52 protein-coding genes (1 of these 52 only partly in view) are annotated in these 57,138 nt (G+C 60.2%); 26 read left to right on the top strand and 26 right to left on the bottom strand.

Translation table 11 applies throughout. The annotated features are described in order from the left end of the window. The 3 genes in view from AB3G45_RS28255 to AB3G45_RS28245 are tightly spaced (at most 49 nt apart) and all read left to right on the top strand, a layout consistent with a single transcriptional unit that may run on beyond the window. Positions 1–430 carry the end of a type I secretion system permease/ATPase gene (locus AB3G45_RS28255; RefSeq protein ID WP_367833858.1) on the top strand. Its footprint begins 1,253 nt before the window's first position, so 430 of the gene's 1,683 nt are visible here — the last part of the coding sequence; its start codon lies beyond the left edge, outside the window; the stop codon is at positions 428–430. A gap of 17 nt (positions 431–447) precedes the next feature. Continuing rightward, positions 448–1,821, top strand: a complete 1,374-nt coding sequence (locus AB3G45_RS28250) for an HlyD family type I secretion periplasmic adaptor subunit (RefSeq protein WP_367833857.1) — start codon at positions 448–450, stop codon at positions 1,819–1,821. 49 nt (positions 1,822–1,870) lie between these two features. Beyond that, positions 1,871–3,082, top strand: coding sequence for a glycosyltransferase (locus tag AB3G45_RS28245; protein ID WP_367833856.1), 1,212 nt, complete (start codon positions 1,871–1,873; stop codon positions 3,080–3,082). A gap of 248 nt (positions 3,083–3,330) precedes the next feature. On the opposite strand, the gene AB3G45_RS28240 is transcribed toward AB3G45_RS28245, so the two are convergent. Next, on the bottom strand, positions 3,331–3,618 hold the full coding sequence (locus tag AB3G45_RS28240) for a hypothetical protein (protein ID WP_367833855.1): 288 nt from the start codon (positions 3,616–3,618) through the stop codon (positions 3,331–3,333). 177 nt (positions 3,619–3,795) lie between these two features. On the opposite strand from AB3G45_RS28240, the gene AB3G45_RS28235 reads away from it, so the two are divergent. Continuing rightward, complete coding sequence (locus tag AB3G45_RS28235) at positions 3,796–5,274, top strand: hypothetical protein (protein ID WP_367833854.1); 1,479 nt, start codon at positions 3,796–3,798, stop codon at positions 5,272–5,274. Beyond that, positions 5,189–5,929, top strand: a complete 741-nt coding sequence (locus tag AB3G45_RS28230; protein ID WP_367833853.1) for a sulfotransferase — start codon at positions 5,189–5,191, stop codon at positions 5,927–5,929. The genes AB3G45_RS28235 and AB3G45_RS28230 overlap by 86 nt, the downstream gene beginning before the upstream one ends. 27 nt (positions 5,930–5,956) lie before the next feature. Here AB3G45_RS28230 and AB3G45_RS28225 read toward each other — a convergent pair whose 3' ends face one another. The 3 genes from AB3G45_RS28225 to AB3G45_RS28215 all read right to left on the bottom strand — a co-directional run bounded on the left by AB3G45_RS28225 (position 5,957) and on the right by AB3G45_RS28215 (position 9,971). Then, the gene (locus AB3G45_RS28225) at positions 5,957–7,171 is read right to left on the bottom strand and encodes a glycosyltransferase (protein ID WP_367833852.1); all 1,215 of its coding nucleotides are present in this window, start codon (positions 7,169–7,171) and stop codon (positions 5,957–5,959) included. 87 nt (positions 7,172–7,258) lie between these two features. Then, complete coding sequence (locus tag AB3G45_RS28220; protein ID WP_367833851.1) at positions 7,259–8,266, bottom strand: glycosyltransferase family 2 protein; 1,008 nt, start codon at positions 8,264–8,266, stop codon at positions 7,259–7,261. After that, positions 8,259–9,971 (bottom strand): beta-1,6-N-acetylglucosaminyltransferase, encoded by a 1,713-nt coding sequence (locus AB3G45_RS28215; RefSeq protein ID WP_367833850.1) that lies wholly within the window; start codon positions 9,969–9,971, stop codon positions 8,259–8,261. The genes AB3G45_RS28220 and AB3G45_RS28215 overlap by 8 nt, the downstream gene beginning before the upstream one ends. Positions 9,972–10,203: 232 nt before the next feature. On the opposite strand from AB3G45_RS28215, the gene AB3G45_RS28210 reads away from it, so the two are divergent. Both AB3G45_RS28210 and AB3G45_RS28205 read left to right on the top strand, forming a co-directional pair. Beyond that, entirely contained in the window at positions 10,204–11,079 is an 876-nt protein-coding gene (locus AB3G45_RS28210) for a M23 family metallopeptidase (RefSeq protein WP_367833849.1), read from the top strand. Positions 11,080–11,191: 112 nt separating this feature from the next. Then, positions 11,192–12,193: a class I SAM-dependent methyltransferase gene (locus AB3G45_RS28205; protein ID WP_367833848.1), complete on the top strand. Its 1,002-nt coding sequence runs from the start codon at positions 11,192–11,194 to the stop codon at positions 12,191–12,193. 76 nt (positions 12,194–12,269) lie between these two features. Here AB3G45_RS28205 and AB3G45_RS28200 read toward each other — a convergent pair whose 3' ends face one another. The 3 genes from AB3G45_RS28200 to rfbB are packed head-to-tail and all read right to left on the bottom strand — an operon-like array spanning position 12,270 to position 15,611. Continuing rightward, positions 12,270–13,604 carry a hypothetical protein gene (locus AB3G45_RS28200; protein ID WP_367833847.1) on the bottom strand — a complete coding sequence of 445 codons (1,335 nt, stop codon included), beginning with the start codon at positions 13,602–13,604 and terminating at the stop codon, positions 12,270–12,272. A 13-nt stretch (positions 13,605–13,617) separates the two neighbouring features. After that, on the bottom strand, positions 13,618–14,532 hold the full coding sequence (gene rfbD / locus AB3G45_RS28195; RefSeq protein ID WP_367833846.1) for a dTDP-4-dehydrorhamnose reductase: 915 nt from the start codon (positions 14,530–14,532) through the stop codon (positions 13,618–13,620). A gap of 14 nt (positions 14,533–14,546) precedes the next feature. Further along, positions 14,547–15,611 (bottom strand): dTDP-glucose 4,6-dehydratase, encoded by a 1,065-nt coding sequence (gene rfbB / locus AB3G45_RS28190; protein ID WP_367833845.1) that lies wholly within the window; start codon positions 15,609–15,611, stop codon positions 14,547–14,549. Positions 15,612–15,773: 162 nt separating this feature from the next. On the opposite strand from rfbB, the gene rfbA reads away from it, so the two are divergent. Further along, positions 15,774–16,658 carry a glucose-1-phosphate thymidylyltransferase RfbA gene (rfbA, locus tag AB3G45_RS28185; RefSeq protein WP_367833844.1) on the top strand — a complete coding sequence of 295 codons (885 nt, stop codon included), beginning with the start codon at positions 15,774–15,776 and terminating at the stop codon, positions 16,656–16,658. Beyond that, entirely contained in the window at positions 16,655–17,206 is a 552-nt protein-coding gene (gene rfbC / locus AB3G45_RS28180) for a dTDP-4-dehydrorhamnose 3,5-epimerase (RefSeq protein ID WP_367833843.1), read from the top strand. The genes rfbA and rfbC overlap by 4 nt, the downstream gene beginning before the upstream one ends. On the opposite strand, the gene AB3G45_RS28175 is transcribed toward rfbC, so the two are convergent. The 6 genes from AB3G45_RS28175 to cysD all read right to left on the bottom strand — a co-directional run bounded on the left by AB3G45_RS28175 (position 17,203) and on the right by cysD (position 27,674). After that, positions 17,203–18,201 carry a hypothetical protein gene (locus AB3G45_RS28175; RefSeq protein ID WP_367833842.1) on the bottom strand — a complete coding sequence of 333 codons (999 nt, stop codon included), beginning with the start codon at positions 18,199–18,201 and terminating at the stop codon, positions 17,203–17,205. The two genes, rfbC and AB3G45_RS28175, sit on opposite strands and share 4 nt — an antisense overlap. A 78-nt stretch (positions 18,202–18,279) precedes the next feature. Beyond that, entirely contained in the window at positions 18,280–20,613 is a 2,334-nt protein-coding gene (locus AB3G45_RS28170) for a glycosyltransferase (protein WP_367833841.1), read from the bottom strand. A 192-nt stretch (positions 20,614–20,805) separates the two neighbouring features. After that, a complete protein-coding gene (locus tag AB3G45_RS28165) occupies positions 20,806–23,532 on the bottom strand; it encodes a tetratricopeptide repeat protein (RefSeq protein ID WP_367833919.1) in 2,727 nt (908 codons plus the stop codon). Positions 23,533–23,546: 14 nt separating this feature from the next. Then, a complete protein-coding gene (locus AB3G45_RS28160; RefSeq protein ID WP_367833840.1) occupies positions 23,547–24,824 on the bottom strand; it encodes a capsular polysaccharide biosynthesis protein in 1,278 nt (425 codons plus the stop codon). Positions 24,825–24,870: 46 nt separating this feature from the next. Further along, the gene (gene cysN / locus AB3G45_RS28155) at positions 24,871–26,772 is read right to left on the bottom strand and encodes a sulfate adenylyltransferase subunit CysN (RefSeq protein ID WP_367833839.1); all 1,902 of its coding nucleotides are present in this window, start codon (positions 26,770–26,772) and stop codon (positions 24,871–24,873) included. Further along, complete coding sequence (gene cysD / locus AB3G45_RS28150; protein WP_367833838.1) at positions 26,772–27,674, bottom strand: sulfate adenylyltransferase subunit CysD; 903 nt, start codon at positions 27,672–27,674, stop codon at positions 26,772–26,774. The genes cysN and cysD overlap by 1 nt, the downstream gene beginning before the upstream one ends. A gap of 201 nt (positions 27,675–27,875) precedes the next feature. On the opposite strand from cysD, the gene AB3G45_RS28145 reads away from it, so the two are divergent. Both AB3G45_RS28145 and AB3G45_RS28140 read left to right on the top strand, forming a co-directional pair. After that, positions 27,876–29,096: a replication initiator protein A gene (locus tag AB3G45_RS28145; RefSeq protein WP_367833837.1), complete on the top strand. Its 1,221-nt coding sequence runs from the start codon at positions 27,876–27,878 to the stop codon at positions 29,094–29,096. A 576-nt stretch (positions 29,097–29,672) separates the two neighbouring features. Continuing rightward, positions 29,673–29,999: a hypothetical protein gene (locus AB3G45_RS28140; protein WP_367833836.1), complete on the top strand. Its 327-nt coding sequence runs from the start codon at positions 29,673–29,675 to the stop codon at positions 29,997–29,999. 119 nt (positions 30,000–30,118) lie between these two features. On the opposite strand, the gene AB3G45_RS28135 is transcribed toward AB3G45_RS28140, so the two are convergent. From AB3G45_RS28135 to AB3G45_RS28125, 3 genes are read right to left on the bottom strand one after another with little or no spacing between them, the layout of a single operon-like run. Beyond that, on the bottom strand, positions 30,119–31,708 hold the full coding sequence (locus AB3G45_RS28135; protein ID WP_367833835.1) for a methyltransferase domain-containing protein: 1,590 nt from the start codon (positions 31,706–31,708) through the stop codon (positions 30,119–30,121). A gap of 12 nt (positions 31,709–31,720) precedes the next feature. Beyond that, positions 31,721–32,431: a class I SAM-dependent methyltransferase gene (locus AB3G45_RS28130; protein WP_367833834.1), complete on the bottom strand. Its 711-nt coding sequence runs from the start codon at positions 32,429–32,431 to the stop codon at positions 31,721–31,723. Further along, entirely contained in the window at positions 32,373–33,062 is a 690-nt protein-coding gene (locus AB3G45_RS28125) for a hypothetical protein (protein WP_367833833.1), read from the bottom strand. The genes AB3G45_RS28130 and AB3G45_RS28125 overlap by 59 nt, the downstream gene beginning before the upstream one ends. A gap of 485 nt (positions 33,063–33,547) precedes the next feature. Between AB3G45_RS28125 and AB3G45_RS28120 the strand changes: the two genes are divergently transcribed. Further along, positions 33,548–33,715, top strand: coding sequence for a hypothetical protein (locus tag AB3G45_RS28120; protein ID WP_367833832.1), 168 nt, complete (start codon positions 33,548–33,550; stop codon positions 33,713–33,715). A 16-nt stretch (positions 33,716–33,731) separates the two neighbouring features. Here AB3G45_RS28120 and AB3G45_RS28115 read toward each other — a convergent pair whose 3' ends face one another. The 3 genes from AB3G45_RS28115 to AB3G45_RS28105 form a co-directional block, all read right to left on the bottom strand. Continuing rightward, positions 33,732–34,040 carry a hypothetical protein gene (locus tag AB3G45_RS28115; protein WP_367833831.1) on the bottom strand — a complete coding sequence of 103 codons (309 nt, stop codon included), beginning with the start codon at positions 34,038–34,040 and terminating at the stop codon, positions 33,732–33,734. Position 34,041: 1 nt separating this feature from the next. Continuing rightward, positions 34,042–34,725, bottom strand: a complete 684-nt coding sequence (locus AB3G45_RS28110; RefSeq protein WP_367833830.1) for a division plane positioning ATPase MipZ — start codon at positions 34,723–34,725, stop codon at positions 34,042–34,044. 392 nt (positions 34,726–35,117) lie between these two features. Further along, a complete protein-coding gene (locus AB3G45_RS28105; RefSeq protein ID WP_367833829.1) occupies positions 35,118–35,867 on the bottom strand; it encodes a sulfotransferase family 2 domain-containing protein in 750 nt (249 codons plus the stop codon). Positions 35,868–36,876: 1,009 nt separating this feature from the next. On the opposite strand from AB3G45_RS28105, the gene AB3G45_RS28100 reads away from it, so the two are divergent. Further along, positions 36,877–39,090 (top strand): relaxase/mobilization nuclease domain-containing protein, encoded by a 2,214-nt coding sequence (locus tag AB3G45_RS28100; RefSeq protein WP_367833828.1) that lies wholly within the window; start codon positions 36,877–36,879, stop codon positions 39,088–39,090. A 48-nt stretch (positions 39,091–39,138) separates the two neighbouring features. Here the strand turns inward: AB3G45_RS28100 and AB3G45_RS28095 are convergent, their stop codons facing one another. Further along, complete coding sequence (locus AB3G45_RS28095) at positions 39,139–40,047, bottom strand: nucleotidyltransferase and HEPN domain-containing protein (RefSeq protein WP_367833827.1); 909 nt, start codon at positions 40,045–40,047, stop codon at positions 39,139–39,141. 145 nt (positions 40,048–40,192) lie between these two features. After that, the gene (locus tag AB3G45_RS28090) at positions 40,193–40,957 is read right to left on the bottom strand and encodes an IclR family transcriptional regulator (RefSeq protein ID WP_367833826.1); all 765 of its coding nucleotides are present in this window, start codon (positions 40,955–40,957) and stop codon (positions 40,193–40,195) included. Positions 40,958–41,146: 189 nt separating this feature from the next. Between AB3G45_RS28090 and AB3G45_RS28085 the strand changes: the two genes are divergently transcribed. From AB3G45_RS28085 to AB3G45_RS28050, 8 genes are all read left to right on the top strand, one after another. Beyond that, the gene (locus AB3G45_RS28085) at positions 41,147–42,721 is read left to right on the top strand and encodes an ABC transporter substrate-binding protein (protein WP_367833825.1); all 1,575 of its coding nucleotides are present in this window, start codon (positions 41,147–41,149) and stop codon (positions 42,719–42,721) included. A gap of 58 nt (positions 42,722–42,779) precedes the next feature. Beyond that, on the top strand, positions 42,780–43,634 hold the full coding sequence (locus AB3G45_RS28080) for an alpha/beta hydrolase (RefSeq protein ID WP_367833824.1): 855 nt from the start codon (positions 42,780–42,782) through the stop codon (positions 43,632–43,634). After that, positions 43,631–45,241, top strand: coding sequence for a gamma-glutamyltransferase (gene ggt / locus AB3G45_RS28075; protein ID WP_367833823.1), 1,611 nt, complete (start codon positions 43,631–43,633; stop codon positions 45,239–45,241). The genes AB3G45_RS28080 and ggt overlap by 4 nt, the downstream gene beginning before the upstream one ends. Before the next feature lie 62 nt (positions 45,242–45,303). Continuing rightward, positions 45,304–46,278: an ABC transporter permease gene (locus AB3G45_RS28070; protein ID WP_367833822.1), complete on the top strand. Its 975-nt coding sequence runs from the start codon at positions 45,304–45,306 to the stop codon at positions 46,276–46,278. 4 nt (positions 46,279–46,282) lie between these two features. After that, positions 46,283–47,197 carry an ABC transporter permease gene (locus AB3G45_RS28065; RefSeq protein WP_367833821.1) on the top strand — a complete coding sequence of 305 codons (915 nt, stop codon included), beginning with the start codon at positions 46,283–46,285 and terminating at the stop codon, positions 47,195–47,197. After that, the gene (locus AB3G45_RS28060) at positions 47,194–48,174 is read left to right on the top strand and encodes an ABC transporter ATP-binding protein (RefSeq protein WP_367833820.1); all 981 of its coding nucleotides are present in this window, start codon (positions 47,194–47,196) and stop codon (positions 48,172–48,174) included. Before AB3G45_RS28065 ends, AB3G45_RS28060 begins: the two co-directional genes overlap by 4 nt. Then, the gene (locus AB3G45_RS28055) at positions 48,171–49,187 is read left to right on the top strand and encodes an ABC transporter ATP-binding protein (protein ID WP_367833819.1); all 1,017 of its coding nucleotides are present in this window, start codon (positions 48,171–48,173) and stop codon (positions 49,185–49,187) included. The genes AB3G45_RS28060 and AB3G45_RS28055 overlap by 4 nt, the downstream gene beginning before the upstream one ends. A 51-nt stretch (positions 49,188–49,238) precedes the next feature. Further along, positions 49,239–50,435, top strand: a complete 1,197-nt coding sequence (locus tag AB3G45_RS28050; protein WP_367833818.1) for a M20 family metallopeptidase — start codon at positions 49,239–49,241, stop codon at positions 50,433–50,435. Between the two features lie 411 nt (positions 50,436–50,846). On the opposite strand, the gene AB3G45_RS28045 is transcribed toward AB3G45_RS28050, so the two are convergent. Together AB3G45_RS28045 and AB3G45_RS28040 are read right to left on the bottom strand one after the other, a co-directional pair. Next, positions 50,847–51,182: a helix-turn-helix domain-containing protein gene (locus AB3G45_RS28045; protein ID WP_367833817.1), complete on the bottom strand. Its 336-nt coding sequence runs from the start codon at positions 51,180–51,182 to the stop codon at positions 50,847–50,849. Further along, on the bottom strand, positions 51,166–51,543 hold the full coding sequence (locus AB3G45_RS28040; RefSeq protein ID WP_367833816.1) for a type II toxin-antitoxin system RelE/ParE family toxin: 378 nt from the start codon (positions 51,541–51,543) through the stop codon (positions 51,166–51,168). The genes AB3G45_RS28045 and AB3G45_RS28040 overlap by 17 nt, the downstream gene beginning before the upstream one ends. A 280-nt stretch (positions 51,544–51,823) precedes the next feature. On the opposite strand from AB3G45_RS28040, the gene AB3G45_RS28035 reads away from it, so the two are divergent. From AB3G45_RS28035 to AB3G45_RS28025, 3 genes are read left to right on the top strand one after another with little or no spacing between them, the layout of a single operon-like run. Beyond that, a complete protein-coding gene (locus AB3G45_RS28035; RefSeq protein WP_367833815.1) occupies positions 51,824–51,988 on the top strand; it encodes a hypothetical protein in 165 nt (54 codons plus the stop codon). Positions 51,989–52,044: 56 nt separating this feature from the next. Then, positions 52,045–52,320 carry a type II toxin-antitoxin system ParD family antitoxin gene (locus AB3G45_RS28030; RefSeq protein ID WP_367833814.1) on the top strand — a complete coding sequence of 92 codons (276 nt, stop codon included), beginning with the start codon at positions 52,045–52,047 and terminating at the stop codon, positions 52,318–52,320. Then, positions 52,307–52,648: a type II toxin-antitoxin system RelE/ParE family toxin gene (locus AB3G45_RS28025; RefSeq protein ID WP_367833813.1), complete on the top strand. Its 342-nt coding sequence runs from the start codon at positions 52,307–52,309 to the stop codon at positions 52,646–52,648. The genes AB3G45_RS28030 and AB3G45_RS28025 overlap by 14 nt, the downstream gene beginning before the upstream one ends. 50 nt (positions 52,649–52,698) lie before the next feature. Here AB3G45_RS28025 and AB3G45_RS28020 read toward each other — a convergent pair whose 3' ends face one another. Then, on the bottom strand, positions 52,699–53,466 hold the full coding sequence (locus AB3G45_RS28020; RefSeq protein WP_367833812.1) for an alpha/beta fold hydrolase: 768 nt from the start codon (positions 53,464–53,466) through the stop codon (positions 52,699–52,701). A gap of 44 nt (positions 53,467–53,510) precedes the next feature. Further along, positions 53,511–54,332 carry an alpha/beta fold hydrolase gene (locus AB3G45_RS28015; protein ID WP_367833811.1) on the bottom strand — a complete coding sequence of 274 codons (822 nt, stop codon included), beginning with the start codon at positions 54,330–54,332 and terminating at the stop codon, positions 53,511–53,513. Between the two features lie 125 nt (positions 54,333–54,457). Between AB3G45_RS28015 and AB3G45_RS28010 the strand changes: the two genes are divergently transcribed. Further along, on the top strand, positions 54,458–54,931 hold the full coding sequence (locus tag AB3G45_RS28010; protein ID WP_367833810.1) for a MarR family winged helix-turn-helix transcriptional regulator: 474 nt from the start codon (positions 54,458–54,460) through the stop codon (positions 54,929–54,931). A 63-nt stretch (positions 54,932–54,994) separates the two neighbouring features. Here the strand turns inward: AB3G45_RS28010 and AB3G45_RS28005 are convergent, their stop codons facing one another. After that, positions 54,995–55,744 carry an SDR family oxidoreductase gene (locus AB3G45_RS28005; protein ID WP_367833809.1) on the bottom strand — a complete coding sequence of 250 codons (750 nt, stop codon included), beginning with the start codon at positions 55,742–55,744 and terminating at the stop codon, positions 54,995–54,997. Positions 55,745–55,855: 111 nt separating this feature from the next. On the opposite strand from AB3G45_RS28005, the gene AB3G45_RS28000 reads away from it, so the two are divergent. Further along, positions 55,856–56,761 (top strand): LysR family transcriptional regulator, encoded by a 906-nt coding sequence (locus AB3G45_RS28000; protein ID WP_367833808.1) that lies wholly within the window; start codon positions 55,856–55,858, stop codon positions 56,759–56,761. Positions 56,762–57,138: the final 377 nt, after the last annotated feature.

The raw sequence follows: 57,138 nt of genomic DNA, 5'->3' as shown, positions 1-57,138 counted from the left end.
CGCACGTATGAGAGTCGATGATCCTCCGGATCTCGCGATTGAAGCCGCAAAGTTTGTCGGCATCCACGATATTATAATGGGCTTTCCCAAGGGATACGACACGGTTATATCCGAGAGCGGCTTTCAACCATCCGGAGGCCAAAAGCAGCTTCTGGGTCTTGCGCGTGCGTACTACGGCGGCCCGGCTTTCGTTATTCTCGATGAGCCGAACGCAAGCCTTGACACCGATGGCGAACAGATTCTCTTTGGCACATTGAAAAAAGCAAGCTCTGTGGGCATCGCAACCGTCGCCATTACCCAACGCTTGTCGCTCCTGCATCATGTGGACAAAGTTCTCGTCATAAAAGGGGGCCAGGTCGACGCCTTTGGCGCCCCAAGCGACGTTCTTCCTGGTAAATTGGTACGGGCTGTACCAAACAAGGCATCGTAGGGACCGGCGGTAAACGTATGCAAACCGAGCAAGAAACAGTCACAGAATTTGTTAAACGCCCATCGCCACCGCCCCTCGATGAACTTCGGCTTGATGGATTGCAGACATGGAGCAATCCGATACCGACGGGACAGCGCCGCCAGATGATGCTTGCTGGTGCGGTCCTGTTCTTCGTTGTGGGTATAGGTGGGTTTTGGTCAGCAACTGCAAAAATCGGGAGCGCCCTCGTTACCCCAGGCCGCGTCGTTGCGGAGGGAAACAATCGAATCGTACAGCATTTAGAAGGTGGCATCGTCGAGAGCATCTCAGTCAAAGAGGGAGCATTGGTGGAGGCAGGCGCTCTCTTACTCAGCCTCGATGAAAGCGCGAGCAAATCTCAACTGGAGAGAGTATTTATAGAGCGCGCAATCAATACGATAGAACTTGAACGCTGGCGTGCAGAGCGCGCAGAAGCCGACACATTTCATGTCAATCCAAAAGCGCTTGCGCCTGTCGACACGAACCCACGCGTGCAAGAAGCGCAGGAAAGTCGGTTAGCAGAATTCCAGAGCGCAAAAAAGGAGCGACAGCAGCAGCTGTCAATGTTGGACAATAGAATTGCAAATGAAGAGGAAGACTTAGTATACTTAAAAGCCCAAATTGCCGCCTATGACTCCCAAAGCGAATCAATCACTAAGGAAGAATCTGACCTTTCTGATTTGCTAGAAAAAGGACTAACATCGCGCGCTAGAGTACTTGCGCTGCGTAGAGAGCTTTCTCGAATTGAAGCCCAAAAATCAAACGCTCTAGCAACAATCCAGAAATCATATCATAATATTAAGTCCCTTAATGATCAGAAAAAACGGGTCATTTTAGAAAATTCGGTTAAAACGAGCCAAAAGATTACGGAAACCCAACAGAAGCTTAATGAGAATGATGACGTCATTAATAGGCTGAAGGACAGAATCAAGCGGTCAGCAATCTCCGCGCCGGCTACAGGTATAGTTCTTAGCATGCACTTTAAATCTATAGGAGAAGTTATCAAGCCTGGCGAGACAATTGCGGAAATAATTCCTGCTGAATCCAAACTTCAAATGGAAGTACCGGTACCTCCGAAGAGTATTTCTAAATTATTCCTTAATCAAAGCGTTAATATTACTTTCCCCAGTGATCAGGCCAATGTTGTCCCTCCACTGAAAGGAGAGGTTTCTTATATCTCTGCTGATACGATATTAGGAGAGGAGAAAATTAAGCATTATATAGTGAAGGTTGACATAAACGAGAACTGGCATGGAAGAAAAATACTTCCGGGAAATGTCGGCGAGGTATTTTTCCAAACAGACTCGAAAACTCTCATCGAATATTTAGCAGATCCTATTACTCGATTTTTGTCCAAGACACATGAGGAATAGATCAACAGCGAAGTTCCAAGAATATTTATAGAGCGGAAAACCTTCTTAGATGCGAATTTTGTTCGTACATAACAATTTCCCCGGTCAGTATGCACGCTTGGTTCGGCATTTGAAAGGCCGCCGGGATATCGACATGCTCTCTGGCTCGCTGTCCTCCAACAAACAGCCAGCGTTGATTAAACGAGTGGAGTATACGCCCCATCGCGAGGTGCGCAAGGATATTCATCCGGCACTCAGCTATACGGAAATGTCGGTTATCCGCGGCCAGGCCGTCTATACAGCTTTCATGCCGGTGAAGGCGAAGGGTTTTAATCCTGATATCATTCTTGCTCATTCCGGCTTCGGGGACGGCATATTCCTAAAGGATCTTTGGCCGAAGGCCAAGTATATGCCCTATTTCGAGTGGTATTATCATGCCTATGGTTCGGATTCTTCCTTTCTTGATCACGAAGCCCCGAAGAAACCGGATGCAGAATTGAAAATCCGCATGAAGAACACAGCGATCCTGCACGATCTGGCCGCCATGGATTGGGGACAGTGCCCGACCGAATTCCAGAAGAGCCAGTTCCCGGCCCACTTCCGCGACCGCATCTCCGTCCTGCACGATGGGGTCGACACGGATTATTTCTCCCCCGACGAGACCGCGACCTTCTCCGTTGGCGATCTCGTGTTCCGTAAAGGTGATCCGATCATCACCTATATCGCGCGGGGGATGGAACCCTATCGCGGTTTCCCGCAGTTCATGGAGGCCGTGGCGATCTTGCAGAAACGCCGGCCGGAGGCCCAGGTCATCATTATCGGTGACGATCGGGTCGCCTATGGCGCCAAGCGCCCGGACGGCAAGACCTACAAGGAATGGGCGCTCGAGAACCTCGAACTGGACCAAAGCCGCATCCATTTCCTCGGCCGTCAGCCGCTCCGCACGCTCCGCGATGTGCTGCGCATTTCCGCCGCGCATGTCTACCTGACCGTGCCCTTCGTGCTTTCCTGGTCCATGATGGAAGCGATGAGCGCCGGCGCCCTCATCGTCGGCTCGGATACGGAACCGGTGCGCGAGATCATCACAGACGGGGAAAATGGTCTCCTCGTGCCCTTCTTCGAGCCGGAGGCACTTGCCGCGCGCCTTGGGGACGTTCTGGTCGACCAAGAACGCTATGCGCCGCTGAGGGCGCGAGCACGGTCCCTCATGCTGGAGCGCTACGACATGAAGGCGCTCACCAAGCAATACTTCAACCTGATCGAGCGCATTGCCAAAGGGTAAGCGAGTGCGGTTTGACAGGGGTAAAGGATGATCAAGAAGGTACTCAATGTCAAACGAGCTGGTTTTCCCCTCGTCGCATCCATCCCCGCTCGCAACAGAGAGATCGCTTTCGTAGGCTTCAAACAAAAGCCCAATGAATATCAGTGCGACATCTTCAAGATTCCTGCAGACAGGCTACCTCGGGGCTAGAAGGAAAACCTGATTCACAGGTGATCTATACCTGTATCCTGCGCTTTAGATCTTTATTTTTACGTTCTCGTTACCGAAAACGCCCAACCGTTTCGCGCGACATGTTCTAGCTGCAGAAAACTTAAAGGAGTGGAGTTGTTCGAATGAACAGAGTGAAGATCATCAAGAGGTTCAATAGTCCTCTCCGCTTTTCCGTCTCCGCTCTCGACAAGGAAGCCCGGCTCTATTTCCATATCGTGGATAGCCTCGCCGACGTTGTCCTCTTCCATGTGGAATTCGACAGGGAGGCGGGCCAGCTCTCCATCAAGGATCGCTATGCGGGCGCCTGGAGCAAGCCGCAGACGCATGACTTTCCCTTCAAGGGGCAGGAGATCAAGGGGAAGCTCTTCCTGGAGGGTAAAACCTTCATCCTGGAACTGAAAGATTTCCGGCTGGAATTTCCCTGCAAGGCCTTCCCCGAATCCATCGTCTGGAGTGTCTACAGCAATTTCCGCTATCTTACGATCGGCGATGACGAGCCGGTTATGGAGGCTCTTGCCCGGCGCTGGCGGTTCTTTCCCGAATACAGGTTCCGCATGGGGCTCGGCTCGCGGCTACGGGCGCTCGGAGAAGCGGAAGACCTGAAACCCGGGCTTTCGGCTCTCTATCTGTGGGACGGAAATGAAGAGGCCTTCAGCCGTCTGGCCGAAAAGGTCAGTTCCTCCGTCGACGAGCTCGTCGTCGTCGTTCACAATTCAAGCCTGTTTCGCCACAGTTTCTTCGTCGGTCTGCAAAGCACGCATTTCAATATCCGCACGTCGGTTGTCGAGATGACCGTCAAAAGCGACGGCGCTTTGCGCAAGCTCAAAGGCGCCCTTTTCATGAACAGGGTCCTGTCCGAAGCCCGGCATCGCAATGTCGTCCTTCTCGATTCGGAGACGGATGCGGCCCGCCTGGCCGAAGTCGTCCGCGACAAGAGACTGCGCAGCCGGACGGACGACTTTCTTCTGCTCGATGAAGCGCAACCGGGAGACCTCCAGGCCTTTTCCATCGGAAAGCAGACCTATTTTGTGGAGGTCGACGGAAAGCTGCATTTGTCGGCGGAAGATATTGCCGGCCGCCATCCGCTTCACGCACCGGCGCCGACGCCCAGGACGAGCCTGGCATGGGATATCGATGAGGTGCGGCTGGCGGATGCCCCGATCCTGCTGCGCGATCATAAGAAGACCACCCACATAAAACGGCGCGGCAAGCTTGCCGTTCTCGTCGTGAGTTGCAAGAAGAACCGCCACAAGCAGCAGGCCATTCGCGACACCTGGGCCAAGGATACGCGCCTTGCCAATATCGACGTCTACTTCATCGAGGGGCATCCCGAGCAATCCGAAGCGTTGCTCGTCGAAGACCGGCTGATCCTGCCGGTTCCCGATACCTACGAATATCTGTCGCACAAAATCTGGCACGGCGTTTCCGCTGCCTCGCGCATCGTCGATGCCGACCATTATTTCAAGCTGGACGACGATTGCCTTCTCAATGTCCAGAAGCTTCTGGAATTCGCCTACGAGCAGTTCGATTACATCGGCAGCGACGTCAATCTCGGCAGCCGGACCGCATTCGACTGGCACAGCACCGCCGTCTTCAACAAGCAGCTTGCCGGCCTGATCTTCGAGATCGATCCAGAGCAGACCTGGTATGACGGGCAGGGCGGCTATTTCCTGAGCCGGAAGGCCGCGAACCTCATTGCATCGACGCCCCTGCCAAAATATCAGCATATCCTGGAAGACTACGCGACCGGCAGGGTCATGAGCGCCAACGGCATGGAAGCCACGTCCTTGAACTCGAAGTTTCTCTCGATCAGGGAAATCTATATCAAGCAAGACCGGGACTACGAGAGCGCCGTTATCAGCGACGTGTCCAGCGTTGAGAGGACCTTTGAACTCTATGAAATCATTTCGAAGCTTAATCAGCAAACTCTCGACGCCAAAAACCGCTGGCGCTTCGAATTCCTCCAAGAAGGCTCCAAGTAGGCACGATTCCTATCGCTACATCTTTATTTTTACCTACGGCCGCTCCGGCTCAACTTTGTTGATGGGCTACCTCAACAGCTTGCCGGGTTTCTGCATTCGCGGAGAAAACTACAATGCACTCGCACATCTGTGCAGCTTTTACCGATCCGCCAAGGAAACGAAGGGGCAGGTTGCCAAAAAATCCATGCTGGCGGTTCACCCCTGGTATGGGGCCGACCTGATCAAGCCCGAGGAAATGCGTGGCACTTTACGCAAGGTTTTCGTGGAATCTATTCTGAACCCGCCGGGGGACGCAAAAGTTGTCGGATGCAAGGAGATCCGCATCAATTGGAACGAGATCAAGGATCTCGATGTCTTCCTGTCCGATGTTATGGAAATCTTCGGAGATGTGAGGATTATCTTCAACCATCGTGACATCCTCGCCACCTCCAAGAGCAGTTGGTGGAAGGATACCGCCCATTCCTACGCCACGATCCGCAGCATGGACCAGCGGTTGCGGGACAACGCTTTCGCTACGGCTCCAAACACCTTTCACGTCGAATATGAAGAACTGGTCAAAGGGCCGGAGCACGCCCGCAAGCTGACGGAGTTTCTCGGCGTTCCGTTCGATCCCGAAACCTATAAGAAGGTCATGGAAACGCGTCATTCCTATTAACGCTCTGCCAATGCTTCATCCGCCAGGTCATGCGGAGCGAATGAGGTCCAGCCATTGAGGTAGACAAACGTTCTGGCGATCGTAGCGCGTGAGGATGGATTGCCGCGCCGCCCTACGCATTCCTTTAAACCAGTCAGGATGACGGCAGGCTTGGATGACGGCCTCGGCAAGCAGATCGGGTCTCAGGAAGTCGACGAGAAGGCCATTCTCACCGTCGGTGATAACGTCATGGAGTGGCGGAGTATCAGATCCGATCACAAGGGCTTCGCAAGCCATGGCCTCCAGAAGAGACCAAGACAGAACAAAGGGATAGGTCAGATAGACATGCGCTCTTGCGATTGACATGAGGGCATTCAAGGTCTTGTTCGGCAGCCAGCCTACGAAATGGATACGCGTGGGATCGATCCTGTCTTCGATCTCCTTCCAGAAATAGCTCCTCCAGGTTTCATTCTCAGGCGGGCCCAGGCCATAGCCTGCGCCCGTTTCCTCACCCACAATAACGATTTCCGCGTCTGGCACGTCTTCCAGTATCTTGGGAAGAGATCGGAAAAACGTATGGCAGCCCCGCAAGGGCTCAAGGACCCGGCTTGCGAAGGTGACCACTGGCCGGTCCCCACCGAACGTCTTCCCGCCGATAGTGATGCTGGCATCGGGGGTAGGGAGGACCTCTTTGAGGTCGACCCCTTCATGAATGATAGCCGTACGCGATAGAAAACTCTCCGGCAGGCGACTTGCCTGAAAGGGCGTCGGGGATACAAGCCGGTTGGCCTGTGAATATGCCAGCGCCAGCGTGGCGCTTTTTGAGACCGCTCGGCAGCGTTCAGCCAGGGTGACCTCACCAAATTCCGGATCAAAACCAAGCTCACCGCCAGTAGAGCTATAGAAGAATTCAGCATAGAGGATGAGCCGGGCATCGGGCCAAAGCTCCTTGAGATAAAGGGTTTCTCCCCAACCGGGATGCCCCACAATCACATCAGGCGAAAACCCGCGCTCGGCAAGCCCCCTGCCAGCTTCCAAGGCAGCCGCAGCGCGTATCATGTCGGCTTCAGCCCGTATGGCAGCCGGCAGGATATTGGGCGTCGTTCCACGCTTATGATGCCAGCGCACGAGAGAAACACCCGGCATATCAACAGATGGCTTGCCTCCCAAGGCCACAACTTCATGCCCAAATTGTACCAGAGCATTAGCCAGGAAACCAAATTGACCGGGGAAAAAATTATGAACGAACAGAATTCTACTCATGTCAATTATCTTCAATATTATACTGAATTAAATCATAGGAATTACATAGATGTATTTTCCGGATAAATAGGAAAACACTTGTCATCATCAAACCCACTCCCCCAGGCACATTAACTTAAGCGCAATAAGCTGATCCGTTCCCTCATATTTAATGCTTACGCCATCGAGATAGAGAGTCCCGTGGATGTTTTCCCTGTAGCGCTTGTATTCCCGGCTGCCGCCGTAGTGCTGGCGGCGGGTCATTTCCTCGTCCACCTTCTGTTGCAGGGAGGAGACGAACTTGAAGTGGAAAAGGGCGCCCGACAGGGGGATGCCGGTCTTCATGGACGTCCGGTTGAGCGACCAGGGCCACATGAGATGCGCGGAGCTCTGGTAGCGGTAGTGCTTCTGCCACCAGACGACCGGCATCTTATTGAGCGCCGGCGCTTCCCGGGGGGTCTCGCGATTGAAGGACCGCAGCCGCGGGCCGCCCTGCACAAAGGTCCCCGACATGTAGTTTGATCTCTGCACATAGCCGTCACGGTCGAACCAGGGGCAGATGGCGAAGGGGTCCTCGCCCGGCGCCATGACCGTTTCGTCGATCGGCTTGTCGCTATAGGCATCAAGCATCAGCACATGCAGGCAGGGCCAGCCGATCTCCTTCAGGTGCTGGCCGAGATCCTTGAGCGTCCTGGTTTCCATATGGGGATAGACGAGGACCTCGTCCGGATCGACCGTCACGCAGAGCTTGCCCGTCCCGTATTTCTGCAGCAGGAAATTGCACCAGTGGATGCCGAAGCCGGCCTTCTTGTAGCCCTTGTCGGTATGCCAGACCGAAACGTCGTCCTTGCCGGCGCTCCATTCGCGAAAGCCGTCCGTGGAACCGTTGTCGACGAACACGAAGTGATCGACGCCCAGCGCCTTGTAGTACCGATAGAAGAAATCGATCCTGTGCATCTCGTTGCGCAGGCAACTGAAAAGAATGCAGGCGTCGCCCTTGCGAAGGCGGTTCTGCACGCAGCGCAGCTGGCTGCCGAAACGCAGGTTCTGCCAGCGCGAAAGGACGAAATTATAGGCGCGGCTGTCGACGAGACGATGCTTGAATTTCCTAGCCATGGCTTCCCGCAGTTTCCCCGGCAAAGGACGGAGCCAGCAGCCGCCAGTCCTCTCCGGCAAGTTGGCCGGCCGCCCTGTCGAGGGATTTCAACAGGGGGTCCACGCGCGCGCCGTGCAGAAACCGGATCGACGCCGTCCACGCGGGATCGGGCAGGGCGCCGGCACCCGAGAACACCAGGCCCGCACCGGCCGCCGGGTCGAACAGCCTGCGATCCACCGCCGCGACCTGTTTCTGGCCGAAATGCCTTGCCGCCGCTTCCTCCGTGTGCCGCAGACGGTCGAAGCGATACTCCGCCGCATCGATGGCCGCCCGTTGCCGCTCCGGCAGGGCCAGATACCAGAACAGGAAGCGCCAGGCCGGCAACCGGCCACCCGGCAGGAGCGGGATCGCGATGAAGGTCCGCTCGTTTTCCAGGACGATCTTCTCCAAGACGGGATCGTCGCCGGGGCAGAGCTCGAAGACGGGCAGATGCTCGCAACGGGACACGATCCGCGACAGGTAAAGCGCCCGGTCATAGTCGCGCAGCGTCACCTCGTCGGCCTGCAGGCCGTAAAAGGACGACTGCCCCGGTTGGAACTCGATCCGGTCGGCATGGAAGAGCCGTCCCATGACGGCAAGATCGCCCGAGGCGCGCAGGATCTTGGCCGCAAGCCGGGTCAGTTGCGGCGGCCCGAAGAGGACGGCGCTCGGATGGCGCATCGTCTCGATGTTCTTCGGCCAGTTGCGGATGCTGGAAGCCGGATCGAAGATCTGCCCGTAGGCCGGATCGGTTTCGATCCGCGGGGGCATGCGTCTTTCAGTCTGCGGCACGGCGAGGATCGCCCGGCCGGCCGGCTGCGGCAAGACTGCCTGCGCCGACAGCGCGGCGCGGCAACGGGTCGCCGATTGCGCGATCTTCCGCGCGAAGAAATGCGGTTGCTGCAAAAGCCAGGCAAGATGGTCGTCGTAAAAGACGATCGGCTTGCCATGGGCGTTGAACGTATAGAGGGTCGGGATATAGCCGGGGGCCACCGCCCCGCCGAGCGCATGGACGACTGTCTGGAAGAAGGTCTCGTCCGGAATCCAGACATGCCGGAAGAAACGGTAGCCGGCGGGATTCTCGTCCACCCAGCGCAGGATTCCGGCAATCGTTTCCCGCCGCAGGCACCACCATTGCGATCCGTAGCGCGGCGTCAGGGCGGCCGGAACCTTCCGCCTGATCCCCAGCCTGCGCTGAAGGCGGACACTAGCTTCGAACAGCCCGCGCCGGCGGGTGAAGCTAAAGGGATGGCGCAGCGTATAGCGCTCCTGCCGCAGGCCGCCCGTCATCCAGCGCTCGTCATGGCTTTCGATGAAATCGACCGCGCCGTTACAGTCGAGGAACTGCCTGAGCTCGGCGACCGGCCGGACCGGCCAGCAGGAGCAACTCACCAGATAGGCATGGGTATAGGCCTTGCCCGATGCGGCCAGCAGGCGAAGGGCGCGGACCGTCCCGTCGACGATGCCGAACTGCCCCCAGCCGCAACGCGCCCTGTCCTCGACGAGGAGCACGCGCTCCTCTCCGCCATAGCGCCGCTTGAGCCCGGCAAATTCCGTGGACGGGGAATTGCCGTCGTAATGCACGGCGACCAGGCATTCGCCGTCGGCCTGAAGCAGCATGTCGATCGATTTTTCGACGACCTCCGCCGGCTCGTGCGCTATCAAGACGAACGCTAAAATGGCCATATTCCGCCTGTCTCCTTGCGGCTGCTAGGTAGAGCTTCGCCGGCCCGGCAGTCAACCGTCGCCACCGCTCGGCAAGCCTGTTCCGATCAATCCTTCAAGTCAGGAAAACCCATTGCAAAACGTTCCCTTCCTCTTGGCATCGACCGTTCTTGCCCCCTTCCTGCTCACATCGCCCGCCCTGGCGCTCGAACTCGGGCTGCCGGCGCAATGCGAGCTCGGCAAGACGTGCTTCATGCAGCAATATCCCGACATGGACGCGGGCGGAGGCGTCGCCGATCCCCTGTGCGGCAGCCAGTCCTATGACGGCCACAAGGGAACGGATCTGCGCATCCTGTCGATGAAGGACATGGAGGAGGGCTATGCCGTGATCGCCGTCGCCGACGGCAAGGTGCTGCGCATTCGGGACGGAGAAGCCGACCATCTCGTCGAGACGGAAGAAGACCGGACGAAAATTGCCGGAAAAGAATGCGGCAATGGCCTCGTCATGCAGATGGAAAACGGTTACGGGGTCCAGTATTGCCACCTGCGAAAGGGGAGCCTGACAGTCCAGCCCGAACAAGACGTACGTAAGGGCGATCGCCTCGGGGAAATCGGCTCGTCCGGCCTTGCCCAGTTCCCACATGTCCACATCACCGTTTCCCGCAATGGCGAGCCGCTCGATCCCCTGACAGGACGCAAGCTGTCGGAGGGCTGCACATCGGCTTTCCCACAGGAAGCCTCGCTTTTTTCCCGCGACATCGTCGAAAAACTCGACTTGACGAAGCCGGAAATTCTCGCCTCCGGGCTCGCCGGCACGCCGATCGATCATCAGGCTCTTGTCGAAGAAGGCCCGCCGCCGCAGGTGTCTTCGAGCGACGAGCTGTTCGTCGCCTGGGCCTGGTTCGCGAACCTCAAGAAAGGAAACACGATCAAGCTCATCCTGAAGGACGCTCGGGGAAACACTCTCATCGACCACACCAGCGAGCCGCTCGACCGGGACAAAGCCACCTTCTCCGCCTTCGCCGGCCGGAAACGGACGCTTCCCCCGGGGCGCTATGAGATAGATGTCTCCGTCAAACAAGGCGACACTATTGCAAGGAGCGCCAGTTTGGTCGCCATTGTCCAATAGGAGCAAGGCATGATACCAAGTTCAATATATGACTAGCCGTAGCCGAATGTCTGTTCTTTGCAATGGCTTACAGGTATGTTTTACAACCTAACATGTAGACAAGGAAAATGTAGTGGAAAAAGTCTTCGAGAGTTTTTTAAAGGAGCATCGCGCAGAAATTGTATGGGAAGATGATGAAACCCTTCGGCGGGACATGCATCCTCAGTTCTCACCTGCCTCCAGCCAAATCCTTTCTCAAATTATTGTTGATAGCCAGCTGACAAAACCGGAAGACGGCGCCTTTCCCTATGCTCAGTTGAGCAAATGGCTGATGACCGCACCGAGGGATCAGCGAATCCGGGCAGACCTTGCGATCGATATTCCGCCATCGCCCATTCACTTCGTACCAGGACAGTACCAGATCTTCTATGATTTCAAGAACACAGACATGGTACTTAGCGAGTTGTTATCTGCCGGCATCCAAATCAAAGGAACTCTACTTGATTTCGGCTGTAGCTCAGGGCGTAATCTCGCCGTATTACGGCGTGCATTTCCTTCGAAAATACAACTTTTTGGCGTTGACCCTGCGCAAGATTCCGTTGATTGGCTTCAGAAAAATGTGGGCGGTGTAAGTGCTACCGTCAGTAAACAAAGCCCTCCGCTTCCGTTCGATGACGAACAATTTGACATAATCATCGCCAAAAGCATCTGGACTCATTTCTCACCCAGTGCGGGGCGCCAATGGTTTGCTGAAATGCGACGGGTCTTAAAAAAAGGCGGGCATTTCCTTTTCTCGACCCACGGTCCCCATGACGTCGCCTCCCGCATCCTCCTTAATATTCCAAGCCCTCGATACGATCGATATACAGGACATGAAAAATGGACCCGCGAAGGCTTCCTTATGGATCTGGTGGATACCTACAAGAGGTCTGGTTATTATTTCCAAGCGTTCAAGGAAGTCGGCTACCAGCCAGATCTGCATCTAATCGAAGATGCCGATACAGCAGAATGGGGATTGATGTTTATTTCCCCAGAGTATCTGAAAACCATGCTTCCACCAGACCTATCGATTGTAAGCCGATCTGTCGGGCGAACCGGAAACCGTCACGATCTCTATATCGTGCGTCGTGACTAAACCACTTAATCATACCAAGGCCACTACGCATCTTTGCTGACATTGACCCTGACCGGATCGGCTTGCATCGGACCGGTCAGTCGGTGGCCAGAAACTGCAACCGCTCGCGCTCCCCTTCAAAAAGCTGCCAGGATCCTCTTTGAACGAACGCAACCTTCGTGAAGGTGGCAAATCGCACATCACTAGACGCATCGTACCAGCAATAGAAGAGGGCCGTCTGATCTGCATACCAGATCGGGCGCCCCAAGGCTTTTCCGTTCTGGACAACGGTATACAGATACTTCCCCAGTTGCCGCGCAAACTTCGCACCGCCAGCAGTGGCCCGTACAAGTAACGAACCGGCGCTGACAGCTTCCCATGGAAGACGCATTATTTCCCTGGCTGGGTCGAGGACTTTCGTCGTCATTACGATATCGGCGTCCTGGTGCTCTTCAACCATCAGCGCTATATCCCTCGAAACATGTCCATCGACATCGGCGACGAATACCGCTTGGTACAGATCGACATATCGAGAAAGATGCAGGAAACGCGCACCGGCGAAGTAACCGCGCTGCTGGCGGGAGCTCAGCGCATGCAAATCTTCCCGGTCAATCGTCACACCAATCGCCAACGACAACCCCCAACTGGCGATCGTCTCTCGAGGATCAAAACCCACGCAGTGAAAGTGAAGCCCGTTGCTGGGATTGGTCTGTGCATATCTACGCGCTGCCAGAAAAGCATATTTTTCGAAATATGACCTATCCAATGAAAGAAGGGTCACATGTTTTGCCTGACATGGAATTATCTCGAGCGACGGGCTACCCGGACAGGCTGCCACATCCGGATTCATCAGGACACTTGAGATACCGGCAAATGGCTCGATAAAGACCGTCCCATCGAGCGCCGAAAATATTCTTCTCGCCTCATTGGTTGAGCCCGTGGCATGCAGCAGCATCGCATTATAGGCTTCATGCCGCATTCCGGCATTCGGCCAAACGTCGACAAGATGCTCTCTGACAAAGTCGGCATCTCGCTTGAAATTTAAAATACCTTTTCCACTCATCAACCGCTTCTTCTGCATTCTGTAGAATGCCAAAAAGCAAAGATCGGCTATGTGATCGGGAAGGCCTCTGATGTCGGCTGTTCTCAACAACCAGTCAATCTTCTCCCATGCCTTCTGTGAGAACAAAAACCAGAACAGTTCCGTCAAGCTTTCTCGTGCCATATTATTTTGCGCAGAATTTTTCACATTATCTAGAAGATATTGCCGCAGAATCGGCATATGGATACCGCAGCGTGTCGCCACTCCAAATATCAATACCTGATCATCAAAGGAACGATGCGCGTCGAAGCTAGAATCTGTGAGGTCTGGAATGTCTGTATTTGAATAGCATTCGACAAGCGTAGACATATCCTGGTCGAAAGCGCTCATGAATCCCCCATCATCACGATATATTTTTTGTGATACTTTTCTTGATAAGCCGCTCGACAATTTCGGCTGTTCCACATTTCCAATCACCGAGACGTACACCGTACGCTCGTTCCAATTTTCTGCAATCGAGCCGCGAATTGGTTGGGCGGCGTGAAAGCGTCGGATAGGCGCAGGATGGTATCCTGTCGATGGCGGCGACAGGCCCGCTATAGCGGGCAGATATAGCAAGAATCTCTGTAGCGAAATCCGCCCAGCTCGCCTCGCCGGACCCCGTCATGTGGAAGACCCCACGAAGAGACACTGCGCCTTTTTCCAGAATATTGCCGGCAACCGCCAGGATTGCATCGGCAATATCGAGTGCGGAAGTCGGATTACCGAATTGATCGTCCACCACGTTGATCCGGTCGCGGCTTTCAGCAAGCTGCAGCATGGTCTTCAGGAAGTTCCGGCCGAAGGGGCTGTAGACCCAAGCCGTGCGCAGGATGACGTGGTTCTCCGTCGCTGCCGCCACCGCGCGCTCGCCGGCAAGCTTCGTGCGTCCATAGGCGCTTGCCGGCCCGACCGGATCCGTTTCCAGATAGGGTTTCGGTTTCTCACCGTCGAAGACGTAATCGGTGGAAAGGTGGATGACGGGCACGCCGAGCCTTGCCGCCGTCGCGGCAATCCGTCCTGGCGCAATCGCATTGACAACATGGGCTTCCGCCTCCTCGGTTTCCGCACGGTCCACGGCCGTATAGGCTGCAGCCGAGACGATGACGTTCGGTCGGGCTTGCCGAAGGGCCGCATCGATCCCGTCCGGATAACAAAGGTCAAGCTGCGGCCGTCCCAGCGCCACGATGTCGAACGCCCCGTTCAAGGCTCCACGCTCCAGGAGCGAGCGGACGACCTGTCCTTCCCGGCCCGTTACAACCATGCGCTTGCGCTCCATTTTTCCCTCACTAACTAGCCGGTTTTGAGTGCGTCGCCCGGCAGGCCGAGCCGTGTGCCAGAATAACGCTCTCGCAAGGGTCTCCACCACCACTCATTGTCGAGATACCAGCGCACGGTCTTTTCGATGCCGGTCTCGAACGTCTCCTGCGCCCGCCAGCCCAGCTCCGTTTCGAGCTTGGTCGCATCGATCGCGTAGCGGGCATCGTGGCCCGGCCGGTCGGTGACATAGGCGATGAGCCGGTCGTGCGGCATTGCGCGCGGGCGCAGGCTGTCCATCAGCCCGCAGATCCGCGTCACCACATCGATGTTGCGCCGCTCGTTGCGGCCGCCCACGTTGTAGGTTTCCCCAATCCGGCCGCGCTCCGCGATGATGTCGAGGGCGCGGGCATGATCCTCGACATAGAGCCAGTCGCGCACATTCGCGCCGTTGCCGTAGACGGGCAGCGGTTTGCCCTCCATGGCGTTGAGGATCATCAGCGGGATCAGTTTTTCCGGAAAATGGTAGGGGCCGTAATTATTGGAGCAGTTGGAGACCACCACCGGCAGCCCGTAGGTGCGCGCCCATGCTTTGACGAGATGGTCGGATGCGGCCTTGGAGGCCGAATAGGGGGAACTCGGATCGTAGGCCGTCGTCTCGGTGAACAGGCCCTCCTCGCCGAGCGATCCGTAGACCTCGTCCGTCGAGACATGCAGGAAGCGGAAGGCATGCCTTCGCGCCGGCTCCAGGGCGCTCCAATAGGCCCTGGCGCATTCCAGGAGCATGAAGGTGCCGACGATGTTGGTGTTGATGAAATCCTGTGCCCCGTTGATCGAGCGGTCGACATGGCTCTCGGCCGCCAGGTGCATGATCCGGTCGGGCGCAAAATCCGCGAACGCCCGCGTCATAGCCTCCCCGTCGCAGATATCGGCGCGCAGGAAACGATAGTTGGCCGCGTCGCGAACGGCCTCAAGCGAAGTCTGCGTGCCGGCATAGGTGAGCTTGTCGATGTTCAGGACCTCGTAGCGCTTTTCGAGGACGAGATGCCGGACGACGGCCGATCCGATGAAGCCGGCTCCGCCGGTGATGAGTACGCGCATGCAAGCCCTCCTGTCTGAATAGGGACTTCACCTTTACCCGAAGGGGAACTTTCGGGGCAAGGACGGGCCGATGCCTATCGGCGTCCCGCGCAAGTGTTGCAAGGCGGGCTTCTTTCATGCGAGGTTCGGCCCGATTCCTCGTTAATGACTGGTCAATCGCATATGGCGTTCAAAGGTATCATTCTGGCGGGGGGAAGCGGCACGCGCCTTTATCCCCTCACCATCGCGGTGTCGAAGCAGATCCTGCCGATCTACGACAAGCCGATGATCTACTATCCCCTCAGCGTCCTCATGCTGGCGGGCATCCGCGAGATCCTCATCATCTCCACCCCGCGCGACCTGCCCCTGTTCCAGGAGCTGCTCGGCAATGGCGAGGATTTCGGCATAGAGCTTTCCTATGCCGTGCAGCCCCAGCCGAACGGGCTCGCCGAGGCCTTCATCATCGGCCGCGAGTTCATCGGTTCCTCGTCGGTCGCCATGGTCCTCGGCGACAACATCTTCTTCGGCGAGGGATTGTCCGACCTCTGCCGGCAGGCGGCGGCGCGCGAAAGCGGCGCGTCCGTCTTCGCCTATTACGTCAACGACCCGCAGCGCTACGGCGTGGTGGAATTCGACGCGAACGGCAAGGCGCTTTCGATCGAGGAAAAGCCGGCCGTTCCGAAATCGAGCTGGGCCGTGACGGGGCTCTATTTCTACGACAACGACGTCGTCGACATCGCCGCTTCCACGACGCCCTCCGCCCGCGGCGAACTGGAGATCACCGCCGTCAACAGCGCCTATCTGGAGCGCGGCAGGCTGCATGTGAAGCAGCTCGGCCGCGGCTATGCCTGGCTCGACACGGGCACGCTCGACAGTCTGCACGAGGCCTCCGCCTTCGTGCGCACCATCGAACACCGGCAGGGCATCAAGATCGCCTGCCCAGAGGAAATCGGCGTGGAGATGGGCTGGCTTCCGGTGGACAGGATGCTGCAGCGCGCCGAACGGATGGGGCGCAGCGACTACGCCAACTATCTGCGCAGGCGCGCCCGGGAGCTCGGCACGGCATGAGCGAGATACGCCCTACCCGGCTTGAAGGCGTGCTCGAGATCGTACCTGCCCGCTTCGGTGATGCGCGCGGCTTCTTTTCCGAGACCTACAATGCCGCCCGCCTTGCAGGCGCCGGCATCGACCTCACCTTCGTGCAGGACAATCATTCTCTCTCGGCAAGGCGCGGCGTGCTGCGCGGCCTGCACTACCAGCTTGCGCCGCGGGCACAGTCCAAGCTCGTCCGCGTGGTGCGCGGCGCGATCTTCGACGTCGCAGTCGATATCCGCCGAGGCTCACCGACCTTCGCCCAATGGGTCGGGGTCGAACTCTCCGCGGAAAAATGGAACCAGCTTTTGGTGCCGAAAGGCTTCGCCCACGGCTTCGTCACGCTCACCGAGAATACGGAAGTCGTCTACAAGGTGACGGACTACTATTCCCCAGAGCAGGACCGGTCGATCCACTACGGCGATCCGGACATCGCCATCGACTGGCCGGTCGCCGGCGATGAATTGCAACTTTCCGACAAGGACCGCACCGCCGTCCGGCTGGCCGAGGCGGAGGTTTTCTAAAGTCCTGCCGCGCCGCGGTCCTTCACCATGGTCCTTGCGGCCTTCATGATCGACACGAGGCGACGGGTCTTCGGATCGACGTAGCGGGACAGCAAAATCCAGGAAATGAAGAATATGTCCTCGATCGTCCGCCTTTGCGTGCGGCGGGGTATGTCGACCATGTCCGTCGTCACGCCCCAGCCGGCATAATAGGGAACGCCGAAGCAGGTGACCGGCTTTCCCGCCATCAAGGCCTCGAAACCCATGCCGGATGCTACGACATAGACCTCGTCGACGGCAGAGAAGAGCGTATACGGGTTCACCCCCTCCGAGACGATCGTCAATCGCTCGTTGCCTTCATAGGCGGCAAGGGAGGGTGATATGGCTGAAGATTTTCCCGGGCACAGCGCATCGGGGTGAATCTTGACGACGATTTCGGCATCGGCCTTCTCGAAGGCCTTCTCAAGCATGCGGCGGAAATTCTCGTCAGAGGCCAGCGCGCCGGCGATGGAAGCGTCGCCGGCGCGCTGGTCGATCAAGAGGATGCGGTGTCGATGCTTCTTTCCCGCCAGGGATTGCGGAAGGACGTCGGGCGCATTGTTGTATTTCGTGACCTTGTGGCTCGTGATGAAGCCGATGGCCTTGCGCGCCTGCCAGCGGCTCCAGAAGCCGATCCTTTCCGGGGAATTGAGGATCGTCTCCAGCCGTGAAGGCTTCGTCGCGTCGTAATAGAAAGTCAGGTCGTCCAGAATGATCGACCTTCCCGGCTCCTCAGAAAGGCCGAGCCCCTGGGAGCGGATGAAGCCGTCCTCGATGAAAGCGAGCGGCTTTCCCAGCCTTGCCGCATATCCCCGCAGCTTTTCCTTGGTCTCGCTCTCCAGGATCCCCCACTGAACAAAGCCGGAGCACTTTCGCGCCAGCTTCTCGTTCTTCGGAACGATGAGCTTTTCAGCGTTCAGGAGTTCAGGCAGATATTCGTTGGTCCTGTTCAGCCATCCGGCCGAGGATACGGCCACGAAAGGATATTTCCTTCTGGGAACGGAGAGGCAAAAGCGGCGCGCGCTGATTTTCCACATTGCTGGTACGATCTACAATTATTGAGGCCGATCGAGTTTCTGCTGCCCGAGGAACGCCCCGAGGAACGGCATCTTCATCGTCCACAAGCGCAGCCTGACCTTCTTGCTTCGCGGCAGAAGCTTGACGGCCTTCTTCTGCGTGGCGATCGCCGTTTCGCGATCTCCGGCCATCAGATAGGCTTCCGCGGCGTGCCGGAGCAGGTTAGGCTGGCTTTGCTTTGCCGCGAAGGCCTTTACCAGAAGCTGGGCGGCATTTGCATAGCGGCCTTCGCGATACTCTGCAAAGCCGTACATCCGCAGCGATTCGGCACTCGTCATGTCCGGCTTCGACATGACGGTCATCGGCGACATCCGGGCGCCGGCGTAGCTCATCCAGTCGAAGCGAACGATCTCGCTCATGCGCCCGAGGCGGCGGAATTCCTTTTCGAAGCGGAATTCCGTGACAGCGATGTCCTTGTAATCGTGCGCCCGCCGCTTCTCCATTTCCCGGATATGGTCGGTCGCCCGGAAGCGGGAATATTTTCGCAGCGTGAACCAGGCGGCGATGCGCATGACGAGCTCCCGCTCGGGCCGCCTAACGGCGCCTTTCTTCAGCTCAGCGATACCGGCCGCCGCCGATGACGCCCGGTATCCAGCGCCCGCCATGTTGTAGAAGGCATTGCCCAGCGAGATCGTGGCGGTCTGATGCAGGATCGAAAGAAGGCCTACCCCTGAATTGTAGCAGAGGGTGGCGTCGACGGCGTCCAGCACCGCGTGGATGTTGTCGCCCCGCTCGGCAAGGACGACATTCTCGCCCGACAGCGGTATCTCGATCTTCGAAAGCGGATGCGGCTTGATGATAAACGTCACGTCGGGATTCTGCTCGATCAGCGACGGCAACGAGGCCAGGAATTCCTGGTAGGACTGCTCTCCCTTGACGAACAGGGTGACCGCCATGTCGTCTTCCAGCTGCAGCGGAATGAAGCACTTGATCCGTCCGGCGCCCGGGACGCTTCGGTATTTGAGGCTGGTTTCCTCGTAGGACCTCATTTCCTCGAGCGTCTTCTTCCCCCGGCGGAGCTCCTCTATGTAGCAGCCTGCGCCCTGAAGCTCCTCTTCGCTGAAGGTTTCCCTCAGGAAGGCCGCTTCGGAAAAGCTGTCGTTATTGTAGCAGACGTCGCTGGCGTAATAGATCGTCTCCGGAAGCGCGCCCCTTTCCACGACGATGGTCTTCCTGCCGAGCGCGTTCGCTCGGTCGAAGACGGGGCGGAAGGCAGCATGGCTCTTCATGTAGGGATTGAAGATAGCGATGTCGTCTATGTCCCCCCGCTCCAGGCCCGATAGGATTTCGCCGACCCTTTCTTTGCCGTCCTCGAAGACCGGCAGGATCCTATAGCCCAGGAGGCGAAGCGGTAGGAAATAACCCCATGTATCCCTGTTCCTGCAAAGGCAGGCGATGGTTTTTTCCCGGTCGAGATGATCAACCGCCAGGAGCTGGTGATGATGATCGAGATATTTCTCTGTCGCAAGACGGAATTGCTGCCGCTTCCTGTCACCGGACGTATACCATTCCTGTTCGCGCGCACGCGGATGATGGAGATGAAAGGCCTTGATGCCCGTTCCCTCCGTTGGCTGCGACAGCAATTCGAACAGGCGCCGGAACCCCTCGTAGGTCTTGGCGTGATAGAAGCTGGCGTCTAAGGGACTAAAAAGGCTCTTTTCCGCCTTCTTCGGCAAAGGCAGTACACCTGTATGGATGCAGAAGCGCAAGAGGAACTCGAAATCCTCCGATCCATGGCCACGAAAGGTGGTATCGTAGCCTCCCACCAAGGAGAACATTTTCCGGCTAATCAGGAAGACATTCGAATAGGGCGCGACATAGCGCTCCTCTTCCTTGCTGACCGCGGAATAGTTGAGGGTGAAGCCGAGCCTGCGAAGAAGGGAGGATTGTCCTTCCGGGCTGCCCTGAGCCTCAAATTGCCGCGTCTCGTCCGCCCCGAGATGGAAGGCGGGCGGGTTGAGCATGATATCGACGACATCGCGCATATCGAGCGCGCTCGCCGTCTCCGCCAGCCTGCGGAAGAGATCGCGCTCGCTGATGAAGTCCGGGTCGCAGAAATAGATGAAATCCGTCTTGCACAGCGAGGCGCCGATATTGCGCGCCAGCGACAGCGAGAACACGCCCCGGTCGTCGACAAAGCGGTATTCATAGCCCCGTCGCTTGCAGATGTCGGCGATGATCTCGCCCTGCGAGGAGGCCGACCCGAAATCCACAACGATAATCGGAGGGCAGGGATCGTAATAGCCGGCCATCATGTCTAGCCGAGCGGCGATCCAGGGATTTCCCTCGTGCAGCCGGACGCAGAAAACCATGGTGATATCTTCTGCCGTGACAGGCTTTCCTGCCTGCATGGCCGGATCACTCGAAGCGTTTCCATTGATGGCGTCAGGGGTATCCGCGCAGATCATTTAAGTACCTTTGTGCCTGGAGCGAACGGGCGGGTCGTCACCGTTTCGTCCGCATCTGGCGATTCTTTGGCTCTGTTTGAAATTCCTGTCCAGCTCTCAGGCCAGGAACGGCTTACCCGGAAACAACGGGCGCAGCCATCGGGGAAGACTCACTTTTCGTATCCTACGCATAATCCTCTTGTTCCCCGGAGTGAGCTTCAAGGCCTCGCGCAGGCACTGTAAGGCCCTGCCCCGCGCACCCGTCCTGACATGGCATTCCGCCAGACACCGAAGATGCTCGACCTCCTTCGGCTCCCGCGCATGGAGGATCTCGAAAAGCCAGGTCGCCTCCTTGAAATCCCCTCTCCCGAAGGCCGCCCGCGCCCGCTCGTTCAATCTCGAAACGGGCATTAGCATCATATCCGCCAGAGGACCACCGTGTCGCTCGACCCCTGTCTCCAGAAGCATGCGGTAAAGGTGCCTGTCGTCCGGAGCCCAGCTATATGCCATTTCGAACAGGCGGACCGCCTCGCCGTGACGCCCCGCTGCACGTTCCGCCTTGCCCAGGTCGACGAGGGAGCGGAAGAGGCTCCTGTCGTCGGGGGTCCAGTCATGGGCGATGGCGAACAGGCGAAGCGCCTCGTCCTTTTGCCCCGCCGCATAGGCATCCTTGCCGAGGGCGGCCATAGCACGGGCAAGGTTTCGGTTGTTCGGCTGCCGCCTGTTCGCCGCCTCGAACCAGCGGAGCGCCCCGGCGCGATCCCCGTTTGCATAGGCCGTATTCCCCATCCCGATGAGCCGGTTGATGGAAAGAGTCTCCTCCTGCACCGCCTCCTGGCCACCATAGGAAAAATAAAGGGCGGCCCTGAGCGGAACCAGTCCGGGAAGCGTGCCCAGTTCGACCGGGCGGTCCGTCAGGCCACGGATGGATGAAAAAATGATACGGTTAACGCGCCGGATCTTCTCGTCATTCCTGCCCACCGCGCTCACATAGCTCGGCGCGCCGAACGCATAGAAATCCTCGACCAGGTACCGGAAGAACCGTAGCCGCTTCTCCTCATCCGGCAAGGCGGTCTCGTCGACCGCCGCAATGAGCTCCTCCTTGCTCGAAACCGCACGCGCCAATCCATCATGGGCATAATAGGCCTGGCCGCAGCAGATGACGGGTTTGCCGCTGGAAAGCGCGATCAGGCCGACCCCGGAATTGATGACGACCACCGATGCCGCAAGGTCGATCAGGTCCATCACATGGGTATCCTCAGCCACAAAGCGCACACCCGGGATCGACGGCTCCCCGCCTTCGAGGGGGTGCTGCTTGACCAGGACAAGATGGGTCTGCGGATCGAGCCCGGAAGCCAGGTGCGCAATCCAGGCATTGAAACCCTCGGTATCGCCGCAAGGGCCGGCGAAGAAGCGCGTTGCCGTATCCTCCGGTCTTTGCAGAGCCACGAAGACCACCTTGCGCCCATTCACGCCGAGTTGTTCGCCGAGCGCCTCGGCGCCGACCCGCGCGCCATTCTCCTCGAGGGTCGGACTGTCCCTGTGCGCCTCGAACCAATCCAGCATGCGTTGCCGTGCAGAACTGTCGAGCGGCTTGTCCCAGATTTCCGGCTCATAGGACTTGCTTTCGGCGAGAAAGCCGCCGGCATCGAAGAACCAGCTCTCGTGCAGCCCCCCTCGATCCCAGGTCACAAAGCGCCGGCCTGCCGCCTTTACGGCTTCGTAAAGGGCTCGACGGTGAGTGTTGCCGTAAGGGTTGAGGAAGAAGGTCCGCGTGAAGCCCTGTTCCTCCACATGCTGGAGCAATTGAGCACCATCTCCAAATTCACCTTCCAGCCGGATGCGGTAACGGCCAAAGGCGGGAAAAGCATGCCGGAGCGCCTTGAGGGGCGGCGCCTTGTAATCCTTCACGAGCACCAGCGTGTATTCGGCGGCGTGCGGATCCTCCAGCGGTGGCAGCCATGAAAGCCCCGCGTCGTAATCCGCCATGGCCTGCGAGACCCGTTCCTGGTTCTCCGTCATCGGCGCGACATAGCTGGTGTCCAGCCGCCGCGGATGCCAGAGATGGGCGACCTGCAGGCCGCGCTGGAAGACGTCGATGCCATAGAGCGCGAAATAAGCCCGGAACCCTTCGTAGCGCAGGATCGAGTTCTTGCGCAGGTTGAGATGGTAGTTGCCGGTCTTCGGCCCCCGCGGCGTGTAGCTCGCCAGCCGGTGCAGCAGTTCGAAATCCTCCGCGCCATGCCCGACGAAGCTCTTGTCATGACCGCCCACCGCCAGGAGATGATAGCGGCTCGCGACGATCGCGGAGATCGCATAGGTGTGGTTCTCGAAGATCGTCCGGTCCCGCCGCATCACGCCGTCATGCAGCAGGGTGTCGGCGAAAGCGGCCTCCCCTTCTGCGAAAAGCTCCAGATAGCGCTGCGTGAAATCCTCCGTCAGATAGGCGCCGGGCAGGGCGAAGAAGGTATAGGCATTGTCCGGCATGCCGCGCAGCCGGGTTTCCTCCAGCACACGCTCGTAGCTGCGGGGCGACATCAGGAAATCGATGTCGTGATAGAGGATCAGCGGCGTTTCGGCCTGCTGCGTGCCGATATCGCGCGCGTGGCCGACGCTGAAGGGCTCTTCGCCCGTTTCCACGCGCACCAGCCGCGTTCCGGTCGCCGCGGCAAGGTCGCGCAGCTCCCCTGCCCTTTCCGCCGCCGTTCCGTAGTCGACGATGAGCGGCACATAGCCCGAAGGCAACGTCGTGATGATCCGCGCGATCCGTTCAGGCTCGTCGTAAAGCCGGTCGGTGGAGAGACGTACCGGTATGACGGCCGTGATGATCGGGGTCTCGGACACGGCGCGGCCTCCTCTTACTTTCGTGCATCGAACGGATAGAGAATCCGTCCGATGATGCGGGCTTTCAGGGATGTCCTTTCGCGGAAGAACCGGATCGGGTTGGCCCTGTATTTTTCGACAAGCCGTTTGTTGCCCCTCAAGCCGATGATGGGAAGCAGGACGAAAGGCAGAAGATGGCGCCAGCCGAGAATGCCATAGGCGCCCCAGGGCCGCCATTCGCCCGGCCCGGCATCGCCGAACTCGTTCTCGTAGTCTTCCGGGTTCGCAAGCCGCAGCCTCAGCCACTCGACGGCCTGTTCGAACGTGTAGCGCGCACCCGTCTTCGGCTCGAAATAGGTCGGATAGAGAAGATAGGCGGCGGCGAAGACCTCCTCTACCGTGCGCCGGCGGGTGCGCCGCGCATTGGGCTGCCGGTCGTCGGTCAGCCCCCACCCGGCATAGAACGGACAGCCGAGCACGGTCAGCGGAATCTTGCGCAAAAGCGCCTCGAAGCCGCCGAGCGAGGTGATCGCATAGGCCTTGTCGATCGTCTCGAAGGATTGGGCGAGCGGCAGCTTCTCCCTGATGATGCGGCAGAGATGGGCGACCTCCTGCGGATCCGACCGGGCGTCGCGGACGCCGTTCAGGATATCGGGATGTGGCTTGTAGAGGATCTCGGCATCCGGATTCTCGGCGGCGGCGAGCCGCACGAGATCGTTGTTGCCGAACTTGCGGTCGCAGCCGTAGAGGATCGACGCGTCGTCCTCGACCTGGCCGATGACGAGCACGCGCTTCTTCGTCTTCTCACCGAGAAGCGCGGGTAGCGAGAGGCTGGACACCGTGTTGTACTTGCTGAGGCCGCCTTCCACGATGAGGCGGATGCCCTGTCTCGCCCGCTCCAGAAGCGCCTGGTCGGCTGAAAAGTCGTGCGTCTCCAGCATCACTTCCAGGTCGGACGGTCCCCGGCTGTCGAAATAGGGCCGGCGACTGTCGAGCGACAGCGACAAAGGCGGTGTGCGAGCGGCATTGGGCCGGTTCGAGCGCAGGAAACCGTCCTCGATGAAGAAGCAGGGAATATTCCTCTCCCGCACGAAGGCTTCGAGATTGGCCGGCAGATTGTGGCCCCAGATGAAGACCTCCGCCCCCCTCGTCGCGGCGATGCGCGCCATCCATCTGCGCTCGATCGCCTCCGCCGTGACGTTCAGCGGCAGGTAGACGAAGCGGCGCTCCGGAAAGAAGGCCTGGAAGACGGCGCGCTTCCAGCCGTTCATCTGGAGCGCAAAGGTCGGGATCCTGGGGGTATCGATCGTCATCGCTCTATCGTCTAGGCTTCCCGGCGGAGCGCCGGGAAGCGGTCGATCATCCCCCCATCCGGCTTTCGAGAAGCGCATGGACCCGCATCGCCAGCTCGTCCGGATCGGTCCCAACGGTCGTAAGATGCACTTCGGGATTTTCCGGCGCCTCATAGGGCGAACTGATGCCCGTGAAATTGGCAAGCTCGCCGCGCATGGCCTTCTTGTAGAGCCCCTTCGGGTCGCGCCGCGCGCATTCCTCGATGGGCGTGTCGACGAACACCTCGATGAACTCGCCCTCGACCATCAGGTCGCGCGCAAGCTGCCGCTCCGAGCGGAAGGGCGAGATGAAGGAGACGAGCACGATCAAACCGGCATCGGTCATCAGCCTGGCGACCTCGGCCACCCGGCGGATGTTCTCGACGCGGTCCTCGGCGGTGAAGCCGAGATCCTTGTTGAGGCCGTGGCGGACATTGTCGCCGTCGAGCATGTAGGTGTGGCGACCCTCGGCATGCAGCAGCTTTTCCAGATGGTTGGCGACCGTCGACTTGCCGGAGCCCGAAAGGCCCGTGAACCAGACGACCGCCGCCTTCTGGTGCTTGAGGACCGCCCGCGCCGTGCGGTCGACCTCCATCGCCTGCCAGTGCACGTTGTCGGCCCGGCGCAGCCCGAAATCGATCATGCCGGCGCCGACCGTGCGGTTGCTCATCCGGTCGATCAGGACGAAATTGCCGGTCACGCGGTTGGCGGCATAGCTGTCGAAGACGATCGGCGCCCGGGCGGCGAAGTTGCACACCCCGACGCCGTTCATGTGCAGCGCCTTGGCGGCGAGATGGGCGAAGGTGTTGATATCGACCTCGTATTTGAGGGCCGTCACCGTCGCTTCGACGCTGTCCGTCTCCGTGCGCAGGATATAGCTGCGGCCGGGGATCAGCGCGGTGGCGTCGAACCAGATGACATGGGCCTGGAACTGGTCGGCGACGGTCGGCCGGTCGTCGGGCGCGGCCAGCATGTTGCCGCGCGAGACTTCGAGCTGGTCCTCGAGGACCAGCGTCACCGCTTGCCCTTCCACGGCCCGCTCGAGCGATCCATCCTGGGTGACAATCTCCTTGATCCGCGTCGACTGGCCGGACTTGGCGACGGTCACCCTATCGCCGACAGCGATCGTGCCCGAGGCGACCTGCCCGGCAAAACCACGAAAGTCGAGGTCTGGACGGGAGACATACTGAACGGGAAAGCGGAAAGGCTTTTCGCGATTGTCCTGTTCGACCGGAACCGTCTCCAGATGATCGAGCAGATGCGGCCCCGAATACCAGGGCGTGTTCTGCGAGGCGCGTGTGACATTGTCGCCGTGGCGGGCCGACAGCGGGATCGGCTGGATCGTGGCAAAGCCGAGATCGCCGGCAAAGGCCTTGAAATCTTTAACGATGCCGTCGAACACCGCCCGGTCGTAGCCGACGAGGTCGATCTTGTTGACGGCGAGCACGATGTGCCGGATGCCGAGCAGCGAAGCGATATAGGCATGCCGGCGGGTCTGGCGCAAAATACCCTGGCGCGCGTCGACCAGCACGACGGCAAGGTCGGCCGTTGAGGCGCCTGTGGCCATGTTGCGCGTATATTCCTCGTGGCCGGGCGTGTCGGCGACGATGAACTTCCGCCGGTCGGTGGCGAAGAAGCGGTAGGCGACATCGATGGTGATGCCCTGCTCGCGCTCGGCCTCCAGTCCGTCGACCAGGAGCGCGAAGTCGATCTCGTCGCCGGCCGTGCCATGCTTGCGGCTGTCGCGCTCGAGGGCGGCGAGCTGGTCCTCGAAGATCAGCTTGGTGTCGTAGAGCAGGCGGCCGATCAGGGTCGACTTGCCGTCGTCCACCGAACCGCAGGTGAGGAAGCGCAGAAGCGACTTGTTCTCCTGCTCGCGCAGATAGTCGGCAATTCCCTTGACGGAGAGATCCGAAGCGACAGTCGCCATCAGAAATACCCCTCGCGCTTCTTCTTCTCCATCGAGCCGGCCTCGTCCTTGTCGATCATCCGGCCCTGGCGCTCGGAGGTGCGCGCCGTCAGCATTTCCCGCACGATGTCCTCCAGCGTCGCCGCCTCGGACTCGATCGCGCCGGTGAGCGGATAGCAGCCGAGCGTGCGGAAGCGCACCAGGCGCTCCTCGATCCTGTCGTCCTTACCGATCGGCATGCGCTCGTCGTCCACCATGACCAGCATGCCGTCCCGCTCGACGACCGGCCGGCGCGCCGCGAAATAGAGCGGCACGATCGGGATGTTCTCCTTCAGGATGTATTGCCAGATGTCGAGCTCGGTCCAGTTGGAAAGCGGGAAGACGCGGATCGATTCGCCCAGTGCGACGCGCGTATTGTAGGTTTTCCACATTTCCGGGCGCTGGTTCTTGGGATCCCAGGCGTGAGCCGCGTTGCGGAAGGAGAAGATGCGCTCCTTGGCGCGCGACTTCTCCTCGTCGCGCCGCGCCCCGCCGAAGGCCGCGTCGAAACCATACTTGTCGAGCGCCTGGCGCAGCGCCGCCGTCTTCATCACATGGGTGTGGATGCTGGAGCCGTGCGTGAAGGGCGAGATGCCCTGCTCTATACCCTCGGGGTTGACATGGACGAGGAGATCGAAGCCACGCTCGGCCGCCATGCGATCGCGAAAGGCAATCATCTCCTTGAATTTCCAGGTCGTATCGACATGCAGGAAGGGAAAGGGCGGCTTTGCCGGATAAAAGGCCTTCATCGCCAGATGCAGCATGACGGAGGAATCCTTGCCCACCGAATAGAGCATCACCGGCCTGGCAAAGGTCGCCGCGACCTCCCGGAAGATATGGATCGCCTCCGCTTCCAGCCGCTGGAGATGTGTGAGAGACGTCAACGCGTGCTCCGATAGTCCATTGAACATCCCGTTCTCTTTGCATAACACCCGTGCGATAGCAAAAGGCTTTCTGGCGCACGGCCATGGGGCGGCGGCGATCCGCTCTGGCGGAAAAGGCCTCCTCTTGGTTATATCCCGCGACGCCATGCGCCCTCCCCGTCCCCGCGCCGGGACCGGGCCGAAGACAGGACATATCCGGATATGAAGGCTCCCCGCTTCTCCATGATGACGCGCGCTGATTTCAGCGACCTGTCCCTCCATGAGAAAAACGCCTATCTGCAGACGCTCGCCGACCAGTATGCCGACCAGAGCGAGCGCGAACGGACAAAGCTCGACAAGGACGCCCTCAGCCGGCTGCGGCGCTATTACAGCCGCCGGGTCTGGGCGGACCTGAAGCTGGAGAGCCTTAGCAACAGCAGGACCGACATGCTGCTTGCCCGGCTCGGCGAGGCGATCCGCAACGAATCCATCCAGGCCGACGTCACTGCCGCCCTGATGCAGGAGACGGCGCCCAAGCGCATCCTGCGCACCGCGCCGCAGGACGACGCGCAGCTGATGTTCTTCGTGCCGACGATCTACGACGCGCCGCTGAAGGACGACGTCCACCTGATGGACGTCGCGCCCTTCTCGCTCAGCAAGAAGGCGAACAAGGGCATCATCAAATACGAGCTGAAGGACAGCCTCATCACCATCGAAGGCGGCGCGGAGACGGGCCTTGCTACCGTCTTCGACTATGACATCTTCCTCAACATGGTGTCCTACCTCGCCGACGAGGTGAAGAACTACCGCAGCAGCGAGGCGAAAGGCCTGAAACCCAGCCTGCCGCCGAAAACCTACCGGCCGAGCGCCTCGCATATCCTGAAATTCTGCCGGCGCTCGGACGGCGGCAAATCCTACGAGGACCTCGAGGCCGCCCTCGACCGGCTCGCCAACACCACCATCAAGATGGTCAACCTTTCGGGCGGCAAGCGCCGCCAGGTCGACAGCCGCCCGATGATCAGCGGCTACAGCGTCGTCAGCCGCACCGGCGCCAACCGCATCGAGACGATCGAGATCAGCATCCCCGACTGGGTCTATACCAGCGTCGTGCGCAACGAGCGCACGCTCCCCCTCCTGACGCTTCACCAGGACTATTTTTTGATCAGCTCCGGCCTCGGCCGCTTCATCTATCGCCTGGCGCGCAAGGCGGCGGGCAAGACCGAGGCGACCTACAGCCTGAAGGAACTCTACAAGCGCAGCGGCTCGACCCAGGAGCTGCGCAAGTTCTCCTACGACCTTCGGGAATTCGTCACCCGCACCCTCGCCTTCCCGATGCCGGAATACGATCTTTCCCTCGAGAACGGCAAGGACGGCTCGATGCTGCGCATGCGCTACCGCAACGAGGGCGACCTGCCCCTCTCCCCTCTCCTCGCCGAACTCTAGATTTTGTCGGACCTCCGTACTTGGCCGACGACAAAAATTCCCCGGCCTTCCGTACATCGCCGACGACAAAATTTTGTCCCCCGACCGTACATTGCCGACGACAAATTTCTGGCGGCCCGCCGTACATCGCCGACGACAAGTTTCCTCGCCTCCGTTGCCGATAGAACGTCGCCAGATTTGTCGAAAACCGTATTCCGCCGACAATTTTCCGTACTTTACCGACGACAAACCGTACATCACCGACGACAAACCGTACATCGCCGACATCTAATGGGGATAACTATCTGAATGATAAAATGAAATTGGAATTTTCCATGCCTAAAACTTATTAAAACTATTAAAACGAATTAAAACGAGGCGGGGCGCCTCTGTTAAATGACAAATTTTGATTTTTAGGAGTTCTAAAGGGGCACTAGAAGGGGAGCGAATAGGCTCAATTCCCGTAATAATCTGCTATCGCTCTCTTCCACTTTTTTGTCGTTATTTGCACCTGAGAAAGATGCCATGCACTTTGCCATCTAATAGTCACCACGATATGACAAGCCATGCCCATGATCCCAATGCGATAGGTTGAGAATGAGCGAGGAACAAACAAGCGAACCTCAGATGAACTGGCGGTTCCTGTGGGAAATGAAAGTCGCCGCTCAGGCAGTTTCAGAAGTCTATGTAAGCCTGGGCCTGCTTGGTGGTCATTATGTGAAGGTCGCGCCCAAGGACTTCCTTGACGCGGTGAATGACATGCAGGCCGTCAGTGATACTCATCCCCATCCAAGGCGTTTCCAGTTCACGATGGAACACGACGTTCTGTGGGTTCACACCGCCATGTCCTCCAAGCTTCAGAAGCGTGCAAACGAGAACGTTGTCACCAGGCAAAGTGCGGACTCGGATCCAAAGGCTTCCTAAGACAGGAGATAGGCTCGCAGCAGGAGCGACGTTTCCGGACAAATCATGGAAGAAGGCCCGGTCTGGGGGAATGTTACGTAAGGCAGGTTGCCGCTGGCGCCCGGACGCTCTGCTAAATGTTAGCCCGCCTTGAAGAAAACCAGCCTGCAAAGATGGGGGTCCTCACCAAGATGAGGCGAAAAACCGGTTCCTTCTTGACGTTCGAGAAGCTGGAAACCTAGTTCAGCCATCTGGCGTTCCACCGCCTCCGGTCTAATGAAGCGGCGACCGAAGTATTTATGTTTTTTGGCCAAGGATTCGTCCTGATCGGTGCGGAATTCGAAAGCAACCGTGTCGCCCTTTCGCAACTCGTTCGAGGCGCATTGGAGAAAGGCGTCTTGCTGGATGCGCGTGATCGCATGGAGAAGGAACCGGCTGTAAAGCGTGATCCCCTCTCTCTTGTACCATGGCCTAATCGTGCGTAGAAGCCTAGTCAGTGTTTTCGGATCCGCTACGTCACCCTGGACGAAGGACAAGTCGGGTTGCTTGCGAAGCAGGCCTTTCAGGAAGTGGATGACGCCTTTCGGGTTTGAAGCGACATGGGCTTGGGCTGCCCTGATGGCGCCGCTGCAATTGTCGATCCCAATCACGGTGCGCCTTCCCGTTGCAAGATAGCGGCTATCCCTGCCGTTCCCGCATCCGACATCCACGATATGGCGCTGCAAGTAGCCAGACTGGGAAATGAATTCAGCAAAAGACGAAGGCGGCAGAATTTGGCGGTTATGGGCGTAGTGGTTTGCCCAGTAAATCCGCCCCCTGTGATATTGCTTGGCATATCCTTTGGGATATTTTTCCGTCCTGTCGAGGTCCCAGTTATGGCCGGGATTGGGCGTCTTCCAATGCGGCCCATAGATGCTTTCGACCAGAATCTGCGTGTCTGCGATGGCCGGAACCTTTCGGCCGGCTAACTCTAGTTCGACATAGCCGCGAAAGTCGCTTCTCATGAAGTGTTTTACACCGCAAATGCCGAAGGGCAGCAGAAGCACCCCGCTTTCGTCGAAGAAGGTGTGGAATATGTCGATGGTTACGCCACTCTTCGGATCTGTCACCCATATGCAGGACAGTTTGCAGACCACGCGGTAGCCATGCTCGGCGAGGCTCTCGGCGACCTCGGTAAATTCAAGAAGAACCTTGCTGGCATCCGTGTGACCTGAAATATATCCTGCATCGAAGTCGTGATCGTGCCCGATGAAGTTTCCGTTGCGATACGCTCCAAGTAGTGTTCCATACATGACGAATAGCTTCAAATTTTTCTTCGCCAAGATGGTAGACATTCCATCGAACAAAGCGAACATTTTGCTTTGCCAGGCTGTATCAACGGTTTTTGAAAGCTGTAGCTTACCTTTTTCGTTAAAAACATATCCGGCCTCAAGCTTTTGCTTCAGGTCCTCTAGGTTGAATTCCGGAGTGTGTGCAAAATTCGGTGGAGGCAGGTCTGCCGAACAGTCGTTTGCCCGAATCTGCAGATCGGCCAAGCTGCCTATGTAGGACCAGATAGCGGAAAGATTAAACCGGAATGTTTGTTCGCCCTGGTTTGGGCTAGGTATGCCCCAATTGCCGGCGACGACAAGTCCATCGACCAGCAATTGCAGCTTTACCGGACGTTCACCGGCCTCCCGCAAGAGGCCGGAAATGATATCCGGGCTGAAATCCAGTATCTCGATCTGCACGATTATGCTCCGCTAGGCCTTGCGCATCAGCACCCGGGCGACATGAGCGTCATCGTTGCGGTATTTTGCGTAGCCAAACCCTTCGGTGAAATAGACGGGGGAAAAGCCGTGTCTTGCTGCCCGCGCGAGGAAGTCGAGCGGAGGAATGAAGCGGCGATAATGGCTGTCGGTAACCTTGGTCTGCTGCGCATCCCGGTCGGTCCGGAATTCTATGGCGAGCAGGTCGACATCCTTCACGGCAGCCGCCGTCTTGAGAAAGGCCAGTTCCGCTTCTTCCGGGATGGCATGCAGGAAAAAGCGGGCGTAGACGACGATCCGGCCTGTGGTGCTAGCCGAAATCCTGTCCGCAAGGGCCGGGTCGTCTACATTGCAACACAGGAAGGAAGCCCGGCCGATACCGCGCTCCTCGGCCGTGTGCTGGCAGAGCGAAACGGCAGCCGAGGACGCGTCGATGCCGAGGACATTGAAGCCGGCATTGGCAAAGAAAAGGCTGTCGCGCCCGCTCCCGCAGCCGATATCGACGATCGTCGCGTCCGCCGCTGCCTCCAACGCGACAAAGGCTGCGAACTGCGAAGGAATATTGGGAACCGGAGAGGTCCGGGTGCCGTAATATCGGTTCCAGTATTCCGCTGCGGTTTCAGCCATGAAATTTTTCCCAGAGTGTTCACGCGCAATGAAGCAGATGTTCGATGAGGAGGACTTTGCCCGTTCCTTCTCCTGCATTTTTCAGTCGAGTGGAAGCGTCTTTGTTATATTGCTGTAATAGAAAATCGTGAGGCGCGGCGCGCTTGCGGGATCGGTGCCAGCCGATCAGGCCGGATGGCGCTAATCCCGCCTCTGGTCGAGCGCCGACGGGGTGACGTCGCGCCGCTACCCCGATATATCGCACGGCACTAACTGGTTCGTTTTGGAAGTGGTCGATCAAGTGCTCTATCTTCTGGCAGGCAACGGAGCGCCGAACTTCGGCGATGAACTGCTCGTTCAGTACTGGCTGAGGTTCTATCGGGGTCTGGGCTGTGACGGGCCGATCATAGTTGACGGCAAGGGGGCATCGGCAACGGCAGCCCTCCTGAGGGACTTCGGCAATGTGACCTTCGTAAAGCGCATCCCCAGGCATGCGGACGGGGCGGCAGGATCCTATGCGAGTTTTTACGAGCAAGGCGTGGAATACGCGCGCTCGAACCTCTCGAAATTCAAGGGTGTCCAGGGGTTCCATTTTCTTGGTGGCGGATATGCCTGTGCGAACTGGGGGAACGCCACGCGTTTGCTCGGTGCTGTCGTGGAGATCGGCCGCCAATTTTCCGGTTGTCGCGACCGGCTTGGGGATAGCCCCCTTCAGGAAGATTTTTCCCATTGGCGCCGCGGCCTGGCGAAAAATCCTGGAAGGTTGCCAGCTCTTCGAGTGTCGGGATGCGGCAAGTGTCGAAGCCTTGCAGGCGATCGTCGGTCCCTGCCCTTCCCTGGCGGAGGGATTGGACGACGCCTTTCTCTATCCCGTGCAGACGGTCGGCCATTCGGGGCGATGGCTGCACCTGTCCGGCTTCAATGCGAAATCAGTGCTCGGGCCGACGAGGGAGGAAGGACCGCGCTTGTTCGATCAGTTCGACCGGGTCGTCTTCTGGGCTTGCTCCAATGGGGATGCAGAACTGTATGAGGCTATCGCCACGCAATTTCCTCAGGTTGAAGTGCTCGACAATCACAGCCTCCTGAACGAGGGCCTGCCGCTGGCTGCCAACGATTTTATGCTGACGGAGCGGTTTCACCCCCACCTGCAGGCGGCATGCGTTGGCGTGTCGGGCTATTTTACCGCAAACTCGGACTTCTTCGGACTTCTATCGCATGAAGCACGGCCTGGTCACGGCGCTGGGGTCCAATTTCCGCCAATTGCGCGGCGAGCTCGAACTGTTTGGTGCATCGGGCGATGCGACCCGGCGCCAGGACGAGGAGCGGGTGCGGCGGAAACAGAGCGTCGCAAGGCGGGTCGCCCATCTCGTCGGCGTGATTTAGCCTTGGGTGACAAGCGCTAGATACCCGACCTCCGCATCAGCTCGTCCAGCGCCTCGCCGTAGGACATGCCCGTTTCGTTGCAATATTGCTTGAACCGGTTGATGACGTCGATCGGCGCGCGCACGAAGGCCTGGTCGAGAGGGTCGCTCGTCTTGCGGATGCGCTTCACCCTCTGGACCGGTTCGCGGCTTTGAAAGCCAGCTCGCTCGGCGGCCCGGTCGGATGCCTCCTGCTCGGCCTGGGCCGGCACCTTTTCGGCGGGCCGGGGCGCGAAGCCGGAGAGGTCGAGTTTCTTCGTTTTCCCGAATCCGAGGTCGCTGGACATATCACGCGGCCCTTTCCGTCGAGGCGCCGCGAAGGAGCTCGAGCACCTCCCCCGTCAGCTGAACGGCATTGTCGATTGCGGCCTCAAGGCCGTTCACCTGCTGCGGGTCCAGTTCGAAGAGGCTGAGCCGCTCCATGAACATGGCGTTGTAGGCTTCGCGGCGATAGAGATGGGTGCCGAGGACCGGCAGGTCGTTGCTGCGCATCTGGTCGGCGATCTCCCGCTCGATGCGCCTTGTGAACGGCGGAGGGCTCGTCCGGTTGAAGGCGAGCGTGAAGCTCAGCTTGCGTCCGATATCCTCTTCGCTTTCCCGCACCAGGCCGACGGCGCGCGCCGCCTGCTTGGCATCGAGGGCGCTGCCCCCGAGCGGGATCAGCGTGAGATCGGCACGGATGATGGCTCGCGAGGCAAGGCGGCTTGCCGTGCCTTCGAGATCGACGAAGACGAATTGCGCCTCGGCCGCGGCGGTGTTGATGAGATCGCGGATGTTGCCCTCCGTCGCCTCGCTGATGACCTGGATCGGGAGATTGCTCTTTCCCGTGCGCCAGTCCGTGATCGGCTTGTTGGGGTCGGCGTCGATGATCGTGACGGATCCGCCCTGCTGGGCAAGGGTCGAGGCTATGGCCAGAATGGTCGTCGATTTGCCCGCGCCCCCTTTTGGGTTGGCCGCACACACTACCGGCATGTCGCATCTCCTGTTGATATCAAGCATGCTTGATAGCTGGAATTCATGAAGGCTTTCTGAATGCAATATTATTGCTATCTATCAGATAGCAATAATATTGCAATATGCATGATATCATGAATGCAATTTGGTATGGTGAAGGTGCAGGCCCTTTATTCACTCCTTTGCCTCTTATGGCTGGGAGCTTACGCGTCGCCTGCCTTCCAGATCCTCGCGACCGCGACAGGACGTCGGCGCGTGAAGCAAAATCGTTAAGAAGGGGAGAGCGGTCTGTCACGCGCTACCGACAGGGGCGCCCGCTTCCGCTCATGCGTCCCCTACGGGTCTCCGGCACCAACACCGAACAGGACTAGGTGAGGCATGGTGATTTAATTGTGAGGCGGAGAGATTTCTTAGATCCAAGGCACCCAGCGAAAGCGCCTGAAGGGGCTACGAAGCGAAGCCCTGTGTCTCTTCGCGCGCTTGGCGATCACCTTGAGGTCGGTCTGCTTTCCGAAAGCGCCGCCAAAAACCCGATAGTCGCTCTCATAGGCATGCTCGAGCTTTCTGATCAGGTCCTCGGGCAATTTGTCTCGCTCGGCCGGCGGACCTCCGGTCTGCTTGCGCGGGAGTTTTTTCTTCTCCCCGGTAAGCGTCGAGAAGAAGACCTCGATCTGATGCGATTCCGAAATGTCAAAAATCAAATCGTAATATTCTCTTGATGTTCCGAGAAAATCAGTCAATGGGGCGGTGTGAACTGAAATGGACTTGTTTATTTCTCGATATTCATCGAGGTGTAATACGAATTCTGAAAGGTCCGGCTTTTCGGGTAGGCCGATTTCTTTTATGGAAAGAGCGCATTTTTCATCCTCAAGTTCCTTGTGATGTACGACCCTATTCCTCCAGGCGGAGATGATTCTTTCCACCGGATCCCTGACGATCGCGATCTTAAAGAACCTATTGTAAGCGCCTGGATTTATCGCTGAAAATTTGGGTGTCTTGTACTCTCGATGAATGTGGTGAAGGTGGCCCGTGGCTTCATCGTGTTTTGTCCTGAATTTTCCACCCGTATCTATGCTGTGCATCAGATGCTTCATAGAAGTGTTAGCTGCCTTTGGGACGGGAAAATAGGCGATTTTCAGCTTGTCTATAGTTACAACCAATTTCTCTTTCCCGAATCTAATTATGTTTTGATTTATATTCCGCCTTATGTAGCGGAAGATTTTTTTGCGACTCCAATTTTTGGGATGTATATAGTCCGATTGCCTAAATATCACTAGAGGAATTTCTGAGATTTTTGAAATCTACCTTTTTTATAGAAAAATATACTGATAGATTTGGCGCTCGTTGAAGACGCGTTTAAGGCCATGCCAGGCCGCCCGCCATCAGCAAGCGTGCTATCGGACGAGGGGAGGATGATGTCGCTGGCGTTCGGAATGCTTCTGCGACCGGCAACGCACAGGTCGCGAGTGCTCCGATCGCACATCTGCAGAAGATACCCGAAGAAAGCGAGTTCATCGTACGAACCACCCTTTGGAAGTTCCTCAACAAGGCGAGGCGTTCGACCCTGACTCAAGGCCCCCTAGAACGCGTCCTTGTGCTCACAGAAGCCTCGGCATTGTTGCGGTGTAAAATATAATCATTCCTTCTTCCCATCATTCGCAGGGAAGGGATCATTCGCTCCCAGTTGATGATTGGTGATTGACGATTGACCGCTGACAATAGTCAACGGGCAGTCAACAATTGCCCGTTGGTAATGGGCAATGCGGGAGCTGTTAACTGCCAATTGTTAATGGGTAATGGGCAATTGCCAGCGCTATCGCTGACAATGATCGCACGAACAACGGGCAATTGTTAAAGTGAAGTCTGTGCTGTAGCCGAACTGTTACATTACTGGTGAGACGAGAGAGTCCGCCTTTTAGCGGCGACGGTGTCATAATAAAGTATAGTTTGTTTCATGTGGCAGGATAGTCAAGTTTGTGGTACAAACTCGACGCCACCCCGCCTCCGGCAGGGATGTGGTTCGCGCCTGTTGCGCTCCGGGTTGCCTCCGGCAAGCTGGCAAGAGGAGACGGAAAGCGATGCGTTGCCTCTTCGAGGGCGTGTTTTGTCTGCGAGTGGACTTGGATTTGATGCTGAGGATCTGTCGGCAAGAGCGGAGAAGGGCTGGCCGTGACGTATGATTGGACTGGCCTGCTAGACGCGATTGAGGCCCATTCCGCCCATCGTGTTTCGTCCCTGATCGACAACGAGGCGGAGGATTTGCGGCGGAATCGCGTGTTCGGATTTGCCAAAGTAAGTCAGCCGCGGCGTCGCTTCGTAGCCACGGGGATTGCAAACAAGCCGCCTCCAGGCGCTGTTTCATCGAATGAGCCGACGATCTCGTCCATCCTGCAGGTGCTGCCGGCGCCTCGGCAGAGCGTCATCACGATGATCGGTGATTTGGGCGGTGCTGGCCGTAAATTGGATGATGATGATGATGAACTGAGCAGATCGACAGGCGGGGGAGGAGGGAGTGGTGTGTCCGCGCCTCGTACTGCGCGGCCGATTTCCACGCGACACGCAGCAACGGATAGATCTTGGGCAGAGACCGTAAGCCGAGCGGCGATCGCCGCCGGTGCACAGCCGGTCGTCATCAAGGTGACGTCGACGGTTTCGAGCCGCGCATCGGCCGCGGGCCTGATGACCTATCTTGGAACTCGGGATGTTGAGAAGGAGAACGGCGAGAAGGACAAGATCGATATCCCGATCCACGATCAGGATGGCCATGCCATCGCGAGCCGCCAGGATCGGGCTGCGGTGCTGGCAGAATGGGGTGCGGACTTCCGTGATGCTTACGCTGTGAACGCGCTGGCCACGTTGTCGATGATCCCTTCCGATGTGCTCGACGAAGATTCACTTCATGACGCATTGAATGCCGCGTTTGGATCAAATCCCTACCTCTTTTCTCGGCATCCGGATGGGAAGATCTCGGTCTATGCGGTGACAGACTTGTCGGCGAAGAAGATCGCGAGTGTGCTGAAAGCCCGCGAAAAGGGCGAAGGTCCGGCACGGACTGCCCAGAATGCGGAGGCTGACCTTGCGCGCAGGCTAGCCGACGCCGGCGTTTCTGCCGAGGTGCGCATTCTCGGCGCAGCCGTTTCCGAACAATCCGGCCGCTACTTCCTGGAAAAGTTCCTGCGTACAGAGAAGGACGTCATCGCCAATACAGTGAATCCGGTTACGGGCGCCTCGAGTTTCAGGGAGAAGGCAGACGATATCTGGCGCGCCTGGTCGCCCCATATTCGCACCGTCGAGCCTCGCAATGCCTTTCATGTCATCTTCTCGGCACGCGCCGGGACGGATCCGGAGGCGATGGTCCGCACCGTGCGGGATTTTCTGAGTGAGCAGGTCGCCGGGCATCGTTGGATCACTGCACATCACCCGGAGACCGGCCATGTGCATGTCCATGCGATGATCTCCGCCCGCGATGATGTTGGCAAGGCGCTGCGTCTTACCAAGCCAGAACTCTACGAATGGCGCGAGCGGTTCGCGGCCAAAGCACGCGAGCATGGTATCGCCATGGTCGCCACAAGGCGTGCGGATGTTGCGGCGACGCGGCCCTACAGCCAGGCGCAGGCCGGCGCCTGTGAGCGTGGTAAGAACGACCCTCGTTATCTCAAGACCCCGTCCGTTACCAAACGGGTCGAGCGCAAGCGCGCCGGCGCCGTAGAGCATGCCTCACTCACAAATGGAAACTTCGCTCTCGCTCAGAAATGGCAGGCAACGGCCAGCGCCTTGAAAGAGGTAGGCGCGGAGCCCTCGGTGATCGCTGCGGCCGACCGTTTCGCCGCTGCGGCGAATGGGGTGGTGGCACAGATGGTATCGGGCACCACGAATGATGGCGCGCTGTCAGGGCTCAGACATCTGGTCGCGACCATCCAGCAGCAGAAGGAAAAGACCACGGTCTTGTCGCTGGAACAGTTCGACGCGCGTGTCTCGCGGGCGAACAGATCCATGGATCGCTTGGAGGCGATGGTCGATAGCGGCAAGGAACGTCAGGCCGTCGAGGAGATGCGGCGGGAAATGTCCACGCTCTTCGCCAAACAACGCCGTGACATAGAGATGCACCAGATGAGACTGATTACCGAGATCGCGATGGAAAGAGGGATGCCGCCAGCCGTGCGCGCCGATGAACCGCGCATGCGCGGCCAGGATACGTTGCCGATGGTCGATCCTGCGATCGCCGCCCAGCAGCAAGGGATTGCTGACGGGCGGGCTGCGCGAGCGGCCCGCGAGCAGGCAGAGGCTGCGAAAGCCGTCCGGCAAGAACAGCGACAGGAGATCCTGCGGCAGGCCACCCAGGAGAGACAGCGCGACAGGGACCCTGATGGGCCGGAGCGGTGAGATCTCGAGGATAGATTATCCAGGCAGCCACGATGATGTGGTGACCTGCTAGCCTATATTGCGCCCGAGAGCTTCCAGGTGTCTGAGGCACGTCGCCTTGATCAGTTCGAGCAGGAGGGTGGTACGCTCTCCAAGCCAGTTGAGCGCTTCAGCGCTGATCTCGAAATGCTTTGAGTAGCGGGCCTTCACATAGGCTTCGTTGAGCGTGTTGAACCAGGCACGTTCACGGTGCTGGTCGCGCGGAAAGGCTTCGGCCAGTTGGCGGTCTTGTTCCTCGGCCAGCGAGCGGAGGAACTTGATGTTGTGTGACGGCGGCGCGTAGTTGGTCAGTGTGAGCAGGACGCAGGAGTAGGCCTGTTCGAGTGTTTGATGGAGCAAGAATGCAGCTTCGTTCAGCATGCCACCGTTGAGCGCAACCTTTGAAAGAACGCTATAGTTTTGGCTAGCGGAAGAGCGCTGCTCAAAATGCTCCTGTGCAACCCGCAATCGTTCTGCCGGCGTCAGCGGCGTGGGCTCCGCCAACGGTTCGTCATCCAGTTCGTAAAGAACGACGCCTTCCTTGCGGATGTCGGAGAAGAAATACTGCCCCTCCTTGAGGTACTTGTTCACCTCGCGCCTTGAATGAACGATGAAGCTGACAGGCGTTTTGATCGAAGGGTCGCGGATCAATCGATCGGCGGCCTTGTACCAATATTCGGCAAATTCGCAGAGCTTGCTGTTGTTGACGATGATCAAGAGATCGAAATCGGAGCGATACCCCTTCATGGTGAAGGGCTCGTCCACCCAACCGCCTTTGGCGTAGGAGCCGAAAAGGATGATCTTGAGGATGCGTCCCCGCTTCTTGAAGTCCGCCGTCCCTTCCTTCAGCGCGTCTTCGAACTCCTCATGGAGGATGTCGAGGACCCGGATAAGCTCCTGCTGTTTGCGAGGCGGCATGTGATCGAGAGAAGACTTCATCGGGGAAAGGATAATCCGGGATTGCGTGGGGAAAGGGCTAAAATACCGGGCAAGGATATCGCGGGATTCTACATGACGTTGCCGAAACAACAATCTCGGCGCGATACTTCTTTAGGAAAAGCCCTGAGTGAAAGCCGCTCGCCCGTCACCACCCCAGCCCCGCGGAGATCTTCCTGGCGGCGTCCTTCAGCAGGGTGATATATCGTTGGATGTCGTGGCCCTGGGTTCGGAAAGCGGGGGCGGCGATATTCACGGCGGCGATGACCGATCCGTCGAAGGCCAGAACGGGAACCGACACGGACACGAGCTGATCGCTGACCTCGCCGCGGCTGACGCAATGGCCGGCCTCGCGAATGCGGTTCAGCTCCACCTCCAGCCTCGCCCGGCTCGTGATCGTCTTGGGGGTGAATTTCTCGAGCTTGTCGGGGATCATCTGCGCCTGGACCTGCGGGGGCAAGTAGGCCAGAAGGACCTTGTAGGAGCCCGCATGAAGCGGACGGCGCCTTCCGATCATGGAATGCACCCGCAGGTCCCGCGTCGGTTCGAACTTGGCGATGCACAGGGATTCGCCGTTGTCGATGATCCTCAGCTGGGTCGTCTCGTTCACCTTCTGCCCGAGTTCCTCCAGGATCGGATTGGCCACCCGGACGAGATCGACCTGCGTCGAGGCGGCCGTGCCGAGCACGATGGCGGTGTTGCCGAGTCGATAGGTCCCGTTGCGGCTCTTCCGGACGAGGCCGCGCCGTTCCATTGTGCGTAACATTCGTAAGATTCTTGGCTTAGTTTCCGTAATGCTCCTGGCGATATCAGCTAGCGTGCAGTCCGGATTCTTCGCGACGTCGAGAAGCACGTCTATGCAGACGTCAACAGACTGAATTATGGAGCTTCTTTCTGGCTTTCCTTCATCCATGGCAGAGGTTTTCCGTAAGAGGAGTGGCTGGATTTTCACCTGAGGCGGCGCGTTACGGCAACCGTAACATGTTGGTTTTCCGTTTGACAATGGATGTCCGGCAAACCTACGCTTTTCGTCAAGAGTGGCTCGGAACCGCTCGTCGGGCCGGCGTCAGACCGGCAGGAAACTCCAACTGGGATTAAAGAGATGACCGCAAAGATATTGACGCGGGCAGCCGTCGCGCTGCTCGGCACGATCGCCGTTCCTGCCCTCGCCGCCGCGCAGGAGACACCCCTGACGATCGGCATGTCGACGACCCCCACCACCATCGATCCGCATGAGGACAGTTCCGCGCCCAACAACGCGACGTCCCGGCATATCTGGGACAGCCTCGTCAACCTCACGGGCACGTCGGCCAACAGCCCGGAGCTGGCGACGGAATGGAAGGCGGTCGACGCCACCCACTGGGAGTTCAAGTTGCGCGAGGGCGTGACGTTCCACGACGGAAGCGCCTTTGACGCCGACGACGTCGTCGCCTCGCTGCTGCGGGCCCGCGACAAGCCGAGCCAGGGCTTTGCCTCCTATACCCGCAACATCGCGAACGTGACCGCCAAGGACCCGCACACCGTCATCGTCGAGACCGAGGTCCCCGATCCGCTCATCCTCAATTCGGTCAGCCGCATCCGCATCATCAGCGCCGACTGCAAGGACGCGCCGGTCCAGGATTTCGACAGCGGCAAGTGTGCGATCGGAACCGGCGCCTATTCCTTCGTCTCCTATACGCCGGGCGGCAACCTGACGCTGAAGCGCAACGAGGCCTATTTCGCCGGCCCCTCGCACTGGTCCAACGTCACCCTGCGCTTCCTGCCCGACGACGGCGCCCGGCTGGCCTCCCTCCTGTCGAACGAGATCGACATCATCGAGGCCCTTCCGGCCGACGGCATGGCGCGCGTCGAGGCGAGCGACACCCTGCAGGTCATCAACGGCCAGTCCTCGCGCCTCGTCTATCTCGGCATGGACGTCAGCCGCGATGCCTCGCCCTTCATCACGGCGGCGGATGGCTCCGACCTCGGCAAGAACCCGTTCAAGGATATCCGCGTGCGGCGCGCCATGCTGATGTCGATCAATCGACCGGCCATTGTCGAGCGCGTCATGCAGAAGAACGGCACGGTCGCCGACCAGTTCGTGGCCGAAGGCTATGCCGGGCACAGCGACAAGGTCGAAAGCGTCGCCTATGACCCGGCCGCCGCAAAGGCGCTGCTCGCCGAGGCGGGCTATCCGGACGGCTTCGGCCTGACGCTGCACGGTCCTTCCGGGCGCTACGTCAAGGACGCCGAGGTGCTCCAGGCCGTCGGCCAGATGTTCACCCGCATCGGCATCCAGTCCAAGGTCGAGGTGATGCCCTGGGCCATGTATTCGGAAGCCTATGCGGAGGGCAAGTACAGCACCTATCTCGGCTCGTGGGGCGTCAATACCGGCGAGACGACCAATCCGACGGTCGCGCTGGTCGCCACGCGCGACGAGGAGAAGGGGACCGGCCGCTACAATGGCGGCGACGTATCGGACCCGAAGATCGACGAGGTGCTCGCCAAGGCGAGTTCGACCCTCGACGAGGCGGAGCGCGCTCCGCTGCTGCAGGAATTGTCGAAGCAGACCTTCGACAATCTCTGGATCCTGCCCATGCACTACGAGAATGTCGTGCTCGGCGCCCGCAAGACGGTCGCCTACACGCCGCGCGGCGACAAGTACACGCTCGCCTATGACGTGAAGCCCGCGAACTGACGGCGGGCCCGGGGGCCGCGCGAGGCGGCCCCCATTCTTGATTTTCCAGGAGACGACCATGCAGGAACTCGGAACGGGCGATGCCAATGCCCGGGCGAAGGCGATCTATGACTATGGCCAGACGGCGATCTTCGCCTCGCAGGTCGACCCGCGCCTTCACATGCTGCTCTATGTGCCGCCGACGGCGGCCGACGGCCGCAAGCTCGACCTTCTGGTCGCCGTGCACGGCACGGGCCGCACCTCGGCCATCGACTTCCGCGACGGTTTTGCCGAATTCGGCCTCTACAACGATTGCGCCATCCTGTGCCCGATCTTCCCCGTCGGCGTGCTCGGCGACGGCGCACGCTCCGGCTACAAGTTCATCGAGGAAGGCGATATCCGCTATGACCGGGTCGTCCTCGCCATGGTCGAGGAAATGGCCGCCAAATACGGTCAGGACTGGTCGACCTTCGCCATGTTCGGCTTCTCCGGTGGCGGGCATTTCACCCACCGCTTCGCCATCCTTCATCCCGAAAAGCTCTGGGCCGCCTCGATCGGCGCGCCGGGCTCGGTCACGCTCCTCGACCCGACCCGCGACTGGTGGGTCGGCGTCCGCGACCTGGAGGCCCGTTTCGGCCGGCCGTTCCGGCCGCAGGAGCTTGCGAAGGTGCCGGTGCAGATGGTCGTCGGCGATGCCGATCTCGAGACCTGGGAGATCACCCACAAGCCGGGCGGCCGGTATTACATGGAAGGCGCCAACGATGCCGGCGCGACACGCCCCGAGCGTCTGGCGGCGCTTGCGAAATCGTTCCGCGATGCGGGCGTCGACGTGAGCTTCGAGCGCGTGCCGGGCGTCTCCCACGACCGGATCAAGGTGCTGGGCCACGTCAAGGCCTTCCTCGCAAAGGTATTGAAGGACCGTCGCGCAAGATGAGAAACGCAACCATTGTCGCGCCGCAGCCCGAGGCGGTGGAAGCGGGCGCGCATGTCCTGGAGCGCGGCGGCAACGCCATCGATGCCGCGCTCGCCTGCGCCTTCGTTCAGGGCGTCGTCGATCCGCAGATGGCGGGCATCGGCGGGTTCGGCTCCATGCATGTGCATATGCCCAAGAAGGGCGTGCACGACATCCTGGAATTCTACGCCCGGGCCCCTCTGAAGGCGACGCCGGACATGTGGCTGGGCGCCATCAAACACGAGAGCCGGGACGGCTTCGGCTATGTGCTGGAGGGCAATGTCTCGGATATCGGCTATCTTGCGGTCTGCACGCCGGGCTCCCTCAAGGGCTACGAGACGGCGCTGCGCGACTACGGCACCTTCGATTGGGCCGACCTCATCGCGCCGGCGATCCGCTATGCCCGCGACGGCTTCATGATCCGCAGCCACATGCACTGGTACTGGACCAAGGACCAGTCGAACGACGGCTTTGCCAACACGTTCGAGAAGCTGCGCTATTCGGCCACCGGCCGGCGCGTCTATTTCCACGACGACGGCAGCATCCGCAATGTCGGGGAAACGCTCGTCAACACGGACATGGCCGAGACGCTCGAGCGGATCGCGCGTAGCGGCGGATCCGACATCTTCTACCAGGGCGAGATCGCCGAGCAGATTGCCGGCGACTTCAAGGCCAATGGCGGCCTGATCGACCGGCAGGATCTCGCGCGCTACGAACTGTCGCGGGTAAAGCCCGTCTGGGGCGAATATCGCGGACATCGCATCGCCACCTCGCCGCCGCCGGGCTCCGGCTTCCCGCTGCTCGAATTGCTGCACATCATGGAGCAGTTCGACGTCGGCGCGATGCAGCACGGCAGCACCGAGCATATCCGCATCCTGTTCGAGGCGATGAAGCGCATGACGATCGACAAGGACGCTCATATGGGCGACCCCGCCTATGTCGACGTGCCCTATGAAAAACTCCTGTCGCGCGACCATGCCGTCGCCCTGGCGGCCTCGATCAAGGCCGGCGAAAGGGCCAATGTCGCGCGCCTCGACCGGTCTCAGCGCGACACGACCCATATCTCGGTGATCGACAAGGACGGCAATGCCGTCGCCATGACCCATACGCTGGGCAGTCCCTCCGGCGCGATCACGGACGGCCTCGGTTTCATGTATAATGGCACCATGAGCCGCTTCAATCCGGTTCCGGGAAAGCCCGGTTCCATCGCCCCCGGAAAGCGCCGGCCGAGTTCCGCCGCCCCGACCATCGTCTTCAAGGATGAGGAACCCAGCATCGTGATCGGCGCGCCGGGCGGAAGCTACATCGCGCCCGCGGTCGCCCAGTGCCTCATGAACATGATCGACTTCGGCATGCCGGTGCTCGAGGCGGTCGTCGCGCCCCGGATCGTCGGCGTCTCGAACACCATCGACATTTGCAACCGCATCCGCCATTCGGTCGAGGACGAACTGCGCGCCGAAGGCTATCAGGTGGCGCGCTCCTCCCAGACCTACGCATTCGCGGCGGTCCACGCGATCCGGATCGAGGACGGCGTGTCCAGGGGCGCGGCCGATCCGCAACGCGACGGGATGGCGATCTCCGTCGCCTAGAACCCCGCGACCGGGCGCAATCGCCGCGGCGCCGGACCATGCGGTAGAAACTGGAGCAGGCAATGGTCACATCGATAATCAGGCGGTTGATACAGGCGATGTTCGTCGTCGTCGCGATGACGGTGATCGTCTTCATCGGCGTGAACGTCATCGGCAATCCGGTCGATATCCTGATCAACCCGGACGCCAACCAGGCCGAGCGCGCCCGCGTGATCGCCCATTACGGCCTCGACCAGCCGCTCTGGCGGCAATATCTCCTGTTCCTGCAAGGCCTGCTGCACGGCGATTTCGGCAACAGCTTCGTCTATGGCCGCCCGGCCATGGGCCTCATCCTGGAGCGCCTGCCGGCGACGCTCGAACTGGCGATCTCGGCGCTGGTTATCGCGCTCGTCTTCGGCCTGCCGCTCGGCCTCTATGCCGGGCTCTATCCGAACCGGGTCTCCTCGAAGCTGATCATGAGCGGCTCCATCCTCGGCTTCTCGCTGCCGACATTCTGGGTGGGCCTGATGCTGATCATGGTCTTCTCGGTCGAGCTCGGCTGGCTGCCGACCAACGGGCGCGGCCCGACGCTGGACCTGTTCGGCGTGCAATGGTCGTTCCTGACGGGGGAGGGGCTGCGGCATCTCCTCCTGCCGGCCTTCAACCTCGCTTTGTTCAAGACGTCTCTCATCCTGCGGCTGACGCGCGCCGGCGTGCAGGAGGTCCTGCCCCAGGACTACATCAAGTTCGCCCGGGCGAAGGGCCTGCGCGAGCGGCGGGTGATCGCCGTGCATGTGCTCAAGAACCTGATGATCCCCGTCGTGACGATCATCGGCCTCGAATTCGGCTCGCTCATCGCCTTCTCGGTGGTCACTGAAAGCATCTTCGCCTGGCCGGGCATGGGCAAGCTGATCATCGATTCGATCAACCTCCTCGATCGCCCCGTCATCGTCGCCTACCTGATGATGATGGTCCTGCTCTTCGTCGTCCTGAACTTCATCATCGACGTCTGTTACACCATGCTGGACCCGCGGGTCCGGCTGGATTCGAAGGCTTAAACCCATGGCCGAACACGATATGCACGAGACGGACAGGACGCCCGCCGAACCCGGCCGCCTTTCCAGGAACATCGCCGACTTCTTCGCCTCGCCGGCGGCGGCGGCCGGCTTCGTCACCCTTTTCGTCATCTGTTGCCTGGCGCTTCTGGCGCCCTGGATATCGCCGCAGAACCCCTATGACCTGATGCAGCTCGACATCATGGATGGGCGCCTGCCGCCGGGGTCGGAATCGATGACCGGCCTCGTCTATCACCTCGGCACGGACAGCCAGGGCCGGGACATCCTGTCCGGCATCCTCTACGGCCTTCGCACGTCGCTCTTGGTCGGCGTGCTCTCCGCCTTCGCCGCGGCCATCATCGGCACGACGGCCGGCCTGTTCGCCGCCTATATGGGGCGCCGGACGGAAACCGTGATCATGCGTCTTGTCGACCTGCAGCTGTCGTTCCCGACGATCCTGATGGCGCTGATGATGCTCGCCATCCTCGGCAAGGGGGTGCTCAATGTCGTCATCGCGCTGATCATCGCCGAATGGGCGACCTATGCGCGCACCGTCCGCGCGACCGCCCTCGTCGAGCGCGAGAAGGAATATATCGAGGCGGCGCGCATGCTGCGCCTGCCGGGCTGGCGCATCCTCTTCCGGCACTTGCTGCCAAACTGTCTCGCCCCCGTCATCGTCATCGCGACCATGCAGGTGGCGCGCGCCATCGGCCTCGAGGCGACGCTTTCCTTCCTCGGCCTCGGTGCCTCGGTCACCGAACCCTCGCTCGGCATGCTGATCTCGACCGGATACCAGTATCTGCTGACAGGCCTCTACTGGATCAGCTTCTTCCCCGGCATCGCGCTCCTCGTCACCATCGTCGCCATCAACCTCGTCGGTGACCGCCTGCGCGACGTGCTCAATCCGAGGAACGCATCATGACGGCGCTCTTGCAGGTCCGCAATCTGGTCACCGAGTTCGGCGGGGGCAGGGGGCAGCCCGGTACGAGGGCGGTCAACGACGTGTCCTTCGCGCTCGACCGCGGCCGCGTGCTCGGCCTGGTGGGGGAGTCGGGCTCGGGAAAGTCGGTCACCGGCTTTTCGATCATCCGCCTGCTGGAGCGGCCCGGCCGCATCGCCTCGGGCGAGATCCTCTTCGACGGCGTCGACATCAGCCGGAGTTCGGAAGAGGAGATGCGCCGCCTGCGCGGCAAGCGGATCGCGATGGTGTTCCAGGATCCGACGATGACGCTCAACCCCGTCCTGTCGGTCGGCACGCAGATGATCGAGGCCGTGCTGGCCCATGAGAGCGTGCCGAAGGAAGTTGCCCGCCAGCGCGCCCGCGATGCGCTCGGCCGCGTCGGCATACCGAGCCCCGAGGAGCGGCTTGCGGCCTATCCCCACCAGTTTTCCGGCGGCATGCGCCAGCGCGTGGCCATCGCCATCGCGCTCCTGCACAAGCCCGATCTCATCATCGCCGACGAGCCGACGACGGCGCTCGACGTGACGATCCAGAGCCAGATCATCGCGGAATTCCAGAAGCTCGCCGAGGAGGCGAGGACCGCGGTGATCTGGGTCACCCATGATCTCGCCATCGTCTCGCGGCTGGCCGACGACATCGCCGTCATGTATGCCGGCCGGCTGGTCGAGACGGGCCCCGTCGGGGTGGTCCTCAGCGATCCCCGCCATCCCTACACCGCGGGCCTGATCGCTTCCGTGCCGTCGCAGAACCATCGCGGGGAGCGCCTGCGCCAGATCGACGGCATGACGCCGGCCCTCAACCGCCTGCCGCAGGGCTGCAGTTTCCGCACGCGCTGCGCACGGGCCGACGACGGCTGTCGCGTCATGCCCGGCCTCACCCCCGCGGGCGACCGCTCCTTCCGCTGCATCCATCCCGTGACGAGAGGACCCGCATCATGACGGTTGCCGAGCCCCCCCTGATCGAGGCCCCTTTGATCGAGGCCAGGACGATAACGCAGCGTTTCGGCGCCCGGCCGGACCTCGCCGCGAAGATCGCGCTCGCCCTGAAACTGGCGAAGCCCGCTCCGGTCGTTCATGCGCTGGACGGCGTGAGCCTCAGCATCCGCAGCGGCGAGGTCGTCGGCCTCGTCGGCGAAAGCGGCTGCGGGAAATCGACCCTCGGCCGCGTCATCGCCGGGATCGCCGCGCCGACCGATGGTGCCGTATTCTGGAAGGGCGTCGACCGCAGGACGATGTCCGCCGCCGAGCAGAAGGAGGCGGGCCTCGCCACCCAGATGATCTTCCAGAACCCGATGGCCGCCCTCAATCCGCGCATGACCATCGAGGAGCTGATCTTCGAGGCGCCGAAGACGCATGGCCTGGCGCGCGCGGCAGAGCGCGCCGCCTATGTGGACAACTACCTGACGCTGGCCGGGTTCGATCCCTCCATGAAGTCGCGCTATCCGCACCAGTTCTCCGGTGGCCAGCGCCAGCGGGTCAACATCGCACGGGCGCTGGCCGTCCAGCCGAAGTTCCTCGTCTGCGACGAAAGCGTCGCCGCCCTCGACGTCTCCATCCAGGCGCAGGTGATCAACCTGTTCATGGACCTCAGGGACCGGCTGGACCTGACCTATCTCTTCGTCAGCCACGATCTCGGCGTGGTGGAGCACATCTCCGACCGGGTCGCGATCATGTATCTCGGCCGGATCGTCGAGGAGGCGCCCGTCGAGGAGGTCTTCCGGCGTCCCAACCATCCCTATACGAAGGCCCTGCTTGCGGAGGTTCCCCGCATCGAGACCGGCAAGCGGCGGTTCAAGGCCGTGGAAGGCGAGCTTCCAAGCCCCCTCGATCCGCCGAAGGGCTGTCATTTCCATCCCCGCTGCCCGTTCGCCATGGACCGTTGCCGGGTGGAGGTGCCGCTCCGCAAGGAAGTGGCGCCGAACCACCTGTCGGCCTGCCACCTCAACGGCTGACGGGCCGCCGGCGCATTCCGCCCATTCAATCCGCAAGACAGGAGGTCGGCCGTGACCGAGACCTTTTCCCATTCCGGCGCCAATGACGTGGCGGCGCTGATCGCCGCCGCCGTCGAGGAGAACGAGGCGCGCTTCATCGATATCCGCCGGCGCATCCACGAATATCCCGAAATCGCCTTCGAGGAGGTCCAGACGGCCGCCCTCGTGGCGGAGACCCTTACGAGCCTCGGGATCGAGCACCGGACGGGCATCGGCCGCACCGGCGTCGTCGGGCATATCCGCGGCGGAAGGCCAGGTCCGACCTTGCTGATCCGCGCGGACATGGACGCCCTGCCGATGCAGGAGGAGACGGGGCTCCCCTATGCAAGCAAGATCCCGAACCGCATGCATGCCTGCGGCCACGATCTCCACACCGCGACGCTGCTCGCCATCGGCGCCGTTCTGAAGCGCATGGAGGATCGGCTGGCCGGCGAGGTCCGCCTCGTCTTCCAGCCGGCGGAGGAGGCGATCGGCGGGGCAAAGGAGATGATCGCCGACGGGGTGATGGAGGGCGTCGACATGGCGCTGAGCCTGCACAACCGGCCTGAAATCGCTTGCGGCCGGTTCGGCATCGTGCACGGCTATGCCAATGCCGCGGTCGATTCCTTCGACATCACCGTGCTCGGCAAGGGGGGCCATGCGGCCCGCCCCTATGCCGCCATCGACCCGATCGTCATCGCGGGCCAGTTGATCGGCCAGTTGCAGACCATCGTGTCGCGAAACGTGCGGGCGCTCGATGCCTGCGTGGTGACGGTCGGATCGATCCATGCGGGCGAGGCCAGGAACATCATCCCCGACCGCTGCGAGCTGAAGGGAACCGTGCGCAGCCGGCAGCCGGAGGCGCGCGATGCGGCGGAGGCCGGCCTGCGCCGGCTGTGCGAGGGGACGGCATTGAGCTTCGGGGCAGGGTGCGAACTCACCTACAGGCGCGGCACCCCTCCCATCTTCAACGATGCGGGCATGCTCGAGCATACGCTTCGCGCGATCAACGCACAGCTCGGCGACGTGGCCTTCGACTACGAGCCGAGCATGGGGGGCGAGGATTTTGCGCTTTTCGCGGAAATGGTTCCCTCCTTCAGGCTGCTCGTCGGCTCCTCGCAGCCGGGACGATCGGACAAGGTGCACAATTCCGATTATCAGCCGGACGAGCGCTCCATCGCCTTCGGAACCCTGGCACTGGCGAGAACGGCGGTTGATCTTCTGAGTTAGGCGTGAAGCGGCAGACTATCGACCTAATGCCGGCGAGTTCATGATCGCAGAGACGATCGCCCATCTCTTCGAGACCTTTTCTCGTGTCGGAGCCTCTGAGGCCTTCGCGTGCTGCACAACCGCGTTACGCCGTGGGCCTATGGCTATGCTGCCATCGCTGATCGGGCACGGAAGATCGATAATCAGCTGGACGCGAGATCATGGAAGCCAACGAGGGCACACGGTACAGCAGTTTTACTCTTTCTGCTCGTGATTGCGATACTCTCTATTGTCGGTCTTTCGAAATGCCGCACCTAAAGGCCTGACAGAAGACTGCACTCGATCACACGTTCTGATGGGCAAAAACTTGCATAACAGGCGGCAACCACAGAAGTGCTAGCTCCCAAGATTGAAGGGCATGTCGCCAAGAGGTTATAGGATAGCTTCAATCCCTTTTCGGCGGATGACATTCAATAGGGCCAGCGCTGGCCCGGTCGGACGCTTCAGCCCGCGTTCCAATTGAGAGATATGTCCCGCCGATAGATTCAGGTAGCGAGCAAAAACGGCTTGGCTCATATGCGCCTTCTCCCGCAAAGCCCGAATGTCATCGGCACTAAGGGGAGTAGCGGTCTGTGGCGCGGCATTCAAATCCCGCATCGTAATCTTCTGGAAATCGTCGTCCGCCAAGGTGCCGTTGGCGTGCATGTCGTTAGCCAGTTCCAAAATTTCGAGCCGGATACGGGACACCGTTTCAGCTTTCTTTGCCATTGCTCACCTCGCTTAGAATCCTGGCCGTCACATCGGCCCCAATGCGCTCTGGATATTTCAACCATTGCTGAGCGATGATTTTCAGGTCTTCAAGATCGTTCGCACTGATGTTTTCCCGTTCATTCTTGGCAAAGCCGGTCAGGAAGATTGCTAGGCTTCCCATGCGGAAAACCAGAATGGTCCTATAGCCCCCGCTGCGGCCTTGGCCGGGGCGTGCAACGCGCTGCTTGATAAGGCCGCCACCGAGATCGGCGTCAATCAAACCGTCGCTGGCCCGCTGCACGGCATCAAGAAGTTGCTTTTCCTTGATGCTTTCTTTGCGCGCAAATCGGCTGAAAATTCGGGTTTCGTAAACGCGCACATCAGTTCCCTAGTTCACCAAACTATAGTGCAAAGCATTAGGTTTAACAACAGGTGAGCCGCAGTCTGCCTTATCAATTTCCCTGCCGCCCCTACAGCCACCTATGACGATTACGACTGGGTGACCGCTATGCGGGGGCCTATCAGTCGATCGACTAGCATCGACGCGCTGGCCTGCCGGTTCTCGACATGCAGCGTAAGCGGTCATACGCTTCGCGCGATCAACGCGCAGCTCGGCGACGTGGCCTTCGACTACGAGCCGAGCATGGGGGGCGAGGATTTTGCGCTTTTCGTGGAAATGGTCCCCCTCCTTCAGGCTGCTCGTCGGCTCCTCGCAGCCGGGACGATCGGACAAGGTGCACAATACCGATTATCAGCCGGACGAGCGCTCCATCGCCTTCGGAACCCTGGCACTGGCAAGAACGGCGGTCGATCTTCTCAGCTGAGGCACATTGACAAGTATGCTACTCAGTAGCAATTTTGTCAGCAAGGAGAGAAGCCGATGAGCGTGAAATCGTCGATTTCGCTGACAGAGCAGCAGGATGCCTTCGCCCGTTCACTCGTGGACAGCGGCCGCTATTCCAGCATGAGTTCGGTTCTTCAGCAGGGCCTGGAGCTGCTTCGCCAAAAGACGGAAGCCGAGGCGGTCGAAACGGCGGCGCTGCGCGAATTGGTTCAGCGCCGATTGGAAGGTCCTAGGATTTCCGCGCCGGAAATGGAAGGCCGTGTCACGGCAATGGTCGAGCGGAAGCGGCGGGCTCTCCGTGTGGACCCTTGAATATTCCGAGCATGCCGAACGGGATTTCGAGCTGATCTTCGACCATCTGTTCGATGCCTATGTCGAACTCGGGGATCCGCCCGGCGAGGCCCTGGAGCGTAGCGTTGAGCGGATCCGTAAACTGCGCGTCGAAATCGATCGTCTCGTCGATACACCTTACATCGGGACCGTGCGGCCCGATATTCATCCGGGGATTCGGTTCCTTCGGCGCGACAAGGCGGCTGTTTGGTTTCTGCCGGTAGGGTCCGAAGCCACACTCATTGTGGTGGCAATCTTCTACGCCGCACAAGACCACATCCGGAAGATGCTCTCGCGCATGCTGGTGTAGAGGCAAGGCCAGGGCGCAAAAGCGCCCTGGCCCGTTCGTTGGCGGCGCGGTTATTGCGCGGCTTCTTCGATCAGGTCGGCAACGACCTGCGGCTTCGAGACCATGACGACATGGGACGCGCCTTCGACCACGACCGTGTGTTTGGAGCCGGCCCGTTCCGCCATGAAGCCGAGCGCCTTGGCCGGGATGTTCTTGTCGCCATTCCCGTAGACGAAATAGGAGGGCAGCGCCTTCCAGGCGGGATCGCCCGACTTGTCCGTCAATGCGGCTTCCGTGATGGGCCGCTGGCCGGCGGCCATCAGGGCGGCTTCCGCGACCGGGACGTCATGGGCGAACTGGTCGTGGAACTTCGCCTGGTCGATATAGAGGTCGACGCCGCCCTCGGCGAGCTTGACCGGGGGCGCCAGCGCTTCGCCGAGCGTCCCGCCGGGGAACCTGCCGGCCAATTCGGCCGCCGCTTCGCCTTTCTCCGGGGCGAAGGCTGCGACATAGACCAGCGACTTGACGTTGTCGTGGCCCGCAACCGCGTTCGTGATCACCTGGCCGCCATAGGAATGGCCGACGAGAACCACCGGCCCCTCGATGCTTGCGACGACGTCCGAGACGGTCCGGGCGTCGTTCAACACGCTGCGCAGCGGATTGGCGACGGCGACGGTCCTGTATCCGTCCTTCTGGAGGGCCGTGATCACGCCGTTCCAGCTCGACGCGTCGGCAAATGCGCCGTGGACGAGGACGATCGTGGGCTTCACGGGTTCGGCAAGGGACGGGCCGGTGAAGAGGGCGGTGGCAAGGGCGAGGGTAGCGGCAAGCTTGGACATGACGGTCTCTTTTCTGGATCTGGTGTGATGGGGTCCGGGGGCGCTCAGGCGCGGATGAAGGCCAGAACGTCGGCGTTGAAGCGGTCGGCGTCGGTTTCCGCCAGCCCGTGGGAGCCGCCGGCATAGATCTTCAGCGTCGCATCCGGGACGATTTCAACGGCGCGATGGGCGGAAGCGATGATCGGCACGATCTGGTCGTCGTCACCATGGATGATCAGGGTCGGGCGATCGATCCGCTGGAGGTCCTGCGTATAGTCGACCTCGGAGAACTCGCGGATGCAATCATATTGCCCCTTGATGCCGCCCTGCAGGCCGATCCGACGGAAGTTCTCGCGCAAGCCCGCATTGCTCTCCACCCCATCGCGATTGAAGCCGTAGAAGGGGACGGTCAGGTCGAAGAAGAACTGCGAGCGGTTTTTGGCCGTGTTGTCGCGGATGTCGTCGAAGACCGAGATCGGGGTGCCGTCGGGGTTCGCGTCCGTCTTCAGCATCAGCGGCGGGACCGCGCCGACCAGGACGACCTTGGCGACGCGCGCCGTGCCGTGGCGGCCGATGTAATGCGCGACCTCGCCCCCGCCCGTCGAATGCCCGACGAGAATGACATCCCGCAGGTCCAGCGCCTCGATCAGTTCCGCCAGGTCGTCCGCGTACTGGTCCATGGTGTTGCCGCTCCAGGTCTGGTCCGAGCGGCCGTGGCTGCGGCGGTCATGCGCGATGACCCGATAGCCGTTCTGACCGAAGAACAGCATCTGCTGGTCCCAGGCGTCGGACGACAGCGGCCAGCCATGGGCGAAGAGGATGGGCTGGCCCGTGCCCCAGTCCTTGTAGAAGAGGCGGGTGCCGTCGGTGGTGGTGAAGTGGCTCATCGGGGTCTCCATTGCGTTTGTGTACGATTGATTGGTGTGCGACCTATTTACTGACCCAAAATACCTATGTCAATCGCTTGCAAACACATCGCGCACAAATTATTTTAAGGGAAAGGAGGATCGCCATGACCGCAAACCCCGACGACCCGCGTCATCCCCTGCCGGATGTCACGGAAATGCTCTGCTTTTCCATCTATTCCGCAGGACACGCCTTTACCCAGCTCTACCGGCCGCTGCTGGAAAAGCTCAATCTGACCTATCCGCAGTTTCTGGTCATGATGACGCTCTGGGGCCGGGAAGGGCGGACCGTGAAGGAGCTCGGCAAGACGCTCTTTCTCGATTCGAGCACGCTCACGCCGCTTTTGAAGCGGCTGGAGGCGGCGGGCCTCGTCACCCGGACGCGCAACCCGAAGGACGAGCGCGAGGTCCTGCTGCATCTGACGGAGCAGGGGCGCGGCCTGAAGGGCCAGGCGGCGGAGGTCATGGCCTGCGTCAGCGAAGGGGTGGGGCTCGATAAGGAAACGCTCGACACCCTTCAGGCCGCCATCGACGCCATACGGGATCGCCTGCATGAACAGGGGCCGTCCGGCACCAGGTGATTTTCAGGGCGGGATTGGCCCCCGCTCAAGCGCGCGGAAGATCCGTTCTTCCGCAATCGCTCCTCACAGCGTGCCCATGCCGCCGTCGATCATGATCTCGCTGCCGACCGTATAGGCCGCCTCATCCGAGGCGAGGAAGACCACGGCCTTGGCGATCTCGGAGGGCGTGCCGAAGCGGCCGGCCGGAACGAGGCCCTTGATGTTCTGCTCGACAGACTTCAGGTCCGCCTCGCTGAAGCCGAGCTTGCCGTAGAGCGGCGTCGAGACGGGGCCGGGGCTGACCGCGTTGAGGCGGATGCCGCGGCCGATCAATTCGCCGGACAGCGTGCGGATGAGCGATTGCAGCGCCGCCTTCGAGGCGCCGTAGACGCTGGAATTCGGCATGCCGACATGGGCGTTGACCGAGGTGTTCAAGACGATCGAGGCCGGATTTGCAAAGAGCGGCAGCAGGGCCTGAATCAGGAAATAGGGCCCCTTCACATTGATGTCGAAGAGGCGGTCAAAACCCGCTTCGTCCCAGGCCTCGAGCGGCTTGAGCAGGGCGATACCCGCATTCACGAAAAGGATGTCGAGCCCGCCGAAGGCCTCCTTGATCGTCGCCGCCACTTGGCTCTGCCCGGCGATGTCGGCAGCATCGGCCTTTATGACGAGGGCGCCTTCGCCCAGTTCGCGGCGTGCGGCCTCCAGCGTTTCCGGATTGGTGCCGGTGACCGCGACGCGGGCGCCTTCGGCGAGGAATTGCCGGGCGGTTTCAAGGCCGATGCCGCTGGTGCCGCCGGTAATGAGAGCGCGTTTGTTCTTGAGCCTGTCCATTGTCCTGTTCCTTTCTGTCCCGTGGTCGGGTTGGTTGACCTGAATATGGCGCAAGCCGGACGTCCGGACTATGATGCAGGCGGAAGACCTACCTTCCGGGAAAGCCGAACGATGAAGCTCGATGGCATGGCAAGTTTCGTGGCGGTCGCCGACGCGGGTTCGATCAGCGAGGCGGCGCGCCTGCTGCGCCTGTCGAAGTCGGTGGTCAGCGACCGGTTGGCCGAACTGGAACGCAGCCTCGGCACGACGCTGCTCCACCGCACCACCCGGCGCCTGTCGGTGACGGAAGACGGGGCCGCCTTCCTCGAGCGTGCCCGGCGGATCCTTCGTGACGTCTCGGATGCGGCGACGGAGCTTGCCGAGCGGCGCGGCGCGCTGGCCGGCCCCATGCGCATCTCCGCCCCCGTCACCTTCGGCCGGCTGCATCTGGGCCCGGCGCTCTATCCGTTTCTGGCCGCCAACCCCAGGATCGAGCTTGCGCTCGACCTCGACGACCGCCGCGTCGACATCGCGTCCGGCGCCCATGACGCGGTCCTGCGGCATGGCACGATCGACGATTCCCGCCTGATGGTCTGGCGTCTTGCACCAAGCCGCCGCGTGCTGGTCGCCTCGGCCGACTATCTCGCCCGCCACGGCCGGCCGCAAACCACCGCCGAGCTCGATGCGCACAAAGGCATTTTCTATACGAACCGGGGTGTCGCCGACTGGCGCTTCGCCACCCCGCGGGGCGGCGAGATCGTTCGTGCGCGGGTGGGCTTGCGCGTCAACAACGGCGACATGATGCGGGATGCGGCGGTGGCCGGGCTCGGCATCGCGCTTCTGCCCCTCTTCATAGCCGGCCCGGACATCCGGGCGGGCCGCCTCACGGGCGTTGACGTGGGGGCGGAGGCTGTCCGCGAGTTCATCTACCTCGCCCATCCGGAGGGCAGGCGGCCCTCGGCCAAGCTGCGCGCCCTTGCCGAGCACCTGAAGACGGCCTTCGGCGATCCGCCCTATTGGGAAGAGGGCATGAATTGAGCGCTTTCGCTCCGCGCTGCAAGGCATCGGACATCAGGCCGCTCAGGCGAGCTAGGGTCGATGGGCGCGATGCGTTCCGCGGGAAGAAGGGCGTGCTCGGAACGGATTGCGGTTCCCGGCTGCCGGCGCTGCTGGCGCGGGAAGGCTGGGAAAAACCTCCGGCAAAGAGGGGCTGGATGGTGGAGTGCCGGCCTAGCCGCAGCCTCCTCGCCGCCACGGAATCGTGTGCCATCACGACTTTGAGAGCTGCCAGATAAAGTTGCAGAGTCATAGTTGACTCTTTTCCTCCACTTCAATATTGCTGCTCGCACAAGATGTGTAGAAAGGGGTGAGGCTCTTCCATGATAATCATCCGTTCCTCAGGCGCCCATGCGAAA

Origin of the sequence: Shinella sp. S4-D37 (assembly GCF_040812195.1) — a bacterium.
GTDB lineage: Bacteria > Pseudomonadota > Alphaproteobacteria > Rhizobiales > Rhizobiaceae > Shinella.
This window is presented reverse-complemented; position numbering and strand designations above follow the sequence as displayed.

Bases quoted from the DNA above. Each gene is read 5' to 3' on its own strand.
- AB3G45_RS28250 (WP_367833857.1), top strand. From the start codon at position 448: ATGCAAACCGAGCAAGAAACAGTCACAGAATTTGTTAAACGCCCATCG.
- AB3G45_RS28245 (WP_367833856.1), top strand. From the start codon at position 1,871: ATGCGAATTTTGTTCGTACATAACAATTTCCCCGGTCAGTATGCACGC.
- AB3G45_RS28240 (WP_367833855.1), bottom strand. From the start codon at position 3,618: ATGCGTCTGCGGCTTGCTCCAGGCGCCCGCATAGCGATCCTTGATGGA.
- AB3G45_RS28235 (WP_367833854.1), top strand. From the start codon at position 3,796: ATGGAGGCTCTTGCCCGGCGCTGGCGGTTCTTTCCCGAATACAGGTTC.
- AB3G45_RS28230 (WP_367833853.1), top strand. From the start codon at position 5,189: ATGAAATCATTTCGAAGCTTAATCAGCAAACTCTCGACGCCAAAAACC.
- AB3G45_RS28225 (WP_367833852.1), bottom strand. From the start codon at position 7,171: ATGAGTAGAATTCTGTTCGTTCATAATTTTTTCCCCGGTCAATTTGGT.
- AB3G45_RS28220 (WP_367833851.1), bottom strand. From the start codon at position 8,266: ATGGCTAGGAAATTCAAGCATCGTCTCGTCGACAGCCGCGCCTATAAT.
- AB3G45_RS28215 (WP_367833850.1), bottom strand. From the start codon at position 9,971: ATGGCCATTTTAGCGTTCGTCTTGATAGCGCACGAGCCGGCGGAGGTC.
- AB3G45_RS28210 (WP_367833849.1), top strand. From the start codon at position 10,204: ATGCAGCAATATCCCGACATGGACGCGGGCGGAGGCGTCGCCGATCCC.
- AB3G45_RS28200 (WP_367833847.1), bottom strand. From the start codon at position 13,604: ATGAGCGCTTTCGACCAGGATATGTCTACGCTTGTCGAATGCTATTCA.
- rfbD (WP_367833846.1), bottom strand. From the start codon at position 14,532: ATGGAGCGCAAGCGCATGGTTGTAACGGGCCGGGAAGGACAGGTCGTC.
- rfbB (WP_367833845.1), bottom strand. From the start codon at position 15,611: ATGCGCGTACTCATCACCGGCGGAGCCGGCTTCATCGGATCGGCCGTC.
- rfbA (WP_367833844.1), top strand. From the start codon at position 15,774: ATGGCGTTCAAAGGTATCATTCTGGCGGGGGGAAGCGGCACGCGCCTT.
- rfbC (WP_367833843.1), top strand. From the start codon at position 16,655: ATGAGCGAGATACGCCCTACCCGGCTTGAAGGCGTGCTCGAGATCGTA.
- AB3G45_RS28170 (WP_367833841.1), bottom strand. From the start codon at position 20,613: ATGGTTTTCTGCGTCCGGCTGCACGAGGGAAATCCCTGGATCGCCGCT.
- AB3G45_RS28160 (WP_367833840.1), bottom strand. From the start codon at position 24,824: ATGACGATCGATACCCCCAGGATCCCGACCTTTGCGCTCCAGATGAAC.
- cysN (WP_367833839.1), bottom strand. From the start codon at position 26,772: ATGGCGACTGTCGCTTCGGATCTCTCCGTCAAGGGAATTGCCGACTAT.
- AB3G45_RS28145 (WP_367833837.1), top strand. From the start codon at position 27,876: ATGAAGGCTCCCCGCTTCTCCATGATGACGCGCGCTGATTTCAGCGAC.
- AB3G45_RS28140 (WP_367833836.1), top strand. From the start codon at position 29,673: ATGAGCGAGGAACAAACAAGCGAACCTCAGATGAACTGGCGGTTCCTG.
- AB3G45_RS28130 (WP_367833834.1), bottom strand. From the start codon at position 32,431: ATGCAGGAGAAGGAACGGGCAAAGTCCTCCTCATCGAACATCTGCTTC.
- AB3G45_RS28125 (WP_367833833.1), bottom strand. From the start codon at position 33,062: ATGGGAAAAATCTTCCTGAAGGGGGCTATCCCCAAGCCGGTCGCGACA.
- AB3G45_RS28120 (WP_367833832.1), top strand. From the start codon at position 33,548: ATGAAGCACGGCCTGGTCACGGCGCTGGGGTCCAATTTCCGCCAATTG.
- AB3G45_RS28115 (WP_367833831.1), bottom strand. From the start codon at position 34,040: ATGTCCAGCGACCTCGGATTCGGGAAAACGAAGAAACTCGACCTCTCC.
- AB3G45_RS28110 (WP_367833830.1), bottom strand. From the start codon at position 34,725: ATGCCGGTAGTGTGTGCGGCCAACCCAAAAGGGGGCGCGGGCAAATCG.
- AB3G45_RS28095 (WP_367833827.1), bottom strand. From the start codon at position 40,047: ATGAAGTCTTCTCTCGATCACATGCCGCCTCGCAAACAGCAGGAGCTT.
- AB3G45_RS28090 (WP_367833826.1), bottom strand. From the start codon at position 40,957: ATGGATGAAGGAAAGCCAGAAAGAAGCTCCATAATTCAGTCTGTTGAC.
- AB3G45_RS28085 (WP_367833825.1), top strand. From the start codon at position 41,147: ATGACCGCAAAGATATTGACGCGGGCAGCCGTCGCGCTGCTCGGCACG.
- AB3G45_RS28080 (WP_367833824.1), top strand. From the start codon at position 42,780: ATGCAGGAACTCGGAACGGGCGATGCCAATGCCCGGGCGAAGGCGATC.
- ggt (WP_367833823.1), top strand. From the start codon at position 43,631: ATGAGAAACGCAACCATTGTCGCGCCGCAGCCCGAGGCGGTGGAAGCG.
- AB3G45_RS28070 (WP_367833822.1), top strand. From the start codon at position 45,304: ATGGTCACATCGATAATCAGGCGGTTGATACAGGCGATGTTCGTCGTC.
- AB3G45_RS28065 (WP_367833821.1), top strand. From the start codon at position 46,283: ATGGCCGAACACGATATGCACGAGACGGACAGGACGCCCGCCGAACCC.
- AB3G45_RS28060 (WP_367833820.1), top strand. From the start codon at position 47,194: ATGACGGCGCTCTTGCAGGTCCGCAATCTGGTCACCGAGTTCGGCGGG.
- AB3G45_RS28055 (WP_367833819.1), top strand. From the start codon at position 48,171: ATGACGGTTGCCGAGCCCCCCCTGATCGAGGCCCCTTTGATCGAGGCC.
- AB3G45_RS28045 (WP_367833817.1), bottom strand. From the start codon at position 51,182: ATGGCAAAGAAAGCTGAAACGGTGTCCCGTATCCGGCTCGAAATTTTG.
- AB3G45_RS28030 (WP_367833814.1), top strand. From the start codon at position 52,045: ATGAGCGTGAAATCGTCGATTTCGCTGACAGAGCAGCAGGATGCCTTC.
- AB3G45_RS28020 (WP_367833812.1), bottom strand. From the start codon at position 53,466: ATGTCCAAGCTTGCCGCTACCCTCGCCCTTGCCACCGCCCTCTTCACC.
- AB3G45_RS28015 (WP_367833811.1), bottom strand. From the start codon at position 54,332: ATGAGCCACTTCACCACCACCGACGGCACCCGCCTCTTCTACAAGGAC.
- AB3G45_RS28010 (WP_367833810.1), top strand. From the start codon at position 54,458: ATGACCGCAAACCCCGACGACCCGCGTCATCCCCTGCCGGATGTCACG.
- AB3G45_RS28005 (WP_367833809.1), bottom strand. From the start codon at position 55,744: ATGGACAGGCTCAAGAACAAACGCGCTCTCATTACCGGCGGCACCAGC.
- AB3G45_RS28000 (WP_367833808.1), top strand. From the start codon at position 55,856: ATGAAGCTCGATGGCATGGCAAGTTTCGTGGCGGTCGCCGACGCGGGT.